At 60.7% G+C, this 57,671-nt stretch carries 48 protein-coding genes and 3 pseudogenes (1 of these 51 running past the window's edge); 23 read left to right on the forward strand and 28 right to left on the reverse strand.

Annotated elements, in window-relative coordinates; translation table 11 throughout:
* Together H281_RS0127900 and H281_RS0127905 are read left to right on the forward strand one after the other, a co-directional pair.
* A partial coding sequence (locus H281_RS0127900) for an IS110 family RNA-guided transposase (protein ID WP_020070440.1) occupies positions 1-711 on the forward strand: 711 nt, incomplete at its 5' end.
* Between the two features lie 449 nt (positions 712-1,160).
* Entirely contained in the window at positions 1,161-2,231 is a 1,071-nt protein-coding gene (locus tag H281_RS0127905; RefSeq protein WP_020070441.1) for an IS110 family RNA-guided transposase, read from the forward strand.
* A gap of 645 nt (positions 2,232-2,876) precedes the next feature.
* On the opposite strand, the gene H281_RS0127910 is transcribed toward H281_RS0127905, so the two are convergent.
* The 8 genes from H281_RS0127910 to H281_RS0127945 all read right to left on the reverse strand — a co-directional run bounded on the left by H281_RS0127910 (position 2,877) and on the right by H281_RS0127945 (position 11,610).
* Entirely contained in the window at positions 2,877-3,497 is a 621-nt protein-coding gene (locus H281_RS0127910) for an ANTAR domain-containing response regulator (protein ID WP_020070442.1), read from the reverse strand.
* The gene (locus H281_RS0127915; RefSeq protein WP_020070443.1) at positions 3,494-4,669 is read right to left on the reverse strand and encodes a transporter substrate-binding domain-containing protein; all 1,176 of its coding nucleotides are present in this window, start codon (positions 4,667-4,669) and stop codon (positions 3,494-3,496) included. Before H281_RS0127915 ends, H281_RS0127910 begins: the two co-directional genes overlap by 4 nt.
* 33 nt (positions 4,670-4,702) lie before the next feature.
* Positions 4,703-6,001 carry an amidase gene (locus H281_RS0127920; RefSeq protein WP_020070444.1) on the reverse strand — a complete coding sequence of 433 codons (1,299 nt, stop codon included), beginning with the start codon at positions 5,999-6,001 and terminating at the stop codon, positions 4,703-4,705.
* 25 nt (positions 6,002-6,026) lie between these two features.
* Positions 6,027-6,734 carry a branched-chain amino acid ABC transporter ATP-binding protein gene (locus H281_RS0127925; protein WP_020070445.1) on the reverse strand — a complete coding sequence of 236 codons (708 nt, stop codon included), beginning with the start codon at positions 6,732-6,734 and terminating at the stop codon, positions 6,027-6,029.
* Positions 6,731-8,593: an ABC transporter permease subunit gene (locus H281_RS0127930; RefSeq protein ID WP_027805011.1), complete on the reverse strand. Its 1,863-nt coding sequence runs from the start codon at positions 8,591-8,593 to the stop codon at positions 6,731-6,733. The genes H281_RS0127925 and H281_RS0127930 overlap by 4 nt, the downstream gene beginning before the upstream one ends.
* Positions 8,586-9,419 (reverse strand): branched-chain amino acid ABC transporter permease, encoded by an 834-nt coding sequence (locus H281_RS0127935; protein WP_020070447.1) that lies wholly within the window; start codon positions 9,417-9,419, stop codon positions 8,586-8,588. The genes H281_RS0127930 and H281_RS0127935 overlap by 8 nt, the downstream gene beginning before the upstream one ends.
* Before the next feature lie 73 nt (positions 9,420-9,492).
* Entirely contained in the window at positions 9,493-10,656 is a 1,164-nt protein-coding gene (locus H281_RS0127940) for a substrate-binding protein (protein WP_020070448.1), read from the reverse strand.
* 63 nt (positions 10,657-10,719) lie between these two features.
* Complete coding sequence (locus H281_RS0127945; RefSeq protein ID WP_027805012.1) at positions 10,720-11,610, reverse strand: nitrilase family protein; 891 nt, start codon at positions 11,608-11,610, stop codon at positions 10,720-10,722.
* 270 nt (positions 11,611-11,880) lie between these two features.
* Here H281_RS0127945 and H281_RS37665 point away from each other — a divergent pair.
* A pseudogene (locus H281_RS37665) lies at positions 11,881-11,955 on the forward strand (arsenical resistance protein ArsH); the annotation flags it as partial.
* A 595-nt stretch (positions 11,956-12,550) separates the two neighbouring features.
* On the opposite strand, the gene H281_RS0127955 reads toward H281_RS37665, so the two are convergent.
* Positions 12,551-13,495, reverse strand: a complete 945-nt coding sequence (locus tag H281_RS0127955; RefSeq protein ID WP_020070450.1) for a LysR family transcriptional regulator — start codon at positions 13,493-13,495, stop codon at positions 12,551-12,553.
* A 152-nt stretch (positions 13,496-13,647) separates the two neighbouring features.
* Between H281_RS0127955 and H281_RS0127965 the strand changes: the two genes are divergently transcribed.
* Positions 13,648-14,712, forward strand: coding sequence for an Ldh family oxidoreductase (locus H281_RS0127965; RefSeq protein ID WP_027805013.1), 1,065 nt, complete (start codon positions 13,648-13,650; stop codon positions 14,710-14,712).
* Positions 14,713-14,761: 49 nt separating this feature from the next.
* On the opposite strand, the gene H281_RS0127970 is transcribed toward H281_RS0127965, so the two are convergent.
* The 3 genes and pseudogenes from H281_RS0127970 to H281_RS0127980 all read right to left on the reverse strand — a co-directional run.
* Positions 14,762-16,114, reverse strand: a complete 1,353-nt coding sequence (locus H281_RS0127970; RefSeq protein WP_020070453.1) for an MFS transporter — start codon at positions 16,112-16,114, stop codon at positions 14,762-14,764.
* An 812-nt stretch (positions 16,115-16,926) separates the two neighbouring features.
* On the reverse strand, positions 16,927-17,739 hold the full coding sequence (locus H281_RS0127975; RefSeq protein WP_027805014.1) for an IclR family transcriptional regulator: 813 nt from the start codon (positions 17,737-17,739) through the stop codon (positions 16,927-16,929).
* Between the two features lie 165 nt (positions 17,740-17,904).
* Positions 17,905-18,468: pseudogene (locus tag H281_RS0127980) on the reverse strand (VOC family protein); the annotation flags it as partial.
* A gap of 146 nt (positions 18,469-18,614) precedes the next feature.
* Here H281_RS0127980 and H281_RS0127985 point away from each other — a divergent pair.
* From H281_RS0127985 to H281_RS0128030, 9 genes are all read left to right on the forward strand, one after another.
* A complete protein-coding gene (locus H281_RS0127985; protein WP_020070456.1) occupies positions 18,615-19,466 on the forward strand; it encodes a fumarylacetoacetate hydrolase family protein in 852 nt (283 codons plus the stop codon).
* Positions 19,467-19,522: 56 nt separating this feature from the next.
* On the forward strand, positions 19,523-21,046 hold the full coding sequence (gene mhpA / locus H281_RS0127990; RefSeq protein ID WP_020070457.1) for a bifunctional 3-(3-hydroxy-phenyl)propionate/3-hydroxycinnamic acid hydroxylase MhpA: 1,524 nt from the start codon (positions 19,523-19,525) through the stop codon (positions 21,044-21,046).
* Between the two features lie 95 nt (positions 21,047-21,141).
* Positions 21,142-22,467 carry an MFS transporter gene (locus tag H281_RS0127995; RefSeq protein WP_020070458.1) on the forward strand — a complete coding sequence of 442 codons (1,326 nt, stop codon included), beginning with the start codon at positions 21,142-21,144 and terminating at the stop codon, positions 22,465-22,467.
* A gap of 464 nt (positions 22,468-22,931) precedes the next feature.
* Entirely contained in the window at positions 22,932-23,687 is a 756-nt protein-coding gene (locus tag H281_RS36140; protein WP_241077918.1) for an IS5 family transposase, read from the forward strand.
* Between the two features lie 163 nt (positions 23,688-23,850).
* On the forward strand, positions 23,851-24,411 hold the full coding sequence (locus tag H281_RS0128010) for a carboxymuconolactone decarboxylase family protein (protein WP_020070461.1): 561 nt from the start codon (positions 23,851-23,853) through the stop codon (positions 24,409-24,411).
* 69 nt (positions 24,412-24,480) lie between these two features.
* Positions 24,481-24,828, forward strand: a complete 348-nt coding sequence (locus H281_RS35465) for a nuclear transport factor 2 family protein (protein WP_020070462.1) — start codon at positions 24,481-24,483, stop codon at positions 24,826-24,828.
* A 248-nt stretch (positions 24,829-25,076) separates the two neighbouring features.
* On the forward strand, positions 25,077-26,423 hold the full coding sequence (locus H281_RS34925) for an MFS transporter (RefSeq protein WP_241077919.1): 1,347 nt from the start codon (positions 25,077-25,079) through the stop codon (positions 26,421-26,423).
* Between the two features lie 386 nt (positions 26,424-26,809).
* Positions 26,810-27,532 carry a hypothetical protein gene (locus tag H281_RS0128025; RefSeq protein WP_164701956.1) on the forward strand — a complete coding sequence of 241 codons (723 nt, stop codon included), beginning with the start codon at positions 26,810-26,812 and terminating at the stop codon, positions 27,530-27,532.
* A gap of 89 nt (positions 27,533-27,621) precedes the next feature.
* A complete protein-coding gene (locus tag H281_RS0128030) occupies positions 27,622-27,990 on the forward strand; it encodes a hypothetical protein (protein ID WP_027805015.1) in 369 nt (122 codons plus the stop codon).
* A gap of 243 nt (positions 27,991-28,233) precedes the next feature.
* Here the strand turns inward: H281_RS0128030 and H281_RS0128035 are convergent, their stop codons facing one another.
* The 10 genes from H281_RS0128035 to H281_RS0128080 all read right to left on the reverse strand — a co-directional run bounded on the left by H281_RS0128035 (position 28,234) and on the right by H281_RS0128080 (position 39,422).
* Positions 28,234-30,192: a methyl-accepting chemotaxis protein gene (locus H281_RS0128035; RefSeq protein WP_020070465.1), complete on the reverse strand. Its 1,959-nt coding sequence runs from the start codon at positions 30,190-30,192 to the stop codon at positions 28,234-28,236.
* Positions 30,189-31,100, reverse strand: coding sequence for a CoA transferase (locus H281_RS34930; protein ID WP_020070466.1), 912 nt, complete (start codon positions 31,098-31,100; stop codon positions 30,189-30,191). The genes H281_RS0128035 and H281_RS34930 overlap by 4 nt, the downstream gene beginning before the upstream one ends.
* 124 nt (positions 31,101-31,224) lie before the next feature.
* Positions 31,225-32,379 (reverse strand): porin, encoded by a 1,155-nt coding sequence (locus H281_RS0128045; protein ID WP_020070467.1) that lies wholly within the window; start codon positions 32,377-32,379, stop codon positions 31,225-31,227.
* 125 nt (positions 32,380-32,504) lie between these two features.
* On the reverse strand, positions 32,505-34,130 hold the full coding sequence (mhpA, locus tag H281_RS0128050; RefSeq protein WP_020070468.1) for a bifunctional 3-(3-hydroxy-phenyl)propionate/3-hydroxycinnamic acid hydroxylase MhpA: 1,626 nt from the start codon (positions 34,128-34,130) through the stop codon (positions 32,505-32,507).
* The gene (locus H281_RS0128055; protein ID WP_020070469.1) at positions 34,127-34,897 is read right to left on the reverse strand and encodes an HpcH/HpaI aldolase family protein; all 771 of its coding nucleotides are present in this window, start codon (positions 34,895-34,897) and stop codon (positions 34,127-34,129) included. Before H281_RS0128055 ends, mhpA (H281_RS0128050) begins: the two co-directional genes overlap by 4 nt.
* On the reverse strand, positions 34,894-35,355 hold the full coding sequence (locus tag H281_RS0128060) for a nuclear transport factor 2 family protein (protein ID WP_020070470.1): 462 nt from the start codon (positions 35,353-35,355) through the stop codon (positions 34,894-34,896). The genes H281_RS0128055 and H281_RS0128060 overlap by 4 nt, the downstream gene beginning before the upstream one ends.
* 21 nt (positions 35,356-35,376) lie before the next feature.
* The gene (locus H281_RS0128065; protein WP_027805016.1) at positions 35,377-36,180 is read right to left on the reverse strand and encodes a 2-keto-4-pentenoate hydratase; all 804 of its coding nucleotides are present in this window, start codon (positions 36,178-36,180) and stop codon (positions 35,377-35,379) included.
* Between the two features lie 7 nt (positions 36,181-36,187).
* Positions 36,188-37,063, reverse strand: coding sequence for an alpha/beta fold hydrolase (locus H281_RS0128070; protein ID WP_020070472.1), 876 nt, complete (start codon positions 37,061-37,063; stop codon positions 36,188-36,190).
* A complete protein-coding gene (locus tag H281_RS0128075; RefSeq protein ID WP_020070473.1) occupies positions 37,060-37,995 on the reverse strand; it encodes a 3-carboxyethylcatechol 2,3-dioxygenase in 936 nt (311 codons plus the stop codon). Before H281_RS0128075 ends, H281_RS0128070 begins: the two co-directional genes overlap by 4 nt.
* A gap of 41 nt (positions 37,996-38,036) precedes the next feature.
* Positions 38,037-39,422, reverse strand: a complete 1,386-nt coding sequence (locus tag H281_RS0128080; RefSeq protein ID WP_020070474.1) for an MFS transporter — start codon at positions 39,420-39,422, stop codon at positions 38,037-38,039.
* Positions 39,423-39,547: 125 nt separating this feature from the next.
* On the opposite strand from H281_RS0128080, the gene H281_RS0128085 reads away from it, so the two are divergent.
* Positions 39,548-40,288 carry an SDR family oxidoreductase gene (locus H281_RS0128085; protein WP_020070475.1) on the forward strand — a complete coding sequence of 247 codons (741 nt, stop codon included), beginning with the start codon at positions 39,548-39,550 and terminating at the stop codon, positions 40,286-40,288.
* Positions 40,289-40,409: 121 nt separating this feature from the next.
* Here the strand turns inward: H281_RS0128085 and mhpA (H281_RS0128090) are convergent, their stop codons facing one another.
* The 4 genes from mhpA (H281_RS0128090) to H281_RS0128105 all read right to left on the reverse strand — a co-directional run bounded on the left by mhpA (H281_RS0128090) (position 40,410) and on the right by H281_RS0128105 (position 46,419).
* Positions 40,410-41,876: a bifunctional 3-(3-hydroxy-phenyl)propionate/3-hydroxycinnamic acid hydroxylase MhpA gene (mhpA, locus tag H281_RS0128090; RefSeq protein WP_020070476.1), complete on the reverse strand. Its 1,467-nt coding sequence runs from the start codon at positions 41,874-41,876 to the stop codon at positions 40,410-40,412.
* A 275-nt stretch (positions 41,877-42,151) separates the two neighbouring features.
* Positions 42,152-43,003 carry a fumarylacetoacetate hydrolase family protein gene (locus H281_RS0128095; RefSeq protein ID WP_020070477.1) on the reverse strand — a complete coding sequence of 284 codons (852 nt, stop codon included), beginning with the start codon at positions 43,001-43,003 and terminating at the stop codon, positions 42,152-42,154.
* 446 nt (positions 43,004-43,449) lie between these two features.
* On the reverse strand, positions 43,450-44,244 hold the full coding sequence (locus H281_RS0128100; RefSeq protein ID WP_020070478.1) for an alpha/beta hydrolase: 795 nt from the start codon (positions 44,242-44,244) through the stop codon (positions 43,450-43,452).
* A 177-nt stretch (positions 44,245-44,421) separates the two neighbouring features.
* On the reverse strand, positions 44,422-46,419 hold the full coding sequence (locus H281_RS0128105) for a flavin-containing monooxygenase (protein ID WP_020070479.1): 1,998 nt from the start codon (positions 46,417-46,419) through the stop codon (positions 44,422-44,424).
* A gap of 503 nt (positions 46,420-46,922) precedes the next feature.
* Here H281_RS0128105 and H281_RS0128120 point away from each other — a divergent pair.
* From H281_RS0128120 to H281_RS0128130, 3 genes and pseudogenes are all read left to right on the forward strand, one after another.
* A complete protein-coding gene (locus tag H281_RS0128120; RefSeq protein WP_020070482.1) occupies positions 46,923-47,486 on the forward strand; it encodes a VOC family protein in 564 nt (187 codons plus the stop codon).
* 215 nt (positions 47,487-47,701) lie between these two features.
* Positions 47,702-48,952: pseudogene (locus H281_RS37670) on the forward strand (IS4 family transposase); the annotation flags it as partial.
* Positions 48,953-49,089: 137 nt separating this feature from the next.
* The gene (locus H281_RS0128130; RefSeq protein WP_020070485.1) at positions 49,090-49,830 is read left to right on the forward strand and encodes an IclR family transcriptional regulator; all 741 of its coding nucleotides are present in this window, start codon (positions 49,090-49,092) and stop codon (positions 49,828-49,830) included.
* A gap of 89 nt (positions 49,831-49,919) precedes the next feature.
* Here the strand turns inward: H281_RS0128130 and H281_RS36155 are convergent, their stop codons facing one another.
* Positions 49,920-50,009, reverse strand: coding sequence for an IS3 family transposase (locus tag H281_RS36155; protein ID WP_241077925.1), 90 nt, complete (start codon positions 50,007-50,009; stop codon positions 49,920-49,922).
* Positions 50,010-50,016: 7 nt separating this feature from the next.
* Positions 50,017-50,346 (reverse strand): hypothetical protein, encoded by a 330-nt coding sequence (locus H281_RS0128135; RefSeq protein ID WP_020070486.1) that lies wholly within the window; start codon positions 50,344-50,346, stop codon positions 50,017-50,019.
* 994 nt (positions 50,347-51,340) lie between these two features.
* Here H281_RS0128135 and H281_RS0128145 point away from each other — a divergent pair.
* The 6 genes in view from H281_RS0128145 to H281_RS0128170 are tightly spaced (at most 24 nt apart) and all read left to right on the forward strand, a layout consistent with a single transcriptional unit that may run on beyond the window.
* Positions 51,341-53,137 (forward strand): thiamine pyrophosphate-requiring protein, encoded by a 1,797-nt coding sequence (locus tag H281_RS0128145; RefSeq protein WP_020070488.1) that lies wholly within the window; start codon positions 51,341-51,343, stop codon positions 53,135-53,137.
* A gap of 13 nt (positions 53,138-53,150) precedes the next feature.
* Complete coding sequence (locus H281_RS0128150; protein WP_020070489.1) at positions 53,151-54,257, forward strand: enolase C-terminal domain-like protein; 1,107 nt, start codon at positions 53,151-53,153, stop codon at positions 54,255-54,257.
* A gap of 24 nt (positions 54,258-54,281) precedes the next feature.
* Complete coding sequence (locus H281_RS0128155) at positions 54,282-55,199, forward strand: hypothetical protein (RefSeq protein ID WP_020070490.1); 918 nt, start codon at positions 54,282-54,284, stop codon at positions 55,197-55,199.
* The gene (locus H281_RS0128160; protein ID WP_020070491.1) at positions 55,196-55,843 is read left to right on the forward strand and encodes a gluconate 2-dehydrogenase subunit 3 family protein; all 648 of its coding nucleotides are present in this window, start codon (positions 55,196-55,198) and stop codon (positions 55,841-55,843) included. Before H281_RS0128155 ends, H281_RS0128160 begins: the two co-directional genes overlap by 4 nt.
* On the forward strand, positions 55,833-57,488 hold the full coding sequence (locus H281_RS0128165; RefSeq protein ID WP_020070492.1) for a GMC family oxidoreductase: 1,656 nt from the start codon (positions 55,833-55,835) through the stop codon (positions 57,486-57,488). The genes H281_RS0128160 and H281_RS0128165 overlap by 11 nt, the downstream gene beginning before the upstream one ends.
* Positions 57,488-57,671, forward strand: the 5' portion of a protein-coding gene (locus tag H281_RS0128170; RefSeq protein WP_020070493.1) for an SDR family oxidoreductase. Its footprint extends 827 nt past the window's final position; 184 of the gene's 1,011 nt are visible here — the first part of the coding sequence; it begins with the start codon at positions 57,488-57,490; its stop codon lies off the right edge, out of view. The genes H281_RS0128165 and H281_RS0128170 overlap by 1 nt, the downstream gene beginning before the upstream one ends.

Genomic DNA, 57,671 nt, shown 5'->3' on the forward strand with positions numbered 1-57,671 from the left:
CCGATCGCTGTGAAGACCGAAATGCAGCAAGCGATGCTGGCACTGCACCGGACGCGGGAGCAGCTAGTGAAGTTCCGCACGATGCAAATCAACAGTCTGAGGGGACTGCTCACCGAATATGGCGAAGTGATGGGTAAAGGCAGGGCTGCATTGGATAAGGCGATACCGGATGTGCTGGCCAGGGTTTCCGAGCGTCTTCCGGTCGCGCTGATCGATACGCTACGCGAGCAGTGGAATGGGCTCACGAAACTGGATGACCAAATTGCCGGGATCGAGCGGCGGATGCGCGAGTGGGTCAAGGAAGACCGGGCTGTGAAAGCCATCAGCGATATCCCCGGTGTAGGGATACTCACGGCGACGGCCGCGGTTTCCATGATGGGCGATGCAAAGGTCTTCCGGTCAGGGCGTGAATTCGCCGCGTGGGCCGGACTCGTGCCCAAACAGACTGGCTCGGGAGGCAAGGTGAACCTGCACGGTATTAGCAAAAGGGGCGACACGTATCTGCGCACGTTGCTGATCCACGGCGCGCGATCGGTGCTTACGCACGCGAAGGAACCGAGCCCTTGGGTCGAACAGATCAGCAAACGTCGGCCGGCGAACGTAGTTACCGTGGCGCTAGCCAACAAGATGGCGCGAACGATCTGGGCAGTATTGGCCCATGATCGACCGTACCAGAGCGGTTACCTGAGTGCGAAACCACCCCAACGGTGAGCATTCCCTAAGCAATCAGCTTTACACAGGGCGATACGCCAAAAGGTTGCGCAGGAAATCGTACGTGATGACAAGCCAGGTAGGACCGGGACTCGCCAAGCCTGAATGATAGGTCGAGCGTCAAGCTCGTCAGTTGAATGAGGTGCGAGTCAGCGGATTTCATAGGGGCCCGCAGCGGCAGTACCAGCTGCAACAAGGCCGGATATAGATCTGCAAGCCAGCCTGTCTGCCACAACACACGATAACTTGCTCAAACGGGACGCGTTCATATAGACCCATCATGACGACTCACTCCCGTCGTTTGATGCCTTCCAAGATACCTAACATTCCGCATCGCCGCCGACTTTTCAAATGTGAGGGACTTCCCCAACCTGAGGCGACGTTGAGGTCGCACGGCATCGAGTCCAGGATTGAGGTGTCAGCCATCAATCTGAACAGGAGCGGAAGTCATGGACCAGCTTACTACCGTCGGGATCGACCTGGCAAAGGATGTGTTCGCGATCTGCGTGCTCGATGCCACGGGTGCTGTGCTGCAGCGGCGCGTGCTGCGACGCGAGGCGTTCACGCGATGGGCCGAACAGCTGTCTCCGTGCCGCGTCGCGATGGAAGCCTGCGCATCGGCCCATCACTGGGGTCGCTGGTTTGCCGCGCGTGGTCATACCTCACGACTAATTCCCGCCGAGTTCGTCAAACCCTTCAGGTTGAGCGGCAAGAACGATGCGGCCGATGCAGAGGCGATCGCCGTTGCAGCCCGGCAGCCGACGATGCGCTTCGTGGCGATCAAGTCGGTCGAGCAGCAGGCGATCCTGGTCTGGCAAAGCGTGCGAGCAGGCTGGCATGAGGAGCGCACAGCACTGCTGAACCGCACTCGCGGTCTGCTCGCCGAATTCGGTGTGGTGATTGCGCGTTCTGCAGACCGGTTCCTCGACGCATTGCCCACGCTGATCGAAGACTCCAGGCTACCTGACCCGGTGCACGCCATGCTGCTGGAGGTGCGTGAACAACTGGCGGCGCTGAACCTGCGGCTTGCGCGCTGCGACCAGCAGATCGCCGCTCACGCCAGAAGCAGTGATGTCGCGAGACGCGCCAGCGAACTGCTCGGCATCGGTCCGGTGACCTCCAGCGCGCTGGCTGCGACCGTTCCGGATGCAAAGATCTTCCGCAACGGGCGGCAGTTCGGTGCTTGGCTAGGCCTGACGCCGCGCCAGCACAGCTCTGGCGGCAGGACGCGGCTGGGACACTTCAGCCTGAGAGGGAATGTCTATCTGCGCACGCTGCTCGTTCAGGGCGCCCGAAGTACGTTGCAGTCGGCACTGCGAGCGGATCCCACGCACGCGAGCCGCCTGCAACGATGGATCAGGCAGCTCCATGAACGCAAGGGCTATCACAAGACCCTGATTGCGATTGCAAACAAGCACGCCCGCATGTTGTGGGCGATGCTCGCCAAAGGCGAGCGTTACGATGCCGATGCATGGCAGCGCCACCCGCTGCATCCACGGTTACCGCCCGCTGCTGTATAACCGATTGACCTGCAATTCACTACTGCTCGACGCGATAGCAAGACGAGGTCGGACCGGACGGGAGAAGAACCCGACGATTCTGTTGGCGAGTCATTACCGCATAAGGCTCAACGTCCTATGCCAGTTCGCCGGTTTTCAAATAGGGTTCTCCTGTGCAGCTCATATCATGGCCCGCCCGATCCGCTTCGGGCAACAAGGCCGTTTGCAAAGACGCAGTCTGTTCCTGGTATTGCTTCGAACTGTAAGAGCAGAAGCCACCAACAGGAGAGATATATGAGTCCACCAGCGTCGCGCACGGATTGCCGACGCTGCGAATCTCTACGGGCGCCGAAAATCGAACCCGAGCTTGACTCTCCAAGGAAGTCCTTGCAAACAGAATCGGCCAGAAGCAGTCCTTCACCAAAGTCCGCTTTCAAGAGTGCTACTTTTACATTGTTGCAGCTGGAAGCTGCGGCCGACCGATACTTCGAGCAACGCGTTCATGACCAACGGAGTGGGTTGATTCTCCTATGGTCAGAGGCCGCTTATCCGGCCTGCGGCGCTCGCGACCACGAGATGAACGGGAGGATGACCACGATAAGCGGGTCATGCGGCAAACCGTTTTGTGGATCCGCTTCTAGCGGCGTCGTTGAGCGCGATGTCCATTCAAGGTTTCGATACTTTGCCTAGACCGAGCTTTTCCATCGCTTCATGGGCGTCGATCACCATGGTAGCGACCTCGCCTACAGTGACTCTGAGGCTTGTGGCTCGTGAGCGCATGTGTTCGTAAGCGTCGCCTTCGCTGAGATGGTGAGCGTCCATCAGTATGCGGACGGCCTTCTCGATATGGCGTCGAGCTTTGATCGCTTCCTCGAGCTTGCGAACCTTGCTATCCAAACGCTGCTGATATCCGGACGACGCGCGTGCGAGCACGAGGGTGCTGAGAATTCCGGTCGAGCGGTACGGCTTCGTAATCACGCCGTGCGCTTGCGTATCGAGCAGCATTTTCAGCGCGGTCGGATTTTCGTAGTCAGACAGTGCAATGAGTGTCGCCTCGGTGTCGGCCGCGCACCAGTTCCCCGCGTTGCGAAGCTCCGGTCCCACGAGGAAAAAAATCACGTCCGCATCCACCGGTAGCTGTGAGGGGAACGGCCAGACGATACGTATCTGGCAGCCAATCCGGTGCAGTTGCCTCTCAAGAATGTCACGGTCCTCGCCAGGTGGATGGATCACTGCGACACGCAGCGTGCGCAGATCGTCAAATAGCCGGCGCACGCTCGTGTTCATGCTGGTTCCCCATCGAGCCAAAATTCAGCGAAGCCATATGACGTCAGGTAAGGGTCCGGTTTGATGGGCCCCCGGCCTTCCCACACCACGTCAAAGGCGCCGTCAGTCCGGCAAACAGCAATGCGAGGCGTCAGGATCGCGTGGTTGTTCTCGGGATCGATTTTCAGCAGCCCCTCCGGCGAATCGAACTCGACCTCACGGACCGCGCTGACCAGTTTCCCGGTGTCGAGTGTCTTTGCACGTGCCAAAGCCAGCGCGAAGAGCTGTACCTGGTTATACGCCATCTCAGACCACATGCTCGCAGGCTGGTCGCCGAAGCGAGCCTGCCACGTCTTCACGAACCGTCGATTGCTTTCATTATCCAGCGTGTTGACGTAGCTCGCGGAGATGATGTGGCCTCCGCACAGGTCTGGGCCGATCATGCGCGTTTCTCCTTCGGTCATCGTCAAGCTGGCGATCGGGATGCGGGCAGGGTCGATGCCATGGTCACGGTACAGCTTGTAGAACGCACGCGCCCCGCGGCCGATCAGGGTGGAAAAGACCACGTCAGGTTCGACCGCCTTGATATCGCGTACCACGGCCTCGAGCGCTGACGGGTCTGGATCGCTCGGCAGGTAGATTTCGTCCACGATCTCACCGCCGTGCTGCTCGACCATGTCACGCATGATCCTGTTGGACTCGCGCGGATAGATGTAATCCGCGCCCACTAGGAAAAAACGCTTTCCGTGCTTCCGCAGCAGATAAGCGGCCAACTGCATGCTGTTCTGGTTCGGTACCGCGCCCGTGTAGATCACGTTCGGCGAATATTCAAACCCTTCGTAGATTGAGCAGTACCAAAGCAGGCCGTTGTTGCGCTCGATCACTGGAAGCACAGCCTTGCGGCTCGACGAGGTGGAACAGCCAAAAATGACCGTCACGTCGTCGTCCTGCAGCATCCGTGTCGCGAGCCGCCGATATTCGTCGGGCTCGCCCTTCGGATCGTACACGACGGGGTCCAGCAGCCGCCCATCAATGCCGCCAGCGGCGTTGATCTCCTCAATCGCCAGGGCGGTGCCGAAGAAGTGCTCTGATTCCGTCGCTGCGGTCACGCCCGCGCGTGAAAACAGGACGCCGATCCGCCATCCGGCGTCTCCTGGCGGCGGATTGTCCGACTGACGCATGATCGTCTCCATTCCGTATTCTCCGAATTGTCCCTTGTTCGCCTCCTACATCAAGCGAGGGCGTCCTGCCGACGCGGCGATTGCCTGCTCAACGAAAGCGGCAGCAGCCAGACTTCGAGCGTCCTCCCCGGGCCGCCCGATGACCTGCACCCCGATGGGGCCGCCGCGCGCGCCCCATAGCCCAGGGACGTTCACACACGGGCATCCCAGCAACGTCCAATTACGATTGAAGGCTGGATCGCCTGTTGAACCCAGCCCGTCGGGTGCTTCATCGCGGGCGCTCGGGGTCAGCAATACGTCGATTCCCTCGAAGAGCTCAGACAGTCGGACCTTAGCCTGCTCCATCAAAGCGCAGGCATTGACGTAAGTTGCGGTGTCGAGCGCGCTGGCTCGATCGAGAAATTCACTCAGCTTCGCCGACAGTTCGGCCCGGTGATGGTCGTACTCGTACCCTAACGTCTGGTAGGCCTCAAAGCTCTGGATCGTTTCGTGTGCGTCGATCATGTCGGTCATCCAGGTACTAAAGCGCACCGGGCGCACCCGGCCTCCCGCCCGCTCAATACTCCGAACGGCAGTGCCAAGTGCAGTGGTCGCATTCGCGGACGCACCGGTCCATGGGTAGCCGTCCGGTACACCAAACACCGGACTGGCAGGCGCGACGTCCACGGCCAACCTCCGCCCTGAAAGGACCTGAGCCAGGTAAGCCACGTCGCGCACGCCGGCGGCAAACAGGCCGATAGTGTCGAACGACCACGAGAAGCATTTCATCCCCACGGTCGGCAGCAGGCCGAGCGTCGGCTTGTAGCCGGCAATGCCGCAGAATGAAGCGGGTCTGATGGTCGACCCGCCGGTCTGCGATCCAATCGCGAAAGGCACCATACCGGCGGCTACCGCAGCGGCCGAGCCCGACGATGACCCTCCGGCCGTGCGTCCGATGTCGCATGGGTTTCGTGTCCCGGTTGGCGCCATATAGGCAAACTCACTCGTCACCGTCTTGCCGACGATGGTGCCGCCGTTGCGGCGCAACAACGTGACGATCGTGGCATCAGACCTCGGTTGATAACCTTCATAAATCGGCGAACCGAAGCTGGTGACGAGATCGCTGGTGTCGAAGATGTCTTTGACTGCGACGGGCAGACCAGCCAACGGCCCGCTGGCTGACGCACTCGCGGCGACCACCGCTTCGCGACGTGCAATTGCGGTCATCGCACGGACATGAGGGTCGACATCGTCGATTCGCCCGAGAGCTTCCTCTGAAATACAACCGCGCTCCCGCGCGTCGCCATCGATCCGCTTCAGTAAATCCAGCCCGGAGACAGGACGATAGAAAGAGGTTTGGTTCATAAGTTTCCAGTTCGGTGCAAGTGTTTCAGACCCGCAGGTGTTCAAAAATTGAACCCGCCGCTCCTGTATCCTTGGCGTTGCCATGATCGATGATTTCGCCCTGTTTCAGAACCGCAAAGCGGTCCGCTACCTTCAGCGCGAATGGCACGTTCTGCTCAATCAGCAGGATGGTCGTGCCGTGACGGCTGCGTTCCCAAAGCAACGCTTCGGCGAGCCGGTCGATCACCGACGGCTGCAAACCCTCCGTGATTTCATCAAGCAGGATGATCGACGGCCGCATCATGAGGGCACGGGCTACCAGCAGCATTTTTTGTTCGCCGCCGGATAACGTGCCGGCATACTGGCGAAGACGGGTCTTGAAGACCGGGAAAATCGGTTCAATCTCGGCGAAGCGTTCGTCGAACACGGATACCTTCGCGAGCCCAAGGCTTAGGTTGTCCCGGATACTCAAGTCCTGAAACAACGCATGTTCCTGCGGAGCGTAGGCGATCCCCGCCCGCGCGATATGGTGCGGCGGCAGGCGGGTAATGTCTTGCCCGTGCACATGGACCGCTCCCGTTTTCTTCGGCAGGTATCCCATGATGGTCTTGAGCAACGTGGTTTTGCCCATCCCGTTCTTGCCCAGCAACGCCACCGCCTCGCCGTTGGCGACGGTCAACGAAAGCTTGCGAAGTACAACCGACGCCTTGTATCCACTGGTAACTTCGTGCAGGTCCAACGCGGCTTGGCTCATGACCCCTCCCGATGTGTTGTCGTCCCGTCCGTCGCCTCTGTCTGAGCGGTTCCAGCGTAGATCGTCTTAACCAGCTCCGAGTTGACCACTTCGTCGAAGTTGCCCTGCATCACAATTTGGCCCTGGTGCAGCACCACGATGCGGGTGGCAATCTCTGCGACGAAATCGACATCGTGCTCCACCAACAGACAACAGAGTTGGTACTGGTGAGCCAGCGCGGCGAGCACCTCACCAATTTGGGTGCGCTCGGTCTTGGTCAATCCAGCAGTCGGCTCATCCAGCAACACGATGCGAGGCTCCAGCGCAAGCACCATCGCCAGTTCCAGCGCCTGTTGTTCCCCATGCGAGAGGTCCTTCGTCACCGCACTCAGTTTCTGATCGAGGCTGGTGGTGCGCACCACCTCCATGGCATACGGCGGCAACGCCAGTGTGTGTGAACGCTGGAACAGCGATGGCCGTTCAATGATGGTGCCAGCGATACGTAAGCACTCCGCCACAGTAAGGGTGTCAAAGACGTTCGCGTTCTGGAACTTGCGACCCAACCCGAAGCGCACACACCTGTCTGGCGGCAATTGCCGGATATCGTGGCCGCACAGGACGACCGTCCCTGCCGAACGTTCGGCACCGTCACTCATGCAGCGCATCAACGTCGTCTTGCCGGCACCGTTCGGACCTATCAAGCCAACCAGTTCGCCGGCGTTGGCGCTCAGGTCGATCCCTTGCAACACCTTCAGGCTGCCGAAGTGTTTGGCTACCCCCTGCATCTGCATCGCCGGCTCACCTCCGGTCGGTATGTCCGCGGCTCGAACGGCACGCTCAACCAGATCAGGCTCGAAGGCGGTGTTACCCCCGCGACGGAATGGCCTGACCAGCAACGGCACCAAGCCCTGCGGCAGCAGCACAATGACCGTTACAAACGCGGCGCCAAGAATCAACTGCCACGCGAACGGCATGCTGCTGCTCAGATAGGCGGTCGCGACGTTGATCAGGAGAGCACCAATCACTGGCCCCCACAACGTCCCCCGGCCACCGAGCGCGACCCAGATGATCAGTTCGGTGCCGAAGACGAAACCAGTCAGTTCCGGAGCGACAACGCCGCTGAACGAACCGTAGCCGAAGCCTGCGATGCCTGCGATTGCAGCGGTCGCGATGAGCACAATGATCTTGACGAGCGACGTGTTGATCCCCAGGTACGAACAGCGCGATTCGTTGTCGCGAATGGCCGCCAACACCCGCCCACCGTCGCTACGCACGAATAGCCACGCCACCGTTGCTATTACCAGCAAGGCCGCCCCGGCGATCCAGTACCACGCCTGGAGAGACAGATCAAAGGTCTCATAGCCGGTCAGGCCGGAGCTCGAGCCGGTCCATTCTCCGCCGGAGAGAAGCAGCTGACTGAGCACGATCGGTAACACGAGCGACATCACGGTCGCAAAGAACGGTGAGGCACCGCGGTAGAAGGACAACCAGCCAAGCAACGCTGCGACTGCGGCGGCAACCACGATCGCAGCGCCCAGCGCCAGCACCACGTAGCCAGGCGAGAAACCTCCGTGCGTGAAAACCAGGCCCGCCGCGTAGGCCCCAATGCCAAAGAAGGCGGATTGGCCGAATGTCAGGTAGCCGGTATACCCCCAGAGGATATCTACCGTCAGCGCGACGATCGCGAAGAAGAATGCCTTGATGAGGATGTTCAGCAGGTAGGTGTCGAACAGCCACGGCCCGACGGCCAACAGCACAAGAGCGATCCCACCCACCATCAGCAACCCGCGCCCCTGCACCTTTCGCCGCCTGGCCGCTTGCTCCGAGGGGCGAGAAGAATCGACGCCGGTGCGACTCGGCGATGCATTGACCTTAGCCATGAGAGAACCCCTTCGGACGAATGCGCAGGGTGAGCGCGGCGAGCACGGCAATCGTCAGACCGCCCAGCACGGGGCTGACGAACGTGCTGACGAGAACCTGGCAAGCTCCGAACACCAAGCACGTTACCAACAGGCTGAGCATCGAGTAGCCAGAAACCATTACCAGCATGAAGGCGCTCACCAGCCACGGCAGCCCCATATTGGGATCGACGCTCGACAACGGCGTGATTAGCGTGCCGGCAAGCGAACCCAGGCCCGCACCCAGACTGAATGTGATGAAGCGGATGCGGCCCGAATGGATACCCAGCCCTCTCGCCAGGTCCTCATTCATGATCACCGCGCGCGTCTTGACGCCAAAGCGCGTCCCCGTGAGAAGCGCCGTCATACAGGTGCAGATGACCAGCGCAACGGGTATCAACAAAAGGCGATACGCCGAATAATCGGTGCCCGCGATTGAGAAAGCCCCTTTCAGAGGTGTTTCCACGAACTGGACCTCGCGACCAAAAATCATCACGATGAGCTGCCCGATGACAATTCCCAAACCCCACGTGGCAAGGATCGCGTCGAGAGGGCGCTTGTAAAGCGGGCGGACAATAAACTGCTCGACAACCATGCCGACTGCCACGCCGACCACCAGCGCCAGCGGCAGGCTGATCCATGGATTAAGCTTCAGTTGGGTGACCACGAAGCTGGCGTAGGCACCCGTCGTCAGCAGTGCTCCGTGGGCGAAATTGACGATCTTCATAACGCCGAAAATCATCATTAACCCGGCAGTGACAATAAACAGCACCGCCGCGGTCGTGAAAATATCTAGTGCGAGAACCATTGTCTTCTCCAGTCGCATCCGCCAACGCACTATTAGAAGTCCGGTGCAGGCGGATGCTAGCGTCAACCTGCTCCTACTTGATGTTCGGGCACTGCGCTCCTGGATCGACGTTGGGGAAGGTCTCCAGGATCTTCACTGAGCCGTCCGTCTGAATCTGGCCAAGGCGCATCGCGAGAGGCGTGTGCCGGCTCTTGTCCATCACCACTGGGCCGCGCGGACCATCGAACGACACCTGTCCAAGTGCAGCAATCACTTTCGCCGGATCGGTCGAGCCGGCCTTCTCTACCGCCGCTTTGTACAGGTAGAAGGCTTCGTACTGCGGCTCGGAAAGCTCGTTCGGGGTTTTCAGGTTTTTGCCGAAACGCTTTTCCATTGCTGCCAGAAATTTCTTGTTTTCCGGAGTGTCGATGCTCGCCAGATAGGAGCCGGACATGTAGATACCGGTGGCGACGTCACCCATGCTTTTCGCGGTGCCTTCATCGATGGCCAGGTTGCCATAGGGCAGTGTCAGCCCCGAGCCCTTCAGCTGCTTGGCCAGTGCGACGTTGGGTGCGCCGCCAGCCGTTGCGCTGATCAGCGCATCAGGATGAGCCGAGCGAATCTTGGAAAGAATCGGCGTCCAGTCGGTGCTGTCGATCGGCAGGTATTCTTCGCCGACCACCTTCCCACCATGCTGCTCGATGTATTTTTTCGTGAAGTCAAGCATACCTCGGCCGAAGGCGTAATCGCTGCCGACCAGGTAGAAGGTCTTGGCACCCTTGCTTTTCTCGAAATAGTTAACCACCGGTGCAACCTGCTGCTCCGGCACCCAACCGTTGACGTACATCCACGGGCTGCACGACCGACCTTCATAGAACGACGTATAGATAAACGGCTTCTTGCCTCGGGCCACGATGGGGAGAGCGGCATTGCGTGCTGCACTGGTTTCCATGGAAATGATGGCGTCGACGTTCTTCTGGAAGACCAGCGTGTCGTAAGCCTTCTGTGCACCGACCGCGCCTGACGCATCGTCTGCGATTTCGAGTTCGACCTTGCGGCCCAGAATGCCGCCGGAGGCGTTAATCTCGTCAACCGCAAGTTGCGAGGACTGGACCACGGCTGGGGCAACCACGCTGTTGGCGCCGGACAAGCCGACGGCTACACCGATCTTGATCGGGTCGGCGGCGTATGCCGTGGCGCTAAAGCCGATTGACGCGACGATGCCGCAGACGAACAGGCTTTTCTTGTACGGGTTCATTTTGTCTCCTTCACTGATGTTTGGATTGCGCTTCGTTGGAACATGGGAACTCTGATGGCGCCGTCACGAGGGTGATGGTGGCCAGCCAGTGCCCAGCATTGGGTCGTACACGTCCGTACGCCGGTCGCGCAGGACGTGGTTGAATGGGTTAAGGTTGCGTCCGGCCCGCGTGCGATTCAGGTCGATTTCGGCGTAGAGAATTTCTTCGTGATCGGAACTGACGGGCCCGGCCAACGGCCATCCGTCGCCGCCTACGATCAGGCTTTGGCCCACAAACAGCTGACCCCGCTCCGTCCCGATTCGATTGGCGCAGGCGACCATCAAGCCATTGCTGTGCGCGGCCGCCATGGTAAGGGTCGTGGCCATTGCGGGCTGATCGGCAGGCTGGCCTTGCATGGGCACCCAGTTAGTCGGCACGCAAACAAGGTCTGCCCCTTGTGTGGCCGCCAGGCGATATACCTCGGGAAACCACCCGTCATAGCAGATGGCAATTGCGATACGCCCAAGCGGTGTATGAAAGACGGGAACGCCTTTGTTGCCGGGCTCAAAAAACAGGTTCTCGTTGTTCCACAGATGGAGCTTGCGATACGTTCCGACGATTCCCGACGGCCCGACAAGAAGGGCGGAGTTGTAGAGCCGCACTCGGTCTCGCTCGGCGATTCCCGCGACAACATGAACGCCCAAGCGCTGCGCTGCGTCAGCCCAGGCCAAGGCGGTCTCCCCACTGGGAACGTCTTCAGCCAGCGTGAACGCTTCATCGCGATCCGAGAACACGTACCCGGTGTTAGCCAGCTCAGGCAACACCACGAGGGAAGCCCCATGCTCCGCGGCTTCCTCGATAAGCTTGATCGAGCGCGCGACGTTTGCCTGCTTCTCCCCGACGTGAGGCTCCATCTGAACACATGCGACAACGGGACTAGCAAGGCCTCGTTCGGCATGGTTGCGTTGCAACATCTCCATTTCGTCTCCAAAAACGAAAAAGCCCCCGAACCAGCGATGAACGCAAGTTCGGGGGCTACATAGCCTTCCATATGTGTAGTGGCATCGTTGCCACCTGATCGCCGTGTTACAGCGACCAATGCCCGCAATTTAGGAGCGCTTCGCCACCCTGTCAATCGGATTGTGCGTCTCGCAGGGAAAGTACCTATCGAACTCGAGTTGTGTGGTCCTCGGCGGGAAAGGAACCATCGACCGCTGCCCGATTAGCGCCGTCCGCCCCGATACAGGGGCGGCACGCTTGCGGTGATGCACGTATGCGGCGGATCGCAATCATTCAACGCCGCGAACGCTCTGCGCGTTCCGATGGACGCGTAAACGCAGAGATACTTTGCGCGGTAACACTCGAAGATTCATTCGGGAATGCGGCTACGCCACTCGCTCAACTTCTACGTCAAACGACTGCTTTCCGCCGTCGAACTCAACGCCTCGAACTTCAGCTTTGCTTCGCGAGTACGCATTGCCGACTGGCCGCTTCGGGGCCGCGGAATTCCATTGACCGCTTCCGAGCGATGAGTTTGGGGAGCGGACTGACGCAGCCCGACCAGACCCGTTTAAGCCGTTCGTGCCGGCCGCGTTTAATGGCAGCCGTCGATTGCACAACGGTCGTTGAACCGATTGATGAACGAGCCCGCCTTGTACATGACGAGGATGGGCTTCCAGCCCGTGCGTCCTCGAAATGCCCGAAGGTTTAGTGCCTATCGGTACGCCGAAAATCGATGCAGCGGTCCCTGTCGCCGACCTCGCGAGCGTCAAAGCCAGACTGCGTTCGGTACCCGGCAGCCAGATGCCGAGACCGCAATCGCCAACTTCGGCAGAGAGCACATGGAGAGCATGCCGACGCTGCCCTGCTTGCGGAACCGGGAATCATGCTCTCACAACGGTCACGTTGACTAACCTAGTATTGCGCGGCGATTACCTGGAGGATGGCAACGAATTCGTTCATCGCCTGCGAAGCAGCGTCGTTTTTCCGTGTAATGACACTGTAGTTCGACAATGTCCGCCGTATCGGCACGTCCAGATAGCCTAGAAGGCCATGCGTGACGTACTTGTCCATCGCTGCTCTCGGTTGAAGGGATATCATATCGGTTGCCTGCAGCAACTCTAACGTCGTAAAAATCGATGGTGTTTCCACGATGCCCATCGGCGCAACCATGCCAGCCGCCGCGAACGTTTCTTCGAACAGCTGCCGCATGGCGGTGCCTTGCGGATACAAGATCCACGGCCACTCGCCCAGGTCGGCGATCTCTATGCGTCGTTGCTTCAGCAACGGATGATGCTTCCCGACGACCGCACGTGCCGGCTCCGCCAATAAATCGACCACATCGAAAAGCGCCTCGTGTCGTGGCTCGGTGGGGCGCCCAATCATCACATCGAGCTGCCTTGCCTCAAGCCACGTCGCGAGCTGATCACTGCTTTGCTCGACCAGTTTGATGATGAGCCTTGGGCGCCGGCGCTGGATCTCCTTGATAGCCGCGGTGACGAGTTGCGCGGCGGAAGCCGGAATGAAGCCGACCGTGAGATGACCATAGCCGCCATCTTTTAATGTCGCGAACTCGCTCGAAAACTTGCCCAGATTGGACAGTGTCGTGCTGGCGTAGCGCAGCGACAGCGTACCGAGATCCGTCGGCCGCATTTCGCGCGGCAGCCGTTCAAACAGCGGCGCGCCTAACATCGCCTCCAGGTCGCTCAGGATCTTCGTGGCGGCCGGCTGAGTGATGTGCATCTGCTCAGCCGCCATACGAAGGTTGCGGGTACGACCGAGCAGTTCAAGCAACTGGAGATGCCTGAAACGCAGCTTGGTCAGCACTTGCGCGATGGCGAGACTGGAATCTTGCGACATAGGGTAAACACGGGCCGATTTATAACCAGATGGAATTGATTTTACTCAATTCGCAATTGGACGGTTATCGCAAGCTCGAACGACAATTCAAAGCGCGCCGGGCATTGCCGGTCCGACTGTCTTCGAACAATCTTCCTCAGTGACGCCCACCAATGAATACACAAATCCGATACTCCGCCGATGACCTGCAAGCCTTCGCACGGCGTCTACTGGTCAGGGTTGGAATGGAGGACGTCAAAGCGCTCGCGGTCGCTCGCACGCTCGTCGACGGCGACCTGATGGGACACGACACGCACGGCCTCGCGTTGCTGCCCGCCTATATCGGTGAGATCGAAAACGGCGCGATGACCTGCTCCGGCGAGCCGGAGGTCGTATCAGACCGGGGTGGCAGCGTGTTGTGGGATGGTCGGCGTCTTCCTGGCCCGTGGCTGGTTCTCAGCGGGATCGAAACACTGGCACCGCGCGCGAAGAAATACGGCACGGCGACATTGGTGATTCGGCGCAGCCACCACATCGCCTGCCTTGCCAGTTATCTCGAAAGAGCTACTGCGGACGGATTCATGATCTTGCTCAGCAGTTCCGACCCGGCGGGGCAAAGCGTGGCTCCTCACGGCGGCACGCGGTCCGTATTCACACCGAATCCGATCGCGGCGGGCATTCCGACCTCGGGCTCACCGTTTTTGATCGATATCTCTTCATCGATGGTGACGCAGGGGATGACCGCGCGCCGACACAAAGCGGGACAACACTTCGAGGAAGCATGCTTCCTCGATGCGGATGGGCAGCCCAGCGGCGATCCCAGTGTGCTCTGCACGGATCCCCCGGGATCCATCCTGCCGATCGGGGGCATGACGGGGGGACATAAAGGCTTCGGGCTGGCGTTGCTGATCGAGGCGTTGACGGGGGGGCTGGCAGGCCACGGCCGGGCCGATCCCGCCGATGGATGGGGCGGTACAGTGTTTCTTTCGCTCTACGATACGGCGGCTTTTGGCGGTCTCGCGGCGTTCGTGCGGCAGATGGACTGGCTCGGCGATGCATGCCGCAATAATCCGCCGCGTCCAGGAACCGCGGGCGTGCGCATGCCGGGTGATCGCGGACTGAACCTCAAGCGCGAGCAACTGCGCGATGGAGTCGCTCTGCACTCGACAATCGCGCCGGCACTTGAAGCCTGCGCGCGGCGTTATGACATCCCGCTGCCGTCCGCACTACCCGGCTGACAGCAGGAGCGAGAGCCCAGACTCTCGCCGAGGCAGCATTGTTTTGCTGTTACACGTCGCGAGTGAGTGCGACCGGCGGAATCGGGCCGCGCACGAGCAACCAGTAGCCGATCACCGCGACGGCGGCAACGGCCGCTCCGACGAACAGCGCGGGCTGGAACGAGTGGGTCTGCTGCACGATGAAGCCCGTGACCACCGGTGCCAGCGCGCCGCCGAAGTAGCCGCCGAAATTCTGCATGGCGCCGATGGAAGCGGTGCAATTGGCGGGCGCGGCAACGGACGCGGTCGCCCAGGCCGCACTGCTCGAAACATACAGCAGCAACATCGAGATCGAAATGAAGACGACCGCCAGCGTCACATTGTGCGTGAGGCCGGTCAGTACCGTGAACACGGCAACCCCGAAAAGCGAAGCCGCCATCGGATACTTCCGGCTGTTGATCGCCGACACGCCTCGCCGTGCGAGCACGTCGCAAATCTTTCCGCCCGAGAGACTGCCCACCACGCCAAAGAGATAGGGAACCGCGGCCACCCATCCCGACTTCGCAATAGTCAGGTGAAGTTCCATTTGCAGGTAAGATGGCAACCACGCGTTGTAAAGCCACAGGACGTAGATCGTGCCGAAGAATCCGAGCAGCATGCCCCACGTGGTACTGAACTCGAACAGACGGCGCCACTCGCGCCATGTCGGACGGCTCTGCGCCTCCCCATCGACGTCCGACAGATACGCGCGCTCGCGTTGCGTCAACTCGACCTGATGCGGATCGCGATGCAGGATAAAAAAGCCGAGCGCCACGAGGAGGCCGGCGATTCCCATGACGCCGAACATCCATCGCCATCCCACAGTCAACATTAAGACCGTCAGCAAAGGCGCTGATATTGCAGTACCAAGCGTTGACGAACTGTTCCAGATGCCGGTCGCGGCGCCGCGCTCTTTTTTGCCGAACCAATCGCGAACGACTTTGGCGGCCGTCGGAAACTGCGGCGCCTCGCCTATTCCCAGCACCATGCGAGCAGCGAAGAACTGGCCGAAGCTGCTCACCACACCGCCGAACGCTTGGGCCACCGACCACGTCGCCAGGCTGATGGACAGCATGACGCGCGCGCCGAAGCGATCGACCAACGCGCCCGCGGGCAGTTGCGCGAATGCGTAAGCCCATAGAAACGCCGACAGCAACAGGCCCATTTCCGCGACGGAGAGTCCAAGATCCTGCCGGATGAGCGGATTCGCGATAGACAACGTCGCGCGGTCGATGTAATTGATGACCCCGCTCAGGAGAAGCAGAGCAAGCGCGGTCCGCTGAATTCGCCGCACCCGTGGGGAAGCCTGGTCGCTGGGAGCGATGTTCTGAGCGTTACTGCTGCCCGACTCCGGCGCACGCGGCGCCGTAGAGGATTGCTCCATGGGTAAGTCTCCTAAATATTTTGTTCTATCGGCGAGGGCCAGTTTCCGATGCAAACGTGCGCATTACAGCATTGGATTGAGCGACGATATGCCCGCGTCCGTTGGAAATCCAATCAATATTCCTCGCAAAGCAATTCCATTTGTTTATGGCGAGGTAGGGGCAAACCCGAGCGAAACCATCGACGGACGGATGAGATCGAAACCAGAATCCAGGCTCTCCATGAACGCCATAAGTAACTGCACGGCTGTCAGTGCTTTAAGGCGACGATTCGGCTGGTATGGCAAGCGATCGACAAGTAAACGGCGAGATCACAGCAAAAAAAACGAAGCTATCGATTAGCGCTAACGGCGTCGCTGACTTCCCCTTCGAGAGGAGAAAGGCGAGATGTGTCGACCGCCTTCTTCCGGTGCGGCGGCCCCTCTTTGGCGAGCAGCGGCCCAACGACCGGTCTCGAACGTGCCGCAGTCGCATAGATGGCGGTACTGCAGCCGCGGCGTATGACGCCTATTGGCCGATGGGGTGAGGTCGCCAACGGCCGCTTATTGGCGCCCCAGCTCGCAAACGCGAATTCGGCGGAGCGACCGGTTTGGAGCAGGTTATCTGGCCGAAGTGGGTCGGGCTGCGTCAGTCGGCTCGCCAGACTCATCGCTCGGAAGGGTCACTGGGATTCAGCGGCCCGCAAGCGGCCAGTCGGCAGTGCGTACTCACGGCCCGTTCATGCCTTTCACGAATGCCCGGTGGCCGTCTCAAGTCGGTCTTGAAGCGGCCCTTCGAAAGTTGGACGGACGATCATGGCGCATATGGCCGTGGATTACGCCGAACGCCTGGTTGGCGACACGGTGTGCGACAGCGAAGCTGTTGCAGTTCCACGGCTTTCAATGGCCGCCCGCGTGCGTTGTGAAGTTCGCGCCGCGGCCTCCCGCAGCGATTCAACGAGACGCTCGAGATTAGCGAACTCGAGTCGTTGAGTCGGGATGATCAACGCAAGCGATCCGACCGCTTCACTGGAGTCGTCGGTGAATAGCGGCGACGCGAGTGCCGAAACCCCGTGTTCCAGTTCGTCTCTTGAGAGATAAAAACCCGCCCGTCGGATTTTGAGCAGCGAAGCCCGAAACTCTTCAAGCGTCGTCCCGAGGCCGCTCTGTGCAATGTCCTCGGGATATTGTTCGAACAGGATCGCGAGCTTGGCCTTCGGGAAGGTCGAAAGTATCGCCTTCGGAGCGGCGCCGAGAAACAGAGGTCTTGGTCGGCCGCGGCCGTATCGAAGATCAAGCGCCGCGTCGTACGTCTCCCGATGCGTGTCAACAAGCTCGTTTCCGTACCAGCGCGACATCACCACATCGAAGCCGGAATGCTCGCTTAACTCGTGCATGATCGGCTGGCCGATTGCCAGCAGCGGATCCGAAGCACGCAGGCGGTAATCCAGCCTGATTATGCGAGGACCGAGCCCATACTCTCCGCCCGTGAACCGGACGAGCAAACCCGCATCCACGAGTTCACGCACGTAGCGATAAGCCGTTGGCGCCGAACACACCAGTTCAGCAGCGACGTCTTCGGCGGACAAGACTGGCTTGGCCTCCGAAAACAGTTCGAGTATGGATAAAAGCCGGGTGATGCTCGACATCTGCGCGCTGAGCTCCTTCATGTGAGCGGATTATGCCACTCGCGCGCTTTCCCGCCGGGCTTCCCGGCTCACGGCAAACGCTCGGGCGCGCCCGACAGCCTGTCTTTCACGGCCGGCGATTTGTGCTTGCCCGGTAGACCGCCAACCGAGCAAGCAACTTGATTGTGCAAGGCCCATGCGCACAGCCATCTCGGCTTGCCAATCGCTTCGCGGCCTGAATCCCGGCAGCCCGCTCGCGTGGCGCTCAACAGGCGCCATCAGTTCTGCGTCAGGCAAGTCGAAGTCCACTGGCACCCGCATCGGCTGGTCGACGTACCAGGGCCTATCGATGAAGAGCTCCAGCCGGTTGCCCTCTGGGTCGCGCGCATAAATCGAAATCGAGTTGCCATGCGTGACGGGATTGATCTCTTCCAGACCTTCCGAGACGAAGCGCGCGTGAAACTGCCTGAGCGTATCGAGGCTATCCGCTTCGAGTGAAATCTGATTTATCGGATTGAATGCCAGGTGCTCCGGTCGACCGCTTGCGAGCACGATCTGGTGATGCACCGCAGGATCGCGACTTAGGAACACCAGCCGCACTTCGCCGTGCGGCGTCTGCATCGTCCCGCGATCGGTCACGGTGAACTCCAGCACCCGCGAATAGAAGTCGTCTGCCCGTGCGATATCGCTCACGTAGAAGCCCATATGGCTTAACGACAGCCCGATTCGCGCTTTCTTCGTACCGTCCATGCTCGCCTCCAGTAGTGATAAACCCCAAGCAAAAGACACGTTGCGCTTACCGTCCAACATAGTTTATTCTCAACATATGATAATTTGACGTCTTCATTGAGTCGCTAGCGTTGATCTAACCGGATTTTTGTCTTCTTGGAGCGTCAATGAAACTCGTCAGCTTTTCTACCCATCAAGGCCCCTCCTTCGGCGTCGTTCGCGGCGACAGCGTGATTGACCTCGGCAAGCGGCTAAACGGCCGTTACGCCGACCTGAAGGCACTGATTGCCGCCAACGCGCTGGGTGAGGCCGCCCAAGCGGCTCAGGGTGATAAGGGCGACTACCCGCTGTCTGAAGTGACGCTTCTGCCGGTGATTCCCAACCCCGACCAGATCTTCTGCGTCGGGCTCAACTATGCTGAGCATGTCAAGGAAACCAATCGGGAAACCACCGAGCAGCCGGTCATCTTCATGCGGCTTCCAGCTTCGCAAGTGGGCCATGGACAGCCGATGCTGCGTCCGCCCGAGTCTCAGCAATTCGACTACGAGGGCGAGATCGCCGTGATTATCGGGCGGGGTGGGCGGCGCATCGCTGAAGCCGACGCCTGGAATCACATCGCCGGGTATGCCTGCTACAACGATGGCTCGGTGCGCGACTGGCAGCGTCACACCACCCAGTGGGGACCGGGCAAGAACTTCTATCGCACGGGCGCCTTCGGGCCGTGGATGGTGACGAGCGACGAAATCGAGCCGAACGCCCTCATGATGCTCGTCACGCGTCTGAACGGGCAGGAAGTGCAACGCGCGACCACGCAGATGCTGATTCACGGCATCGCCAAGCAGATCGCCTATCTGTCGACCTTCACGCCGCTCGCGCCGGGCGACGTCATCGTCACTGGCACGCCCGGCGGCGTCGGGGCAAAGCGCAATCCGCCCCTCTTCATGGAGCCTGGCGACCGGGTCGAAGTGGAAGTCGACCGGATTGGCGTGCTCTCCAATCCGATCGCCGACGAAGCATAAAGACCGTTGTCGGAAGCGCACCCGCGCCTCCGGCGCCTCATGAAGTGGATGTAGACATGTCAGATAAAACCATTTCGATGCACGCATGCGACTACGATGTCGCGATCATCGGCCTCGGCCCGACTGGTGCGACGCTGGCCAACTTACTGGCGATCGAAGGCTTGCGGGTACTCGTGCTGGAGCGAGACAAGGACATTTTTGCGCTGCCCCGCGCGGTGCATTTTGACGGCGAATGCATGCGGGTGTTTCAGAGCATAGGGCTTGCCGACACGCTGCTTCCCAAATTGTTTATCGGTCCCGGCATGAAATTCGTGAACGCCGCCGGCCAACTCCTTATCGACTGGTCACGCCCCACGTGCATTGGCCCGCACGGCTGGTGCGCCAGTTACAAATTTCATCAACCCGACCTCGAAAACGCGTTGCGCGATCGCCTGGCGGGTCAGACAAACATCGACGTACGGCTGCGTCACGAAGTGTTTGCGCTTGACGAAACCAGCGATGGCGTCCAGCTCCGCTTCGAGGACACCAGCTGCGGCAAGCTTGGCCGTGCGACGGCTCGCTATGTGGTCGGATGCGATGGCGCGCGCTCGATTGCGCGACGATTCATGGGCACCGAACTCACCGATCTGAAATCGCATGAACGCTGGGTCGTCGTCGATGTCTTGCTCGACACCCCGCGCCCCGACCTCGGTGATTTCTCCATTCAGTATTGCGACCCGGCGCGCCCGACGACCTATACCCGTGGTCCGGGAAATCGCCGCCGCTGGGAAATCATGGTCATGCCGGGCGATGATGCGACGCAACTTGCGTCCCCCGAATGGCTGTGGGATAAGCTCGCGCGCTGGATTTCCCCGGCCGATGCCCGACTTGAGCGGTCCGCGATTTATACCTTCCACTCGGTCGTGGCGAACGGCTGGCGCGGCGGACGATTGCTGCTGGCTGGCGATGCCGCGCATCAGACACCGCCCTTCATGGGCCAGGGGATGGCCGCCGGCATTCGCGATGCGTCGAATCTTGCCTGGAAGCTCGCGGCCGTCATTCGCGGCACTTCGCCCGATACGCTGCTCGATACGTACGAATCAGAACGTTCGCCTCATGTGCGCGAGTTTATCGAAACCGCGGTGCGACTTGGTTCGATCATTCAGACGACCCATCCGGAGGCTGCGACCAGCCGGGACATCGAAATGAGCGCTGCGATTCGCCATTTCGTCACTCCGCAACCGAAGCTCGGCCCCGGAGCCTACCTCGACGCATCCTCGTCGGCCGTGGTGGGCCAGGTCGCGCCCCAACCGCGGCTGGCAGGCGGACATCTGATGGATGACGTCGTCGGCTATCGGTTTGCGCTCGTCGCGTTGCCTGAGCTGCTCGCCGGATGTGATGACATTGCGGAGCGCGCTGAACGGGCGGGCGTCCAGATCGTCTGCGATGCAGACGCAGTGAATACGTGGTTAGCGTCAACGGGCGCCTCAGCGGTGCTGATCCGCCCAGACCGCTACGTCTATGGCATTGCACACGACACCGCTTCTTTGTACAGCTTGCTCGAGCACGCATTCCCCGCACTGCAAACCGCCACCGCTTAACCGACCCGGCCGCCGCGCAGACAGCGTTGAACCGCCGAGACAGCGCGGCCACGCACACCTATTGGCCGAAGAAGCCAACAATCTTTGGAGGAGTCATGGAGCTATCTCACCACCCGGTCGGCGCCGCAGACCATTCGCACGCTGCCGGCTTATCGCGGGCGCAATGGAAGATGATTCTTATTGCGAGCCTGGGCGGGTCGCTGGAATTTTACGATTTCATCGTCTACGGTTTCTTCGCCCATCACATCGCGGCCCAGTTTTTCCCGAACGCTTCGCCGTTGATCAGCATGCTGGCCGCATTTTCAGTGCTGGCGATCGGCTATGTCATCCGGCCGCTCGGCGGCATCGTCCTGAGCAGCTGGGGGGATCGTTACGGCCGACGTCCGATCTTTCTTGGCTCGATCATCGTGGTGACCACAGCAACCATCTGTCTGGGGCTGCTGCCCAATTTCCAGAGCTGGGGTATCACGGCTTCGATCCTGCTCATCCTGCTGCGCATGCTGCAAGGCTTCTGCGTCGGCGGTGAAATGCCGGGCGCCATCACTTACGCCGTAGAAGCGGCACCGCATCGTGCGGGGCTCGCCGCTGGCATCATCATCGGTGCGGTCAACGTGGGCGTCTTGCTTGCGACCTTCGTTAATCTCGGCATTCAGAGCTACCTCTCCAGCGCTGACGCGGCGGCTTATGGTTGGCGCATTGCGTTCTTGTTCGGCGGACTCTGCGGGCTCCTGTCCTATTGGATGCGTCGCAATCTGGACGAGTCCCCCGAGTTCAAGGAGATGCATGGCGCGGTCGTCAAGCAACCATTTCGCGAGACGCTGCGACATCATGGCAAAGCTGTCGTCGCCGGAGCGCTTACGATCGCGGTGATGGCCGGCGTCAATGGCATCCTTTACGGCCACATGCCGGCCTATCTGGTCCAACAACTGCACTATGCACCCCAGACGGCGGCGATTGCCCAGAATGCCTATCTGGTCGTCAGCTCCTTTGGTCTGCTTGCTGCAGGCTGGCTCGGAGACAAGATTGCGCGCCGATACTTGTTGCGAACGTCAGCGGCACTGCTGATCGTGCTGAGCTACCCGTTTTATTGGGCGCTTGTAAATCACACCGTCGATCCGGTCGTTTTATTCGTGCTCGCTGCTGTGGTGTTCTCACTCGCAAGCGGTACGTGGCCATCCGTCCTCGCCGATCAGTTTCCCGTCCAGGTCCGCTTCAGTGGCATCGCGCTGGCATACAACATCTCGGTAGTCGTATTCAGCGGCTTCGCACCGTTGCTCGCCACTATGCTGGTTCGCGAGACCGGTTCCTTGGCAGCACCCGCCTACTACGTCGTCGGAGCGTGCGCGGTCGCCTTACTCGCAAGCTTTGCCTTGCCAAAGGCGAGTCTGCTACCGGGCTTATCTCATCGCGACGCCGAATGACGTGTGAGGTTAGCTTGAGCCGCCGCGAAAAAACGTAACATCCCGACGCCGCTCTCGGGTTCTGCTTTGCTCCCGAGCCGAAGGGCGGTTTGCTCGTAAATCGTCAGCCACGCTCCGTGCTTCGGAGGCTCACGACTGTCCGCGCGGAGGCCCGTTTGCGCAAACGCTTTTGGCCGACACCTCGGTCGAAAGCGCCGCGCCTATAGGCGCCAATCTCCTCAACACTCATGTTCTCAAATATATAACGAGACCCAGGATGAAGACGCGTTGCTTAGCTTTAATCGCCGTACTTTGCGCCTCTGGCCATGCATCCGCACAAAGCAGCGTGACGCTGTATGGCCCGATCTCGGACGGACTGACCTGGGTAAATAATGAAGGCGGCGCCCCATAATTATCGCCTTCTAGGGCATGTTTACATTCGATGAGATGTGTTTGCATCTTGTCTTTTGCGCGGGCAGGCCAAGATGATTCGAACGTTATTGAGCGATGAAGTATGGGCACGAATCGAATCCGTCTTACCGGGCAAGGAAGGAGATCCGGGGCGCACGGCGAGCGACAATCGCTGGTTTGTCGAAGCTGTCCTCTGGATTGACCGGACCGGCTGCCCCTGGCGCGATTTGCCCAAAGAGTTCGGCCGATGGCATACGGTGTACACGCGCCTCCCGGTGGCGTCGCAAAGACGTTTGGGAACGCGTGGCGCTCGCCATGTCCGACGAGACGGAGATCAAATGTGTGCTAATCGACTCGACCATCGTGCGTGCGCACCAGCATTCGGCCGGAGCTCGAAAAAAAGCGGCCCGCAAGCTCTCGGCCGCTCGCGCGGAGGACTGACGACCAAGTTGCATCTGGCCATCGATGAAACCGGGCGGCCTCTACGAATGATCGTCACCGAAGGGCAGGTCTCGGACATTTCGTGTGCACACGAATTGGTCGAGCATCTGCGCACGGGTGCTGTGATTGCTGACAAAGGCTACGACTTGGATGCCTTCGTGAACACCATCCGCGCTACGCGTGCGAAGGCCGTTATCCCGCCGCGCTCGAACCGAAAGACCAAGCGTCGGTACAGCCGCGTGCTGTATCGAACTCGGAACATCGTCGAACGCTTTTTCAATCGCATCAAACATTTTCGTCGCGTTGCCACTCGGTACGACAAGCTTGCGGGGAACTACCTCGCCCTTACTTCGCTTGCCTGCGCCTTTGGACCGCTCGTGAAAATGTGAACAGACCCTAGCACCTTTTCATCATAAACAGTGTGTGACCGCGAGATGTTCAAGCGGCTCGCACATTTAGCACACTGAACGATTCGCCCTACGGACTTCGCATGGTGTTCGAACCCGACGGTCCATCAATAGCGACGGATAGTGCATTCTTGAGAGAATAGCTATGAAAGAAACAAATCGTCTTCCCGCTTTTGACCGATCGATTGCGACAAGTGAACAGGTGGCCGTGCTCGAGGAGATCCTGAGCGGCCCGCGCGGCAATTTGGACGGCCCGTTCTTAAGCTGGATCCATAGTCCGGATTTCGCTCAACGCGCGCAACGGCTGGGCGCGTTTTGCCGCTATGACACAGGGTTACCGCTGCGTCTGTCGGAGCTGGCGATCCTCGTGACGGCGGCGCATTGGCGCTCGCAGGCAGAGTGGCACATTCACCATCCCATCGCCTTGAAAGCCGGACTTCCTGCCGAGGTTGCCGAGTCAATTCGATGTAACGAAACGCCAACGTTTGACGACCAGGATGATCGCCTGATCTACGACTTCGCCACGCAGTTGAATAAGACCCGCCGCGTCTCGAACGAGACGTACGCGCAAGCGCTGAATCGATTCGGCCATGTCGTCATCATCAATCTGACGGGATTGCTTGGGTACTACACGTTGGTCGCAATGACATTGAACGTGTTTGAGACTCGCACAGCTTCGCAGATTGATCTGCCGTTCCCAGAGTGATCAAGCCTCAAGGCCGATAGCTGCCCTGTCGACAATCAGCTCGCATGCCGCGTTTCCAGGAGAATCTACATGAACCACGCGTGCGTGAAATCCGCCGTCGATGCGCTCGAGCAACAGCGCTGCGACGCTACCGTGTCAGAAGACCTGCTCACGCTCGCCTCATTACTGGACGACGATCTGACCTTCGTCCACTCGTCCGGATACGTTCACGACAAGCCGGGATATCTCACGTTCCTCAACGACAAGATCAAGACACATAAGATCGTGCGTGCCCAGTCTCTCGCGTACCAGTTCCTCCCGGAGCTAGTCATCACGACGGGCCAGCTTGAACAATGGTTGCAGCGCCGCAGTGACGGCTCGGAGATAAACATCCGTGCTCTCGTCACGCAGGTTTGGATCAAACGCGAGACCGGATGAAAGCTCCTATACTTTCATTCAGGAATCCTATCGGACTAAGCGCCTTGAGATCACGCCTTGGCTCTCGAAATCTCGGCGAACGCCATCCTCATAGGCTCGCCGTCTACGAAGGTCCGTTCGAAACCAGAGTGAAGCCACTCGGCAGACGCTTGCGATCGTCTCTTGATGGCGGGTTCGTCCCAATGCGGCGAATAGTCTCTTTATCGGATACTTGCATCACCATCCCCTCGCCCCACATGGAGCCAACGTTGAATACACCAACAACACCCAGCACCACACCAGAGCGTCCCACGCCGCTACTAAGGCTGGTCACGCTGCGGATCATTCCCTTTCTGTTGCTTTGCTGGCTGATGGCGTACATCGACCGCGTCAACATCGGATTCGCGCAACTGCAGATCAAGCACGATCTTGGATTCGGGGACGCTATTTACGGACTTGGCGCGGGGATCTTTTTTATTGGCTATGTGCTTTTTGAAGTCCCGAGCAATATCTGCCTTGAGAAAATTGGCGCGCGCAAAACGTTCTCGAGGATCATGATCTGCTGGGGAGCGACATCGTCGCTGACCATGCTGATTCGGACACCAGAGCATTTTTACATCATGCGATTCCTGCTCGGCGCCTGTGAAGCGGGCTTCTTCCCCGGACTGGTGTTTTACCTCTCCTGCTGGTTCCCGGAAAGTTATCGGGCCCGCGTGATTTCATGGTTTTTCGTTACCTCGGCTTTTTCCGGAATCGTTGGCGGAATGATGTCCGGAACCATTCTGCATTATCTCGACGGTGCAAACGGATTGCGCGGGTGGCAATGGATGTTCATGATGGAAGGGATTCCCTCCATCATTCTTGGCATCGTCGCCATATTTTATCTCGACGACTCGATCGACAAGGCCAGGTGGCTCGATGCCGGGCAAAAGGTGGAACTCAAGAAACTGCTGCGCCCCGAGGTAAGCCGCAAGCCCGAGAAGATCCGGTTCCGGGATCTGTTCGGCGACCCCTATGTCTATATCCTGGCGATTGCTTACTTCACGTTGAATAGCGGCAATTTCGGCCTTGGATTCTGGCTGCCGACAATCTTGAAGGATTTCGGCATACGCGATCCCTTCATGATCGGCATGTGGAGCGCCCTCCCCTACGCGATCGGTAGCATCGGCATCGCGATCATCTCGGGCAGCTCCGATCGCCGCCAGGAACGTCGTTGGCACCTGCTAGCGTGCACTGTCTTCGGCGGCCTCGCGCTGGCATCGCTCACGCTGCACGTGCAGGCATTTTGGCTCGTCATCCTGCAACTGAGCGTTGCCATCGCCTTCATGTATGGCGGCGTGCCGCTTTTCTGGGCCGTTCCGTTCAAGGAATTGAACACTAAAGCTCTTGCCGGAAAGATCGCCTTGGTCAGTAGCCTGGGACAACTCGGGGGTTTTGCTGCGCCTTACGCTCTTGGCCTCATCAAGGCAGCAACCGGACGGCTCGACACGGGCCTCATCGTACTTGGGGCCTTGTTTGCTGCAGGCGGCGTCCTGGTATGGATAACCGCTAGGTCGCAGGCAAGCGCAACATTTCCGGCGCAATCGCTCGCCAGTGCGGAAAATCCGGAAACTTGAGCGGGAAAGGCCTGTATCGCAGCAGAGTTTGCTGAAATTCACGATGCGCCAGCGGTTCCGCGTTGAAAAGCTTATTCAGCGCGGCATGGCGCCGATGGATAGTCTCAGACATTAAAAGTGCAAATGCCGTGCGACCGACCCTCCGACTAGCGGCCGGGTCGCACGGCATTATTATCGTAAAGGTCGGGCGCTCGCGTCGTCGCCCCCGGTTGCTGCGTTGATCAACGCTCCACTACGGGGCGCATCGCACGATAAGCGTCACCCGACAACTCGCGCGCGCGCGCGCGTTCACGCGTCGCCTCCAGATCCGCGGGCGGCGGAAAGCGGTGGTCCACGCACCCGCGTGCTGCACCTGCCCCGGTACGCCGTGACCAACGAGGCCGGGCATGTGCCGCCAGCGCCATCGAGGAAGCCGTCGATTATGCGCTGCACAAGCTCGACGCAGGACACAAACGGTCGAGAAATCGGCCAAAACCCTACCCGAAACACAGGCCCATGTGCTCACGCGCATTGGCCAGTCGCTGCGCGCGCTGGAGACGAACGCCGCCGAAAAACATCGGACAACGCTGGCCGAACTGCACGGCGAATATCTGCAAACGCTGATCGACGACAGCACGAACGGTATCATCGACACCGTGACACAGCAACTGACCGGAGAACACGGCCTGCTTGCGCAGAGTGCAGCTGTACACGCACAGAAGCTCGACAGTCAAGGAAATCTTTCAGGACTGCGATTGATGAAGCTGTCAGCAAGATTCAAAGCGCAACCGGTTCGGCCATCCGGTCAGCACGGCGCGGCATCGTTCGCGCCATGTGGGGCCAGTGGCAACGACCCACGCCAGTGCGGTGTTTGCAACCGGCGCGACGTTGTTCGTGAGTTACCACATGACGGCATCCCATGCCGATCTATTGCAAGCCTGTACGGGAGAGCGGGAGAGCGTGATGACCTGCTCAAGCAGATCGAGGGCGCGAAGCAGTTGCTGGCCGCGCAATGTACCGGAAATCTGTCCCTGCGCTATTACGGGCAGGATCTTTACCTGCTTGCACCAGCAGGCATGGGCACGCCCGAGCGTTGCGGGAATGCCGGCCCTCTTGACTGGCTGCGATAAGACGGCACCCCTCGCATTCTTGTTGGTAAAAATTTAGATGGACACAATCCTCGCCTTCGAGCCTTACTCCATCAAGGTGACTTCACCGGGTGCTTACGCTTACCATTACCCTCCAGATCGTCATCACGATCATGCCTCACGCGCGCATCACATTGCGAACGGCCCTCATGATTCGCTTCCCGGAGAGACGCACGCTGCAATGCCGGGTCACGGAGGTCGACCGGGTGAACGTCGCCACGCTCGAAGAGCCGATGCTCGCAAGCCTCTATCGCGGGCCGATTCCGGCAGAGCGCCAACCGGGGCCGGAGCCGGAGCCGGACAAGGACCGGCTCGCCCCGCTCGCGGCCACATATCGCGTGCGGATTGGCGATTGCGGCCCGCTGCGGCGCTGGGGCGGGAGATTGCCGGGACGGCCGTGCTGGGGCATACACGCGCGAGTCTCGCGTGGCGCGCGGTGAAATGGGTGCTGGCCGTTGGGCGGCGGGAGAGCAGGCGTATGGCCTTGCGGCTTGTGGCGTTGTAGTGAGGATTCGGAACGCGTGATCGAGGCCGTTGCACACGCGTTTGCTGGGATAACCCGGCATTGCCGCAGCCGCCAGGCAACGGCCAGATCAGTGCCGCGCCGTGCCGGTATCGGGGGTTCCCGGATGCGGGCAATGCCAGCATGTTTCCAGTGGCTTGCGCGGCGCGTCCATCAACACCTAAGAAGCGACCAGATATCCGTCCGACACCTTGAACACATCCACCGCGCGCTTGAGAAGCACGGCCTGTTCGCTCATCGACTGGGCGGCCGACGTGGCCTGCTCGACGAGCGCCGCGTTTTGCTGCGTGACCTGGTCCATTTGGACCACCGCCGAATTTACTTGCTCGATGCCCTTGTGCTGTTCGTCCGAGGCGGCGGCGATCTCGCCCATCAGATCCGCCAAGCGGCGCACGGCGGACACCACTTCGTTGATCGTCCGGCCGGCCTCGTCCACGTGTTCGGTGCCGGCGGTCACGTGATCCACCGACTCGTTGATGAGGCCCTTGATCTCCTTCGCGGCCGTGGCCGCGCGCTGCGCCAGATTGCGCACTTCGCTCGCGACTACCGCGAAGCCGCGCCCCTGTTCGCCGGCCCTTGCGGCCTCCACGGCCGCGTTGAGTGCGAGAATATTGGTCTGGAATGCGATGGATTCGATCGTGGCGGTAATGTTGGCGACTTTCGTCGAGCTGTTCGAAATATCGCGCATCGTGTGAACCACGCGCCCCACCACCTCGCCGCCGCGCGCAGCGATTTCGGATGCGTGGGCCGCGAGCGTGTTGCCCTGTCTCGCGCTTTCGGTGTTGTGACGAACCGTCGACGTCAGCTGTATCATGTTCGCCGCGCTTTCTTCGAGTGACGCAGCTTGTTCTTCCGTTCGCGAACTGAGGTCCGTGTTGCCGGCAGCAATCTGCGCCGAACCAGTGGAAATGGTTTCCGCTCCAGTGCGAATCCGGGCAACCATGCTGGCCAGGCTGCTGTTCATCGCTTTCAGCGCCTGCATTAGCTGGCCGGTTTCGTCCGTGGTGACCACTTCGACATGACTCGTGAGATCCCCGTCGGCCACGCGATTCGCCAGGGCCAGCGCATTACGGAGCGGCCCCGTGATGCGGCGTACCACAATACTGGACAAGACGATCGCGATGAGGAGCATCATGCCGAGCAGTCCGACCTGGACCAGCATCGCGCGATGCACGCGGTTCGAGCGCAGGTCGAGTTGTGCCTTAAGGCTGTCGAGCGCGCGGGCTTCGAGCGCAAAGAGCGGGTCCAACGCGACCGTGAAGGTTTTGATGTAGTCGATTGCGGCGTAGTGGATCGCGTCGGCACTGACGATCTCTCGGGTCGCCAGATCAAGGGCCGCGCGAATCGACGTGTTGGCGCGATCGAGCTCGTCCGCGAGCGCGGCGCTGAGTTCGGGCTCCGCGTGAAAGGCCTTGTCGAAAGCCTTGCCCAGATCGTCGGCCTGATCCGATGCAGCGTTGGCCAGCGAGGCCAGCATGGCCCGTTCCGTAGGGCTCGCTTCTCCTCTGGCCAGTATTCCGGCGCCCCGGGACCGCGTGAGGCTCAGCGTTGCGGTGGCCTTCGGCAAGCTCACGAGCGCCGCCCGCACGAGATAGTGCGTCCCCACTTCGGAATCGAGCGCGAGGCCGGTGTCGTCGAGCAGGAGATCGAGAATGGAGAGGTATTGTTCGATGATCTCCGTGTGGCGCATGGTGGACTCCTTGTCGCTGAGCTTGCGCGCGTCGACTGCCGCTGCAATCTCACGCCAGTTCGCGACCGCGCTTTCCCAGGCGCGCATCATGTCTGGACGGCGCGTTCGTGCTTTCAGATCCTGGTGGATGCGGGCGATGGCCTGGTCCACCGCTGCCCGGGTCGCTTCGCGACTCGCGGCGACCGTGTTGTTGCCGCCTAGCAGCGTGGCGGCTTGCGCCCGATGCTGCAGCGTCAGCTGAATCAACGACTGAAGCGCGCGTGCGGACTCGAGGCCTGCCTGTTCGGTGCTGGCAGCGCTCACGGCGTTCAACAATGACTTCAGCTGGAGGTACGTTGGCACGCCTATGGTGGGCAGAATCAGGATCCCCAGCAGGAGAAGCTTTCGGGCGATAGGCAGGCGATCAATAAACGATATCAACAATTTCATGATTTCCGAGAGCAGGCGTTTTTAAAGCGGTCAGCGCGCAACGGCGCGCCGAAACGGGTTGGGCGGATGCCAGGGGCGGACAGTGCTTCATCCTTGCCGGCATGCGCGTAGCCGGACGCGGGCGGCAGCGGCCCCTTGATCCGGCCGCCTTGCCCTGGCCGGATGTCGGTGACGCGCGTGGTCCGTCCTGCCTTGACCTGCGCGAGCAAGTCGAAAGCTTTCTCATGCGGCACGTGCATATCGTTGTGCCTCGATCGTTCCGTTCGCGCGCCACGCAGCGATCTCATCCATCGTGAACCGGCATCAAGCAGCATTTCGTCGTTGTGCTGCCCGAGCGTCGGCGGCCCATGCGTGATCGACTGTGGCGCGCCGTCGACCTGAAATCCGCTGCGCGTGACCGTGATGCTGTCGCGCTCCGAATCGTCGATCAGCAGGGTCATCGTCAGTTCGCGGTGCGCCACCTGCGGCTGTGCGAGCGCCTGGGACACGTCCAGCATCTGTCCGGCAGGCACGCCGGCCTGGTTCAGGCGCGTTTCCCACGTGGGCGCGTCGTGCGCGGCGAGATGTCGCTCGAGCGCTTCCGTGAGCGCCGCGCGGTTCAGCTTGCGCGCCTCGCGTTCTGCGAAGCGCGGGTCGGAAACCAGTTCCGGCGCGCCGAGCAGCCCACACCGTGCTTCGAACTGCCCCCGCTTGTTCGCGGCAATGTTAAGTAGTCCTTCGCGGGTCATGAAGGTGCCGGACGGACTCGCGGTGAAGTTGTCGTCGCCCATCGGCGTCGGGCTGCGCCCGGCGATCAGCTGGTTCGACACGATCCAGCCCATTGTGACGATGGCCGAGTCCAGCATCGACACGTCGAAAAAGCCGCCCGTGCCGTCGCGATCTCCGGCTTCGGGAAAAGCGACCCGCATACGACCAGATCGCGTTGTACGAATTTCGCCGCTTCGACGCCTCCGTTTCGCCGGGTCCGGCACGTTGCGGAGGCGTCGTTTTTCAAGCGGGTGAAGTCAGGCGCGATGCGACTGAGGGCGCGCTTTAGAACAGGTGACGAATGCCAGCCACGATCGCCGTCTGCTCCCCATTGCTCGAGGGTGCTAGCAGGTAGGTAACGGCTTTCGCGCTGGTGGCACGCTGATAGTTGGCAAAAACGTAGACGTTGGTACGCTTCGACAACAGATAGTCCACGCTAATCTGCCCCATGTTCCAGTGCGGGGCAGCGTCGATTCCACCACCATATTGCCCCTTCGTGTAGACATAGGCCGCGCCCAGGACGATAAACGGCGTGAGATCGTAAGTCGCGTTGACGTCAAAGTTATCGAGATGCAGCGACGTCTGGTCGAGATAGTCGTACCGCACGTCCGTGACCATGCCGGTCAGACGCACTTGGCTAAAGGCATACTGCGCGGCGCCGCCGAACTCGCGCTGACGGCTCACGCCGACGTTCGGGTGGATCGGGCTGGTATGGAACAGCAGGAACGGCGGCCCGATGTAATCATCGGTGACCGCGCCGTTCGGGTTCTGCGTTGGGCCCGGATTATTCGTATTCAATCCGACTACCGCGAGCTTGAGCGGCCCGTTATCGTAGGAAACGCCCGCGCTCACCGAGCGATTCAGCGCCCACTGGCCGGGCGCGTTGCTCATCGCGTACATGATCGACCCACGCACGCCATTGACCGTCGGTGACTGGTACTTGATCGAGTTGTTATAGCGATAAGAACCGAACAGGTTGTCGTTGTCGCCGATATGCGCGGCAAGGCCCAGCGAAGCAACGGGCGCTTCAAAACGGTCGAGATAATCGAAGGGGATGTCGTACTGGCGACCGAACGTCACCGTACCCCACGACCTGTCGCTAAGACCGACGAAGGCCTGGCGTCCGAACATGCGCCCGCCCTGCTGAAATTTGCCGTTGGTAATGTCAAAGCCGTTTTCGAGCACGAAGAGAGCATTGAGGCCGCCTCCCAGGTCTTCAACGCCGCGCAAGCCCCAACGGTTATTCTGCATGGTGCCTGAAATCATCTCGACGGCCGAGTGCCCGCCCACGTTACTCACCCAGCCCACCCCCGTGGAAAGAATGCCATAGAGTGAAATCGAACTCTGCGCGTGCGCGGTCGACGCGCCAAAGAGCAGGGCGGCGAGACATGCCAACGCTGCGCTCCGGCGCAGCACGGCGTTGGGTGACTTCGAACTCATATGCGTCTCCAATGCGTAGTTATAAGAGTGGACTGCAATACGAAAAGCGGATTGCCCGAAAGCAGTCGCGCTACGTGCCTGATAAACCGATCAATTTGCCGCGTCTGGCACGGCCTATAGCGACATTACTGCTGCGGCAGACAGAAATGCGCAGCGTCTAATACACGTGCCAGCACATCGTCTAGCTCCTGTGCCAAGCATTCGGCGGCAACCACATGGTCAGGACGAACGACAACCGCACCGACCGGCCTAGCGTCAAACCAGGCTTGCAAGCTGGACTCTCCACCCAAGTCACCGATCACCGTAACTCCCGCAGGGGCGTGACGACGCGCCCACGGCAGTTGTGCTTTAGGGACCGCCTGAACAAGTCGTACGCGCAGATGCAATAGCGCAGCGCAACGCTGGGCCGAAACAAAAGCCATCGGATTGTTATTCCACATCAGGACGCGCCAACCCTGACCGGTGGCGTCGTCGAGCAGCATTTCGACGCCTTCAGCGTTGGTCACTCGTGGCTGCGGGAAAATGGCGCCAGCCATGCGGGGCACATCGCGCGCCGGCAGAGTCTTGAAGCTCGGCAGCGGCGTGTGTACCACCACACCTTTGTCGAACTTGGGTTGAGGCTTGAAGGCCTGCCGCTTCTGTGCTTCACGTTCCTCGGGTGTGCGGTTGGCAGCGATGCGGTCTCGTTCCGCAGCTTTCGCGGGGTCGTGATCCGTCATTTCCCTGGCCATGCCAAGTGAGACGGCGACCATCTGCTTGACGTGCTCCATTCGCTCCATCTCGTACGTTTCGAGCAGAGCATCGCCGCATGCGCCATTGATCACCGCACCAAGCTTCCATGCCAGATTGAAAGCGTCGCGAATGCCGGAGTTCCATCCCTGTCCACCGACCACCGGCATCACGTGCGCGGCATCGCCCGCGAGGAAGATGGAGCCAACCTTGAATTGTCCGGCCACACGCGCGTGGTGTCGATAGACCCGACGACGAATGATCTCCAGCTTGGTTGGGTCAGGCACATGCGGTGCCAGCAGCGCGTGGATGTAGTCATCGTTTTCCACCAGCGAAGGATCTTCGCTTTCGAAGAGCGTGAATTCCCAACGACGGATCCCATGCGGCAGTGCGATGCTGGCATAGCTGCGTTTCGGGTCGCCGCCGAACACGGCGTGCGGCGTTCCAATGGGGTCGTTGGCAACGTCAATGACGATGCCAGCGGATGGTCGAGTTTCGCCGTCGAACGAAATACCCAGTTGCGTGCGAGTGCGGGAGGAACCGCCTTCTGCTGCGACTACGTAGCGTGCGCGCAGCTTCTCGCCACGCTCAGTCGTGGCCGCCACGCCCTCCCCATCTTCGAGCAAATCGACGACCTCAGTACTGAACCGCACCGCTGTGTTCGGAAAACGCTTGAGCCCGTCAAGCAGCACCCTATCCACAAGAGGCTGTACAAATCCGTTGCGGCGGGGCCACCCAAACTCGCGAGTTGTCGGGTTGACTTCAGAAAGGATCTGTCGATCGCCGTTGACCATATAGATCTTCTGATCGGGGATGGTGTGAGGCAACACGTCATCCACAAGGCCAGCAGTCTGCATCGCCCGCAGGGCTTCGTCGTCGATGCCCACTGCGCGTGGGTAGTCGATCAGGGTCTCGCTCTTCTCGACGAGAAGAACATTAATTCCCTGCTGTCCAAGCAGGTTGGCCAGCATGAGGCCAACAGGCCCCGCACCGATGATGAGAACGTCCGCGGTTTTGCTCATGAGCGATTCCTTGTAGATAGCGCGGTCTTGAGTTCGTTGATGTTGTCGCCGAACGCGCGATTCAACAAAACGAGGTCGATACCGAATGCGACATAGTCAACCAGTCCATCGGAAAACAAAGCCGCGGTGTATGCAGATTTGCCTGAATAGATGCCGAGGGTCACGCCATGGGCCTGGGTGAGTTCGCGCAAGTGGACGATCGCGTCGCGAACAGGCCCGTCGTCCCAGTCACCACGCCCCTGCAGGCCATAGGAAACGGCAAGATCGGCAGGACCGATGTAGATCGAGTCCAGCCCCGGAGTGGAGATGATTTCCTCCGCGCGTTCGACGCCGATCCGGGTCTCGATCTGGGCAATGGTCGAGACGGCGAGGTTGCCTGCTTCGGCATACGATTCACCGATGTAGAGCCCTGGCCTCGACGGTCCCATGCTGCGATTACCAATGGGTAGATATTTGGTCGCAGCAACCAAAGCCTGTGCCTGCTCGCGCGACTCGATAGTGGGGGCAACGATGCCGCGCGCGCCGCTGTCAAGCAGGCGCAGGATCTGGCCGGGGTCAGTCGAGCCGACACGCGCCCAAGCGTAAGCGTTGTCGCGAGGAATCGAGCGCAGGATGCCACACGCGGCGTCGAGACCGAGTTCGCCATGTTGAAGATCGAGGATGACGCCGTGGTAGCCGGCAACGTTCGCCCATTCCGGAATGGAGAACGAAGGCAGCGTCTGATGCACCAATATCTTGGGCCCGCTCGCGAGAGCTGCTGTTTTCATGGCTTGCTCTCACGTTCTGTGAGCCGCGCCGCATGCGCAGCAGCAGCGTTGCCTCCGAAGACTGGCACGATCTCGCGGCGGGCGAATCGCCACTGACCTTCAACCTTGCGATACCGCTCACGGAACTCACCCACAGAAGCGGGCTGTGTCTGCGGCTCGTTGGTGTCGCGGAACGTCAGATACTGCACGGTGCCGGCCACTTCATCGCCGTCCCAGACCAACCGGACTCCACCAATGAAATGGCGGCTGACGATGTGGGCTTGCTTCACCCGCTTGGCACCCCAAGCCTTGCTCTGCTCGCGATCCATCGTGCCCAAGGGGCCGACTGAGACACCGTCTTCGGTGTAGAGCTCCCACGCGGTATCGGCCTGATTGTGATCCAGGCGGTAAAGCATCTCGGAAATGAGCTGCTCAATCTCGACGCGGGTGACTGCATCAACGGGGCAATATTTACTCATGGTGTAGCTCTCTCTCGAAACTCATGCCTTTGAATCGACACTCGCGACTACGCGGCCGAGACCGGTAATGGTGGCAACACACTCGACATCCACCGGCCAAGGCTCGATGTAGCCGATCGAACCCGAGAGCAGCACCTCGCCAGCTCTCAACGGTTGCCCCGTGCGGATGGCTGTGTCGGCCAGCCAGAGTACGGCGTTGATCGGGTCGCCAAGTACATTGCTTCCGACGCCGCGCGTAATCTCCTTGCCGCCCCCGGTAATCACCATTTCGACCGCTTTGAGATCTACCGAGCCATAAGGATGCTTTTCCTCGCCTACCACGATGCCACTGCATCCGGCGTTGTCGGCGATGGTGTCCACAATCTGCCCCACGCTGCCGTCAAAGCGGAAATCAACAACCTCGAAGGCTGGTGTCACGTAGTCAATGGCCGCCGCCACTCGTTCGAGCGTGGCATCGAAAATATCGCTCTTGAGCACAAATGCGACTTCGGCTTCGATTAGCAATCGGTTGTAGCGCGACTTGGGCAACACCGCGCCCGACTGGAAAACCATGTCGTCGTGGATAACTCCGTAGTCAGGTTCACTAATGCCGACGCGCTTTTGCACGTTCGGATTGGTCAGCCCCACTTTTCGACCTACTCTGCGCACGCCCAGATTTCGTTCGCGCAGTGCGGCGAACTCAGCCGAGATTGCATAGGCCGCGTCAAGGTCGCGCTCAGGCAATCGCGGGCTGACGTAAGGAACGGTATAGACACCAACGCGGGCGTCGTATAGCTCGCGAGCGATGCTATGAATAGTTTCAGAGGGGATGGTCATAGTGGTCATGTTCTGGCTAGCTCTGGCGGTGCTGTTTGTCGAGGAAGGAGACGGCCGCCGTATTGAACACCTCCGCACCTTCCCACTGGGGCCAGTGCGCAGCGCCCTCAACAAGCAGAAACTCGCCTTGAGGAATAAGCGCAGCCAAGCGCCGGCCTTCTGAAGCGTCGCCAGTGGGTTCATGGTCTGTCCAGACAAAGAGCGCTGGCACGGGGATTGCCGCGAAATCCTGATCTGTGACACGGTTGTGCCAACGCTTTTCCGGCTGACGCAACACCGAGATATGAGCCATGTTTGCCCCGCTCGGATCCCGGCTGTATATAGCTTGGCGAACGCGCACTAACTCTTCCGTTATCTTCTGTGGGTCGTGGATCACGACCTGAAGGCGCTTTTTGACGTTCTCGAACGTCGGCTCGGTGACCGCTTGCTTGCTCACTGATTGCGCCTTGTCTACCTTCTGCTCGCCAACCACGCGGCCGCCGGGCGCACTCAGAATCACGCTCAGCAAACGATTAGAGTGGTGGGCAGCGAACTTGACCGCGACCCATCCCCCAAGTGACTCCCCGGCAAGATGGACACGCTTGAGAGTGAGCACATCCAGCAGCCCTAGCAAGTGCGACTCGTACTCGGGGATTTCCAAGTCGTGATCGGTCAGGGTTGTGTACCCATGACCTGGATAGTCGTAACCGATGACACGGTAGCCAGCCTGAACCAGCGCACGAACGTTCTGCGTCCAGGCCTCAATGTGGCCACTGGTGCCATTGGCAAGCACTACGACCCTGTCACCTTCGCCGAGGTCGAGCACACGCGTGCGCCACGGCCCGACGTCAACGTAATGCAGACGATGCGGAAGATCCGACACTGCTTCCCAGAAGGTCACAAGGCGGTTCATGCTGCACATCCCGCCTGAACGGCAAAACCGGCGCCCCAACTCTTGACGGCCCAATAACGGTCGACAGGCAGTTTGTATTTACCAGCGGTTGAGAGCGCGGCATAAGCCGCTATCCAGCTGCGCATCTCATGTGCAGCTGAGCCACCATCAGTGACGAACTGGTCGTTGTCCCAAGTATCAACCGGTGACAAATCACCCGATCGGAAGGTGTCAAGCAGCAAGGTATCCCAAGCCTCGTTCAGCGGGGCACTCGAACCCTTGCCATCCGCAATCCTCTGGATCGCATCCACGATGGCCTGTTCACGTGTGCGGCGCTCTTCGCGCGTGGGGGCATAGGAAACCAAGCGTGCTTGCAGTTCGGGAGGAGCCCCCTCCCAACGCGGAATTGGTGGGGAATGCGAAATGCCCCCAGAGGCGATGAAGAGCACGCGCTTTCCAAGCTGTAGCGCAGCTTTGCCAAACGCCTCCCCCATCTCGCGCACACGCTTCATCGGTGTCAACGGAAAGGCAATTGCGTTGACGAACACCGGGACGATGGGCCGCGTATGACTCTTGCCAAGCAAGAAGTCCACGGGCTGCATGACGCCATGATCGACCGTCATTCGCTCCGATCGCGCGATGTCGATGCCCTGATCCAGCACTGCAGCATGCAGCTGGCGCGCGGTCTCGCCATCAACATTGATGAAGCCCTCGGTCGTGCCGTAGTCGCCGATCCCCTCAGCCTGCGCACCGATCACCCACGGGGCGATGTACGAATACAGCTGGCCATTGAAGTGATCGGGTCCGAAAACGACGACGACCTCGGGGGCGAAACGCTCAACGAAGGCGCGAACTTCCTGGATGCCGGCCATGATTTCAGCAAGCGTGGTACCGCCTGGGTCGACGTTACCGAAAGACGGCGCATGGGATAGAGCAGCGACAGCGAGTGACATGTGTATTCCTTTTCGAGGCGACCTGAAGGGCAGCCCTCTTGTTAGTAGGCTTGCGGACTGCGGTCGGCCTGGTTGCCGCCAGATCTCGCAGCCAAGGTTGCGCGCTCACGTGATGCCGAGCGCTTAAGCCCAAGGTGCAGTACCAAAAGGCCGATGGCTGCGATCAACATCGGAAGTGAAAACAGTGTGAAGGCCGTACCCATGTCCATGCCACCATCGAAGCTCATACCGCCAAGGATGGGCGCCGCGATGCCGCCAAAGCGACCCATGCCGATGACCACCCCGTAGCCCGTTGAGCGGGCCAACGTTGGATACAGGAGCGGAACGACCCCGTAAAAACCCGCCGTTCCGGCACAGACGAAGAACGACGCGATGAACACCGTCCACATCGCACCGGGCATCGCCGGGCCGGCGATGCCGAAGTACGACATGGCCGCCGTGGCCATCACCAGGAAAATGGGCGTCAGGATGCGCAAGTTGATGCGGTTGCCGATGAAGCCGAAGACGAGGCTCCCGGCGATACCACCCAAGCTGAATGCAACAACGAGCTGGGGAGCCAGCGACGGCTTGTGGTTCATACTGGCCACCGTGGAGGGCGCCCAGGTGGTCAGGAAGTAGAAGCTCACCATGTAGGCAACGTAGGACACGATCATCAGCACCGTCTGCCAGAGCAACGGGGCGCTGGCAATGGTGCGCAACGCTCCGGTCACCTTGACATCGGGATTCGAAGACTCCGGCAACGCGGTCAGCGTGGGCTGCCGCATCTTCGCGAGGATCCTGTTCAGTTGCAGCAGCGAGTCGTGACGACGCCCCTCGGCCAACCAGGCGAGCGACTCCGGCAGCAAAAAGTAGGTCCCGATCGCGGCAAGCACGCTGAGGACGAACCCGACCCACCAGCCGAATTGCCACCCATGGGTGGCCAGCATCGGCCCGACAAGCATGGCGCCGAGCAATCCGCCGATATTGATCGCGGTCGCGTAGATCGACATCACCAGCGGATAGACGCGCTTGGCGGTGTATTCAGACAGGATCACGCCGACCACGGCGACAAGGGCACCAATACCGACGCCGGTGATGATGCGGCTAATGACCAGCAGCATGGTGCCGCGTTCGGCTGACGCGAACGGGCCAATCAACATCCCGATCCCGATCACGCACGTCGCGAGCACACCCGTCAGGCGGCGCCCCATTCGGTCGGCAATGGGTGCGACGACAATCGAGCCGATCAACATCCCGATGAGGGCGCCCGACAGCACCATCCCCAACTGCGTCTTTGAAACGCCAAAGCCCCGCTGAATGAACGGCGCAGCGAATGCCGACAGCGTCAAATCGTAACCATCGAGCACGACGAGCGCGATCGACACCAAGACGACGCGCAGCTGCAATCTGGTCATGGGCGAATCTGCGATGTGATCGGAAATTTTCATAAAACGCCGTCTCTGTATATAATTGGTTCGGCAAGTATATCTCAACAGTTGAGAAAAAACGCATCTCCGGTATCAGCGTATTCCCGGAGCCGCAGTTAGCACCACACAATTGAAGGAGTCGGCGCATGGCCGAGATTGGAGATTGCCCACGAGGCACGGAAAAGCAAAAGGTCGGCATTGTTGTCGCAGGAGGTTCCGGCATTGGTGCAGCCTGCGTGCGTGAGCTTGCGGCCTGCGGCTGGCGTGTCGTGGCCCTGTCTCCGTCCGGCCGCGGTCGCATGCTCGCCGAGTCACTGGGCGGTGCTGGCGTTGATGGCTCCAACACCAACATCGCGGACCTGCGCGCGACAGTTGATCTCGCAATCGAAAAGTTCGGTCGCATTGACGCGGTGATCAACAACAGTGGCCACGCCGCACGCGGGACGCTGCTCGACATCAGCGATGACGACTGGCTGCACGGTGTGGATTTGTACTTGTTGAGCGTCGTTCGCATGGCTCGCATCGCTACCCCGCACCTTCTTGCGTCGGGCGGTGGCGCGATCGTCAACATCTCCACAGCCGGGGCTTTCGAACCCAACCGGATGTTCCCTATCTCGACGACGCTGCGCGCCGCGCTGGGTTCGTTCACCAAGCTCTATGCCGATGAGTACGGGCCGCAAGGCATCCGCATGAACAACGTGCTCCCCGGATTTACAAAGGACGACCCCGCTGCAGTGCCGCCCGAATGGACCAGCAAGATCCCCTTGCGCCGCGCTCAAAGTACCGCCGAATTGGCCCGGGTCGTACGCTTTCTCGCGAGTGACGAGTCCGCGTACATCACCGGGCAGAACCTGCGCGCCGACGGCGGGGAAACCCGCTCGGTCTGACGCAACACCGATCATTTGGTCGTCCCAACTGCTACGCTACGTTTCACTCCCGCTTCAACACTTGCGCAGGTTGCGCTGCGCAATGTTGCTCAAGTGTTTGTGGGGCCCTTGCCGCCGGCGCTCATGCACAGATCGGGGAGTCTGCGCCGCGTGCCTGCAGCAATTGCTCCAGCTCGCGGTCTGTAGCAGCGCCCCCCGCGACATAGCGGTCGGGGCGTACCAACGCGGCAACGATGCCCGACGCCTCCATCCAATTCGTCAGCGAAGGCTCGGTGACCGCGACGATGGGCACACGGTCCTTGATCAGGGCCTTCGCTGCACCTAGCGCGACGGGAGATACAAACAACGAATAGGCGTAGCCCGTGTCATCGTCCGTGCGCGATCCGTCGGCGCGAACCGCCTGCGGGATCATGCGTCCGCCAAGGGAGCCTCCCACATGAGCGCCAGGGCCGAGCGACGGTTGCGGAGTCGAAAACAATTCAGGCTGTGCAAACTCCTTGTCGCGCCGCCGCACGACATCCGGGTCGGTAGTTTGGATGATGTGCCCCAGGCGCACCGCTGTTGAGATGAACTCACGCACATGCGGCTCGCGCTCGGATTCATAAGTGTTCAACAAGTCTTCACCTGCCTCGCCGCGAATCACTGCCGCCAACTTCCATGCGAGGTTGGAAGCATCGCGGATACCCGCACACATGCCTTGCCCCATGAACGGCGGCGTCAGATGCGCAGCATCGCCCGCCAGCAGCAGGCGGCCTTTTCGCCACCCGCGCGCGACAACAGCGCGAAAGGTATAGAGCGCGGGGCGCTCCAGCGTAGCCTCTTGCGGCGCGACCCATCGTGACAGCAGTTTCCAGATGGATTCCGGCTGCGTAATGATCGCTGGATCGTCGCCCGGCACCAGCATCAGCTCCCAGCGCCGGCGCATGCCGACGCCGCGCACGTAAGTTCCCGGGCGCGATGGATCGCAATACTGGATGCTGTAGTCGCCCAAATCGGGGCGCTCATGATTCAGAACCACATCCACCACGATCCATTGTTCGTGTTGCTGCAAGTCGTCCATGCGCGCTCCGATGAGTCCACGTATGCTGGATCGCGCCCCATCGCAACCGACGACGTAGCGTGCTTTCTCTTGCAACGCTTTTCCGGTGGAAAGATCCTTGATGCGTAGATCAACGCCGTCTGACGCAACCGTGCAATCGAGCATTTCGTGCTTCACGCGAATGTCCGCACCGGCGTGCTTGGCCAGTTTTTGCCGCAGCGTTTGTTCCAGCCAGGGCTGGTGACAACGGTAGCTGGCATACCAGCCCATGGGCCCGACTTCCAAGTCGCGCGACCAATCAATCAGCAGCCGCCCCTCGGAGTCAATGAACTTCATGCCCGGCGATGGACGCACCTGGGATTTCAAGGCATCGGCAACGCCGATGCTCTGGAACACACGCATGCACTCACCATCGAAATGCACTGCACGCGGCAGGGGATAGATGCCCGCTTCGCGGTCGATCGCCAGCACCCGAAGGCCTTGCTGTGCGAGCAGGGTAGCCAGCGTTACCCCCGTGGGGCCGAGACCGATGATCGCAACGTCGTGCATAAATTCTTCTTTCGATAGAGCTTTGCTCTGGTTTGCCTGATGGCGATGCCCTGGATCGCCTCGTCCTTTTTTGGAAGCCATTGAGTTGATTCGGGCTCCCGCAGATCAGGTCTGCGCGACCTTGGGACGGCTAGTTCTGAGCTCTGTTCAGGACAGGAAGCCATGCGATGGCCAACGCAGCCCACCATGCATCGGTATAGGGTCTTCATGCCGGTCTGTGAAGACCCTGAACATGAAAGAAGCCGAGGCTGATGCTCAATTCGTACGGAGCCGGATCACTGCTCGTCAGCAATCGGATTGCGCAGTACGCCGATGCGCTCCACATCAATCTCCACCACGTCGCCCGCCTTCATCCAGACTGGCGGGTGGCGTCGTGCACCGACGCCGCCCGGCGTACCTGTGACGATGACGTCGCCCGCTTCAAGCGGTGCAATGGTGGACACGTAAGCAATCTGCTTGGCGATGCTGTGAATCATCATGTCGGTGGTGGTGTTCTGCATCTCTTGTCCATTAAGGCGCGTCACCATCTTCAGGCGCGTGTCAAACGGAATTTCGTCTGCGGTCACCATCCAGGGGCCAAATCCGCCGGTGCGCCAAAAGTTCTTGCCCGGAATCCACTGCGAGGTATGGCGCTGCCAGTCGCGCACGCTGCCATCGTTGTAGCAGGCATAACCCGCGATGTGCTGGGCCGCATCTGCCGGGGCGATGCGACGCCCGCCCTTGCCGATGACGACGGCAATTTCCGCCTCAAAGTCGAGCTGCGTCGATTCCCTGGGCCGCACGATGGCCTGCTCATGACCGACTTGTGAACTTGCCACGCGCAAGAAGAAGGTCGGCTGTTCAGTGACTTCGCGGTTGGTTTCCTGAACGTGCTCGTGGTAGTTCAGACCGCAGCACCAGATCTTGCCGGGGTCGGGAATCACCGGCAGCAGCGTCACGTCCGACATCTGGACATCTGCCTGGCGCCCCGATACCAGCTCGGCAGCTTCACCCACGGCATCTGCAGCCAGCAAATCCTTCAGGCTGACATACCGCCCATTGAACGCCTGACCCAAGTCCACGATGCCTGCATCGATCACCGCACCAAAACCTACACGGCCTTGCCATTCGAAGCTCACCAGTTTCATTTAACGTCCTTCAATAAAAGTTAATATATCTCATTATTCGAGATTTATGTTCTATCGTCAAGCCATTCAGGATTCGAATGCAAGCCTCAACCATCCCCAGGCAAGCTGGCGAAGCACTTCGTTTCGGTCGGCGCGTGGTGCCTGACAGGCGCTGGAAGTTGATCCCACGTGAGTCGCAAGACAAGATCTCAGAAGATGCACAGATCGCCATCAGTACGGTCACCATTGCCGATGGCCATGGCCAGCGCGAGGTATCTAACGATGACACGCGCCGCACACGCTGGTCACGGACAAGCGCCGTGACGCCAGAGCGTTCATCAACGCGCACCAATGCACGGGCGTGATTGCGCAGGCAGCGCCGAACAAGTAGGGCCGCCGCCCGATCAAGTGCCTGTAGACGACTCGTCTTGAAAGAGTTGCTCGGCAGCCTGTTGGATGGCGCGACTTCATGCGAGCAATTTGCGATCAAGAAAGGCGCCTATTCTTTCCAGCACCTGATCACTAGCCGGCAGGATGCCTGTCATGGTGAAAAATCCGTGCATCTGGCCTGCCATTTCATGCTGCTCCACTTTCACGCCGGCATCAGCCATTGCGGCGGCGTAGGCCTGTCCTTCATCACGCAGGATGTCGTGCTGCCCTGTCACCACGAATGCCGCAGGCAAGCCCGACAAGTCCTTGGCACGCAGCGGAGATGCATCGGGATGCATGCGTGCAGATGAATCGGCCACGTATTGATCCCAGAACCAGGTCATGGATGGCGTCGGAAGGACGGTCTGGTTCTCCGGCTCCTGGTACGAGGCGCGCGTGAAGTCGGCGTCGGTGACGGGATACACCAGCACTTGGGCCGCCAGCTTCGGGCTGTTCCGCTCCCGCGCCCAGCGAGCGACGACAGCCGCCAGATTGCCGCCAGCGCTGTCCCCGGCGATGACCAGCGGGACTTCGTCTCCGGCAATCTCCACCTTATGCGTGCTCGCCCATTGCAGCGCGTCCCATGTGTCTTGCAGCGGAATTGGAAACGGATGCTCAGGCGCGAGGCGGTAGCCCACCAGCAGAACTGCCGCGCCCGTGCGCGCAGCAAGCTTGCGTCCGATGGCCTCAAATCCCGGCAATTCGCCCAATACCCAGCCACCGCCATGCACGTACACCAGTAAGCCCCGTGGTCGCCGGATAGGCACCAGCAGCCGGGCGGCAATTGAGGAACCATCGCGCACCGGAATCGCGACATCCTCAGCACGCGCCATCTCTGGTCCCGGGTCATGCGGAACCGCCCTGCGCCTGGCGGCTGCCCGTGCTTGCGCGGCATCGAGTTTCCATAACGGGGTTGCATTCGCCCCTGCGGCAGCGGCCCAGGATCGCAGCAATGCCTGCGAAGCACTATCTAACGCCATATTCTTTTTACGGGCCGAAGGCCCATTGCCTCAATGCGAGATGAAGTCGTGGTCAAAGTCCACGTCATGGGTGAGTTGCCAGTACTCGCGATGGCTGAAGGGCCATACCTGAGAGACCCGGCCGAAGCGGTTCTTGTACCAGGTGCGTATCTGCGGACGGCCCCAGGCGCGGCGCTGGTTCTCGGCATCGACGCGCTCGACGAAAGAATCAAGAACCTCAGGCTTTACCTCGAAGCCGTTGATGCCTCGTGCAAGAGTTTGATGGATCGCCTCGACGGCGAACTCCGCGGCACATTCCATCATGAAGTGCTGGCTGCCGTGCACGACGTAGTTCGTGTTCGGGCCCATCACCATATAGAAGTTGGGGAAGTCCGGCACGGCGATGCCAGCCCACGCCTTCGCGTCGCCCTGCCACTGCTCTTTGATCGTCCGCCCTGAGACACCGCGAATCTCCATGGGATCGAGGAACTCGGCAGCGGTGAATCCGGTCGCATAAACGACGACGTCAACCGGATGCTCCACCCCGTCTTCGGTCACGACGCCAGTTTCCGTGAAGCGGACGATGGGACTGGTGACAAGCGCGGAATTTGGCCGCTGCAACGCGGCGGCCCACACGCCGTTGTCGCGCAGCATTCGCTTGCCCCCGGGCGGGTATGTCGGCACGATCTTGTCGATGAGTTCCGGGCGGCTTTTCCACTGTTCGCGAATGATCTCGGTCAGCGTTTCGCGCACCTCCAGGTTCTTTGCCGATACTGAATCCTCTCGAGTCCAACCGGGGTCGGTGACGGCGGTGTGCAGACGTCCGGTCGCTGCCTGAAAGAAACCCGAGAGCCGGAACCATTGCCCATAGCATGGAACATGGTCACTCAGCCACCGCAGCGCCTTGGGAGTGTCGGCATAGTAGTTCGGGGCAGGAACCATCCAAGGGCCGGATCGCTGGAAAACGGTAAGGTGCTTGACCCGATCAACGATGTTCGGAACGATCTGGTATGCGCTTGCCCCAGTGCCGATGACCGCGACGCGCTTGCCGTGGAGGTCAACGTCGTGGTTCCATCGGGCCGAGTGCATGCGCACGCCCCTGAATTCGTTCTGCCCTTCGATCTGAGGAATGTTGGGCCGCTCGAGCTGACCCACCGCCGAAATCACGGCATTGAAACGGCGATGCTCCGGCTCGTCATTGCCTGTGCGACTCACCACGTCCCAAGTGCCGGATGCCTCGTCCCAGGTGGCTGAGAGAACCTCGGTGCCGAAGCGGATGTGCTCGCGAAGTCCGGCGCGCGCAACGACCTCGCGAGCGTAGTCTTCAATTTCACCACCGGTCGCGAATGCATGCGGCCAGTCCGTGCGCTGAGCAAATGAAAAGCTGTACCCGAACGTCGGTGTGTCGAGCCGCACGCCCGGGTAGGTGTTCGCCCACCAAACGCCGCCAACGTCGGGGTTCTTCTCGAAGGCCGTGAATGGCACGCCTGCCTGCTTGAGCCGATACATGGCGCCAATGCCCGACATGCCGGTGCCGATGACCGCGACAGCGAACTGGCGATCACCCGCCACATCGTCGAATTTCCAACCAGGCGCGCCGAGCTTTTTCGGGGCGAGATCTATCTCGTGGGTGAGGATCTCAGCATCGGCATCTCCGGCACCGTTCGTGAGGAAATCGATCAGGATGCGTGTCTCGGCATCGTCAAGAGGACGTGGCCGAGTCAAGCCCTCGTCGCGCACGCGCTTGAGTGCAACCAGGGCCAGTGCGCGGGCTTCGATTTGCGCGGCTTCGCTCATGCCTCCATGGGCAGGCGCAACCGTATCAACAAGAGGAAATGGCGCGCGCAGGTGCGGACGCAGCATCGACAAGTCTCCGGTGGCGGCTGCAAGCGCAGTGAGAAGCGAGGGCAGGTCGGCTTGCGCCACGATTTCGGCAAGAAAGGCATCGTCCTCGCCGATCTGCGCGTATTCCTCGCGCCAATAGACGTCGTCAACACCCGGAGTTTCAATGGTAGTAGTGGTTAGTGGCATGGCAGAAAGGATTTTCATTGCTGGGCAGGAGGCACAGGCGCACGCCTCTTTCTCGTTGCTGTCCCGATTGACTTCGCAAACACCGGCGAGTGGCCGCAGAAGGCCTCGTCGCCGAATGGATCGGCAAGGCGACTTGCGACCTTGAGATCTGGTTGATTACGGCCGATCTTTCACAGCGCATGCTCGACGGGAGCGTCTCGCTGATGAACACGGAGAACAGGCGCAGGGATCTGGAGCGATGATCGCCATCACGGCGATCCAAAGAACTGTGCCAGCCCGGCCGCCAGACCAGACGGTCGCCCCTTAGGAAAGAACAGCTCGGGGACCACAACTGCGAACGCTATCGGGTACGGCCGGCAGCCGTAGCCGTCGATCGCGATGCTGGCTGCAAATGGCACTGGGCATATGTTGCGGCACTCGAAGCTCGCCTGACTCATCGAATCACCTCTTAAGTTGTAAAATCTCATTGATTGAGATTGAAACTGATACCATGGATCACTGTCAATCCAAGGAGAAACCCTATGTCACTGGAAACCCCGAATCAGTCCGGCTTCAAGTTCAGTCACTTCGGCATGTTCGTGACCGACATTGCGAAGGTCGCAGACTTCTACACTCGCCTGCTCGATTTCACCGTGACGGACCGAGGCCAGTTGCCCGGGCCGAACGGAATGATGGACCTCGTGTTTCTGAGTCGAGACCCGGACGAGCACCACCAGATCGTGCTTCTGACGGGGCGCCCCAACGATATGCCCTTCAATCCCATCAACCAGATTTCGCTCAAAACAGACAGCTTGGATACGCTGTGCGACATGCACGAGACTCTGCTGGCCGAGAATCTGCCCAATATCACGCCGGTGACACACGGCAATGCGCTTTCCATCTACGTGCCCGACCCAGAAGGCAATCGGCTGGAGCTCTATTTCGATTTGCCTTGGTACGTTTCACAACCCATGCGCGTGGCGATCGACCTAAAGGATAGAAGCACGCTGATGCAGCGCCTGGAATCGCATGCCCGCACGCTGCCGGGTTTCAGACCGCGGTCGGTTTGGCGTGCGGAGATGGCGCAGCGCATGGGTGTGAAATGAGAACTTAGTCGGCCTATCACGCACCATTCATCGCGAATAGAGTTCGCTGGTCTCGCAATCACGGCAGGGCGACGCACCAGCCACAGGCCACCCTAGTTATACAGAAGTCCGCCAGGCCTTGATGGACAAGGGAAGGCGGGCGATGTGGGGCCGGGTCTGGGGGTTGTAAACGGAAGCAAATCGGCGCTTATTCTTGCCTTTTGTGGCGGCACCAGATGGCGAGAGAAACGGATAGCTGGGCATATAGGGAGCTGGAAGGCGTGGATCTTGGCGACGCGAGGCGCAACGAACGGGCAAAGACACTGCTGACGCGGTTTGCAGAGAAGCCGACGGCGAGCATTCCGCTCGCGTGCCAAGGCTGGGCCGAGACGATGGGCGTCTACCGTTTCATGGAGAACACGGCGTTCGAGTGGCACGACATCATGCAGCCGCATTGGCGAAGCACGTGGGAGCGTATGCGCGAGCATGCTGTCGTGTTGTGCATCCAGGACACAACGGAACTGGATTTCAACGGCCAGGACGTCAGTGGCTTGGGGCCGCTGAATTACGAGGCTCGGCGGGGCATTACCTTCATCCGACTTATGCGGTCAGCCCGGATAGGGTGGGATTGGGCGTGCTGGATGCATGGATGTGGGCGCGCGAGCCCAAGGATGCCGACGGCAAGCGCGGTGGTATCAAGGAAAGCACGCGCTGGATCGAAGGATACGAACGGATCGCCGAACGAGCGGCGGAGCTGCAGGACACACGATTGGTGTACGTGGCCGACCGGGAAGTAGACATCGCGGCGCTGATGCAGCGCGCCGATGAGCTTGGGACGCCAGCGGACTGGCTGATTCGCTCGACACACAACTGCAGCCTGGAGGGCGGCGACAGGCTTTGGCAGAAGGTCGGAGGGCCCCGGGCCGTGGGCGAGATTCAGTTCGTCATAGCGGCCCGTGCGGGGCAGAAGGCTCGCACGGTGAGCAGTCGTTGCGCATGAAACGCGTGACGTTGAAATGCGGACTTGCGGTGACGTGCGTGATCGCGACGGAGGTCGCCCCGCCCAAGGCATTCCACACACACAAGTCCCAAAGGGCTTGTAAACGTGGGGCAATGCGCCCAAGGGCGTCAAGCCGCCGGTCGAGTGGCGCCTGCTGAGCAATCGCCTTCCTGCTGGCAGCGACGAGCTGGTGGAGCTTATCGAGTGGTACCGGGCCAGGCGGGAGATCGAAATTTACTTCCATGTCCTGAAGAACGGCTGCTGCGTGGAAGACTTGCAGTTGGGCGCTGTTGAACGCATCGACAAGGCGCTGGCGCTATTCATGATCGTGGCATGGCGCATCGCTTACATGATGCACATGGGCAGGACGTGCCCAGACCTGGATGCTGCACTGTTCTTCGATCCGGACGAGATTCACCGCACCGACCTGTTGATGAAAAAGCGAATGCCCAAGGGCAAGCCAAAACTGAACGAAGTTCTACGTCTCGGGCTTGTGGGGCGTTATCATATCCGCCGAAACGCTACGTGCGCTTCGGAGTGAGGTCGCATGAACCGAGATGTGTATAACGAGGTGGCCACAGGCCGCTGTCATGTTCACTTTGAACTTCAATACCTAAATCTAATATGAGCAGCCCCGGCCGGGTTCTTGCCATTCTCGATCTATTCACCGAGGAAAATCCGATCTGGCAACCGGACAAAATCAACGATGTTTTGGGCTATTCCCGCCCCACGGGTTACCGCTATGTGAAGGAATTGGTCGAGGCGGGGTTATTGCAAAAAGTCGCGGCGGGGCGCTACTCCCTCGGCGGGCGCATCATCGCGCTGGACTATCAGTTGCGACAAACCGACCCGGTGTTGTTCGCGGCCGATCCGGTCATGCGCAAGCTGGCGGCCAGCACCAAGTTTGACGCGGCACTCAGTGTGATGTTTGCCGGGCCGCAGGTCATCGACGTCCATCGCGTCAGCGCGGAAAAAAATCTTCACCTTTCTTATGGGCGCGGGCGGCCCCGCCCCTTATTCCTTGCTGCTTCCCCAAAAGTTCTGCTTGCGCACCTGCCGCGTAGCTCGCTCAAGAAGATTTACGCAACCCACGCCAAGGAGATCGGCCTCAATGGCATGGGAGATACTTGGCAGGAGTTTTTGAGCGTGCTGACGAAAATCCGGAAGGATGGCTTTTATCGTTCGCAAGGCGAGCTGGAATCCGGGCTCGGCGCAGTGGCTGTTCCAATTTTCAATGCCGAAGGTGATTGCGTAGCTGCGCTGGCACTAGTAGGCAGCGTTCAGCGCTTTGATACCGGGTTGAACGCTCGCCTGTTGAGCAGCTTGCAGGAGGCATCCGCCGTGATACGTCTTTCCTTGGGGTAGCTCTCGAATTTCTCCAGCCTGTTGGCGCGCAGTGTTAACGGGCGCGCAGAATTGACCCACTGGGGGTGCGGACAAATTCTTGGACTGATTTACGCCGCAATTCCAAGAGTTTGCCGGTATTCGATAGGGCTGAGGGAACCGAGCGCGACCTTGATACGCTTCGCGTTATACCAGCGGATATACGAGTCACATCCCCCATGAAAAGTGCTCGATTTTCATGGCGTCTCGCACCATGCTTTCGGGCAAATCCTGACGTATTTGGTTTGGACAGAAGGTGCGCAACGACTTCTCAGAATAGAGATGCGGCAACACGACTTCGATCAAGTGAGGACCTTTTTGCGCAAAGCGTCCCGTCGTGCAAAATACCGTGGCCGACCGTTCTGACTGGACAATTTCAATTCCCTGCTGCGCATCTATCCAGTCTGCATTCATCCAGTCATAGTCGCCATTTCGCGGCACATTGATTATCGCTGCCTTGAAATCAAGCCTCATGAGCCCAAGGTCGATGGAATACATGCGTTGCTCGAAAAGAGGGGATGCGACCGATTGTCGACGATTCACGTTCCGATGTCGACCGTCTGTTCATGGCCGAACCCGGAAGTTCATCGGAAGCGTACCGCAACGCATCACGTTGACCGGCGAACTTCCCCACTCGTTCTGGAACGAACTCTCAGAAGCGCTGAAATAGGTACGAGCACTTCCGTTTGCAAATCGTGTTTCCGGATACTTGCGTGAATTTGTTCTCCGTGCGACTAGAAAAGCTGGCCAGCCTGCGTCGGTCTTCCCCGACATCCATTGCAGCGCACGACCATACGGAATGATTAAATGAGACGCAAGCGCTGGTGGTGCACGCTTGCCCTTCAGACTACGCAGCGAAAGTCCTCGCATCTGCCGGAAATACGATTGGAGACCAACGCGCAAGCTGGTCGACGACGCCGGACCGCTTCAGTGACAAACAGGCTGCCCACTACTTCGCCCCAAGCTTGTTACTGCTACCGCTTGAGAATGCCGTCGCCAACCTGCCATTGGAGACAAACCGGTTGCCATCTGAGGACTCCACCGCCTTGATGCGTTCGGCCGGGAATTGACGTCTGCGACGACTGCATCGCGGTGTACGGCTTCAACACCCATCGGTAACGCGACGACGCTCATCGGCGAGGGCATTGCAATGACGCACCGCACCGCGACCGCACACGCTGACTTCGAGCGGCCGCACCGACACGTACCACAGTTACCGCATGACATTCCTTCAAACGGTTGAAATTTGTACCGTGCCTCTCGGGTAAGAACACAGTACTACCGCCTCGCAACGCTCCGCGCTGTCTGCCACCTTCCCGCGCCGCACACCGCCACAACGTGCCATGGCCCCACCGCCTTCTCACGGAATTCCGATGCGCGGTCAGACTGCGTTTCATCGATCATATAAGGTGCGGCACACCATTTGCATCACAACGTGATACATCTATCCGACACCCGACGCGATTTCATTGCCGTCTCGCTGGAGCAAACCATGTCTACCACCGTTGCCGACTTTCTCATCGACCGTCTCTCTGCCTGGGGCGTGCGCCGCATTTACGGCTATCCGGGCGATGGCATCAACGGCATATTAGGCGCGCTCAATCGCGCCGACGGCAAGATCGAATTCATCCAGACGCGGCACGAGGAGATGGCCGCGTTCATGGCTTCGGCGCACGCCAAGTTCACTGGTGAACTGGGCGTCTGCCTCGCGACGTCGGGCCCGGGCGCCGCGCATCTGCTGACCGGCCTTTACGACGCGCGCCTCGACCACATGCCGGTGCTTGCCATCGCCGGGCAGCAGGCTCGTGCATCGCTTGGCGGCCACTACCAACAGGAGGTCGAACTCGAGGCGATGTTCAAGGATGTTGCCGGCGCGTTCGTGCAGCAGGCGAGCGTGCCATCGCAGATTCGTCATCTGGTCGATCGCGCCGTTCGCACCGCGCTCGGCGAGCGCAAGGTCACAGCCATCGTGTTGCCGAATGACCTTCAGGAACTGAAGTACGAGCCGCCGCCGCGCAAGCACGGCACCTTGCATTCCGGCGTCGGCTACAGCGAGCCGAAGATCGTTCCCTACGCCGACGATCTCGAACGCGCCGCCGAAGTCCTTAACGCGGGGAAAAAGGTCGCGATTCTCGTTGGTGCGGGCGCGCTGCACGCGACAGACGAAGTCATCGCCGTTGCCGAAAAACTCGGCGCGGGCGTGGCGAAGGCGCTCCTCGGCAAGGCCGCCTTGCCCGACGACCTGCCTTTCGTGACCGGCTCCATTGGTTTGCTTGGCACCGAACCGAGCTACAAGCTTATGACCAGGTGCGACACGTTGCTGATGATCGGCTCGGGCTTTCCGTATTCCGAGTTCCTGCCGAAAGAAGGCGCGGCACGCGGCGTGCAGATCGACATCAAGCCCGACATGCTTTCAATTCGTTATCCGATGGAAGTCAATCTTGTCGGCGACAGCGCCGAGACCTTGCGCGCGCTGATTCCGCTCCTGGAAAAGAAGACGGAGCGCGAATGGCGCAAGGACATCGAAGGCTGGATGGAAGACTGGTGGAAGAAACTCGAGAAGCGCGCGCTGGAGTCCGGCACGAGCGGCGTGAATCCGCAGCGCACGGTGTGGGAGCTATCGCCGCGCGTGCCGCCGAATGCGATCGTGACCAGCGATTCGGGGTCCTGCGCGAACTGGTACGCGCGCGATCTGAAGATCAAGCGCGGCATGATGTGCTCGCTCTCGGGTGGGCTCGCGTCGATGGGCGCAGCGGTGCCCTACGCCATTGCCGCGAAGTTCGCGCATCCGGAGCGGCCCGTCATCGCGCTCGTTGGCGACGGCGCGATGCAGATGAACAATATGGCCGAACTCATCACGGTATCGAAGTACTGGAAGCAATGGGCCGACCCGCGCTGGATCTGCATGGTGCTCAATAACGAGGACCTGAACCAGGTTACGTGGGAGCAGCGGGTGATGAATGGAGACCCTAAGTTCGAAGCGTCGCAGGACATTCCGTCTGTGCCTTATCACCGCTTCGCCGAGTTGATCGGCTTGCGCGGTATCTATGTCGACGACGCCGCGCGTATGGCTGCGGCCTGGGACGAAGCGCTGGCGTCCGATCGTCCGGTGGTCATCGAAGTCAAGGCCGATCCCAACGTGCCGCCACTGCCGCCGCACATCACGCTCCAACAGGCGAAAGCGTTCGCCACGACGCTGTTCGAAGGCGATCCCGACGAGGGGAACGTGATCATCGATACCGCGAAACAGGTACTCGGCGCGGTGCTGCCGGGTCACAAGGACAAGTAGTCGAGCACGCGCCATGCACCTGACCCACCGCGAAGCGCCGGTCGAATCCATCCGGACCGGCGCCTACACCATTCCCACCGATCGCCCGGAAGCGGACGGCACCTACGCATGGCAGTCCACGACGCTCGTCGTGGCGGAGGTCACGGCAGCGGGCAAGACCGGCCTCGGCTACACCTATAACGACGCGGCCACTGCGCAGTTCATCGAGGCCACGCTAGCGTCGGCGATCATGGGCGAAGACGCCTGGAATGTCGACGCACTGTGGCTGCGCATGCAGCAGCGCGTGCGCAACATCGGCCGTTCGGGGATCGCCGCTACTGCCATATCGGCGCTCGACTGCGCGCTGTGGGACGTCAAGGCGCGGCTGCTCGACATGCCGCTCGCGCGGCTGCTCGGCGCGGCGCGCAGCCACATCCCGCTCTATGGCAGCGGCGGCTTCACCACTTACACGGACGACCAAATACGCGATCAACTCGGTCGCTGGGTGCATGAAGACGGATGCCGCTGGGTCAAGATAAAGATTGGCACCGAGTCGGTGCGCGACCCGCATCGCGTGCAAGTTGCCCGCGACGCCATCGGCGCCCAAGCCGGTCTGTTCGTCGATGCAAATGGCGCGCTGGATCGCAAGCAGGCACTGTTCTACGCGCAAGAGTTTGCGCAATACGGCGTGGAATGGTTCGAAGAGCCCGTTTCATCGGATGACGTGGCCGGCCTCGCATTGCTGCGCGATGCATTGCCCGCGGGCATGGAACTGGCCGCCGGGGAATACGGCTACACGCTCGACGATTTTCGCGTGCTACTCGCCAATGAAGCCATCGATGTCTTGCAGGCGGACGTCACTCGCTGCGGCGGCATCACCGGCTTCCTGCGCGTGGCCGCGCTCTGCGATGCCTATCACGTGCCGCTGTCTGCGCATTGCGCGCCCGCGCTGCATCTTCATGTCGCGTGCGCGGCGCCGCGGCTGCGGCATCAGGAATGGTTTCACGATCATGTACGCATCGAATCGATGCTCTTCGACGGCGCACCGCGTGCGCGCAACGGCGCTATTGCGCCGGACTGGTCGCGGCCCGGCTGCGGGCTTGATTTCAAACATGCGGATGCGCACCGGTATGCGGTTTGAGACTCGCGGTACGAGACACGAAAAATGACGCAAACAGGATCGATCGACATCGCTATCGGTTGCGGCCTCGCCGCTGCGGCCTTCGCACTGGTGCGCCTTGGCGGACGCGAGACGCCGGCCTCGCCGGCACGGACGCACATCGACACGGCGCGCACCTTCAACAGCAGTTCGGCGCTGCTTGCGCTGTCCGTGCTGACGGACAGCGCGATGGAGCACTATCGCGGCTCGTTCGACAATCCGGCGATGTACACGCCGCTCGCCGTCTCCACGCTGTCGCTTCTTGCGGGTCTCCATGGCGGCACGGACCGCGAGCCGGCGCGGCATCCGGTGCGGGATTCGATTTACCTGAGCGCGGCCCTGGCGGGCGTTGCGGGCACGGGTTTCCATCTGTACAACATCACAAAGCGCCCCGGCGGATGGAGCTGGCACAACCTCTTCTATGCGGCACCGATTGGCGCGCCAATGGCGCTGCTGCTCTCGGGCGCGCTGGGTGCGGTGTCCGAACGGCTGCGAGACGAGCCCGCGCACGAGCCGCGTCTCTTTGGCATGCCCGCAGGTCAGGCGCTCGCGCTGCTCACGAGCGCCGGGCTGGTCGGCACGATCGGCGAAGTCGCGCTGCTGCACTTCAGGGGCTCGTTCCAGAACCCGGTCATGTATGCGCCTATCGTGATTCCGCCGGTCGCCTCGGCGCTGCTCATTAACGCAGCGCTTGCAGAGCCCCGCGATCACTGGTTCACGCGGCTATGGCTGCGTGTCACGACGGCGCTCGGCTTTATCGGCGTGGGCTTTCATGCCCGCGGCGTCGCGCGCGCTCGCGGCGGCTGGCGCAACTGGAGCCAGAATCTCTTCAACGGCCCGCCCCTGCCCGCGCCGCCGAGCTTTTCGGCGCTTGCGCTCGCGGCCCTGGGCGCGCTTCGTCTTCGGGAGACAGAAAAGAAATGACCGGACTGCCCCGCTATCCCGGCTATGACGTGACGGCGAAACGCGATACGCCCTCATGGGACGACGTGACGCGCACCGTGATCGACGAGCGTCTGGCGACGCCGCACGAGCCGCATTTCTTCGATGCCATCGAATGGCAGGCGCTCTGTGCGCTCTGCGCGTGCATCGTGCCGCAAGACCGGGAGCGCCCAGTGGTTCCCGTCGCCGCGCTCGTCGATGCACGACTCGCAAACAACGTCGGCGACGGCTATCGCGACGCGCGTCTGCCGCCCATGCGCGACGCGTGGCGCATTGGTCTTCGCGCGCTCGATGCGGAAAGCCGGAGTCGCCACGAACTGCCGTTCTCCAGCATCGCCGATGAAGCTCGCCACGCGCTGCTCACCGACATGCAGGAAGGCAGGCTCGATGACCCAGAATGGCGCGGCATGCCGGGTGCGGTCTTCTTTGCGAAGCGCGTGCTGCATGACATCTGCGGGATGTACTACGCGCATCCTCATGCGTGGAGCGAGATCGGTTTCGGCGGACCCGCCAATCCGCGCGGTTACGTCCGCATGGTGGCCAACCGGCGCGATCCCTGGGAAGCAGCGGAGGCCAGGCCGGGCCGCGAAGACCAGGCATACAAGGAGAATCGCCGTGTCCGCTGACGACCCACACGATGCGCAACTCGTCCCGCGCGGCAAGAACGGACGCGCGCCCGACGTCTTTCGCCCTGCTGCATGGATTCCAATGCGCGAGTATCCGCAGGACGAAGCGGTCGATTTCGCGATCGTCGGCACGGGCGCCGGCGGCGGCACCCTCGCCTGCCGTCTCGCGGAAAAAGGCTTCAAGGTCGTCGCGTTCGACGCGGGTGCGTGGTGGCGCCCGCTCGAAGAGTTCGCCTCGGACGAGACGCATCAGGGCAAGCTCTTCTGGACGGACGAGCGCATCTGCGACGGCGGAAACCCGCTTCACCTCGGTAACAACAACAGCGGCAAAGCGGTGGGCGGCAGCACCGTCCACTTCGCTATGGTCTCGTTGCGCTTCCGGCCTGAGTGGTTCAGGTCGCGTTCGCTACTCGGCTACGGCGCGGACTGGCCGCTCGACTGGCGCGAGATGTGGCGCTACTACGGCGAAGTCGAGGAGGCGCTGAAGATCGCGGGTCCGGTGAACTATCCGTGGGGTCCGAAGCGGCCGCGCTATCCGTATCGCGCGCATGAATTAAATGCGTCCGCGCTCGTGCTGGCGCGCGGCTGCGAGGCGCTGGGCATCGACTGGTCGCCCACGCCGCTCGCGACCGTCTCGGCGCCGCGAGGCGACGCCCATCCGTGCGTCTACCGCGGCTTCTGCGTGTCCGGCTGCGCCACCAACGCCAAACAAAGCGCGCTCGTCACTTGGATACCGCGGGCCGTCCGTGCCGGCGCCGAGGTTCGCGATCTCGCGATGGTCGGCCGCATCGCCATGGGCCACGACGGACGCGCGAGTGGCGTCGAATACATGCGCGAAGGCCGCTGGCAGTTCCAGCGGGCGCGCAACGTCGTCGTTGCGGGATATGCAATTGAAACGCCGCGCCTGTTGTTGATGTCCGCGACCGAGCGCTTCCCGGATGGCCTTGCCAACAGTTCCGGCCTCGTTGGCAAGAATCTGATGGTGCAGTTGAATCAGGCAGTCTGGGGCACGATGGACGAGGAAATCCGGTGGTACAAGGGGCCGCCTTCGCTATCTCTCACTGAGCACTGGAATTACGAGGATAAGGGCAAGGACTTCTTCGGCGGCTATTGCTACATGAGTCAAGGACCGTTGCCGGTCGCGTGGGTATCGACACAGAACGGCCGAGGTCTGTGGGGCCAGCAGTTGCAGGACGAGATGCGGAAATACAACCATCAGGCGGGGCTGAAGATAGTCGGCGAAGCCATGCCGCAGGAGCGCAACCGCGTGACACTCGCCGACGAGAAGGATCAGTACGGTTTGCCTGTTGCGCGAGTGACCTATTCGCTGTGCGACAACGACAAGCGGCTCGTCAGGCATTCGCTCGATTTCATGAGCCTCGCACTTGAAGCGGCCGGCGCGCGCGACATCTGGCGCGAAACCGACGACACGTGCCACCTGAACGGCACGGCCCGCATGGGCGACGATCCGGCGACGAGCGTGGTCAATGCCGACTGCCGCAGTTGGGACATCGACAACCTATGGATCTGCGACGGCTCCGTGTTTCCGACCGTTGGCGGCGTGAATCCGTCGCTGACCATACAGGCAATCGCCATGCGCACCGCCGACAGGATCGAAGCGCTTGCGGCGCGAGGAGACCTCTGATGCGAACAACCGTTACTGGACGCAAGGTAGCCGTCATCACCGGTGCCGGTGCGGGCGTGGGACGCGCGGCCGCAGATGAGTTTGCGCGCCACGGTTATGACGTCGCGCTGCTGTCGCGCGACGAAGGCCGGCTCACGCGGGCTGCCGCTCAGATCGAAGCGGGCTTCGGCGTGCGCGCACTTG

The sequence above is a fragment of the Paraburkholderia caledonica genome (assembly GCF_000383275.1).
In the GTDB taxonomy this organism is placed as follows: Bacteria; Pseudomonadota; Gammaproteobacteria; order Burkholderiales; family Burkholderiaceae; genus Paraburkholderia; species Paraburkholderia caledonica.

Excerpts from the sequence above, each read along its gene's own strand:
- H281_RS0128085 (WP_020070475.1), top strand. The coding sequence starts at position 39,548 with ATGGCCGAGATTGGAGATTGCCCACGAGGCACGGAAAAGCAAAAGGTC.
- H281_RS0128160 (WP_020070491.1), top strand. The coding sequence starts at position 55,196 with ATGACCGGACTGCCCCGCTATCCCGGCTATGACGTGACGGCGAAACGC.
- H281_RS0127930 (WP_027805011.1), bottom strand. The coding sequence starts at position 8,593 with ATGGCTAAGGTCAATGCATCGCCGAGTCGCACCGGCGTCGATTCTTCT.
- H281_RS0128145 (WP_020070488.1), top strand. The coding sequence starts at position 51,341 with ATGTCTACCACCGTTGCCGACTTTCTCATCGACCGTCTCTCTGCCTGG.
- H281_RS0127995 (WP_020070458.1), top strand. The coding sequence starts at position 21,142 with ATGGAGCTATCTCACCACCCGGTCGGCGCCGCAGACCATTCGCACGCT.
- H281_RS0127905 (WP_020070441.1), top strand. The coding sequence starts at position 1,161 with ATGGACCAGCTTACTACCGTCGGGATCGACCTGGCAAAGGATGTGTTC.
- H281_RS0128105 (WP_020070479.1), bottom strand. The coding sequence starts at position 46,419 with ATGAAAATCCTTTCTGCCATGCCACTAACCACTACTACCATTGAAACT.
- H281_RS0128095 (WP_020070477.1), bottom strand. The coding sequence starts at position 43,003 with ATGAAACTGGTGAGCTTCGAATGGCAAGGCCGTGTAGGTTTTGGTGCG.
- H281_RS0127975 (WP_027805014.1), bottom strand. The coding sequence starts at position 17,739 with ATGTCGAGCATCACCCGGCTTTTATCCATACTCGAACTGTTTTCGGAG.
- H281_RS0128120 (WP_020070482.1), top strand. The coding sequence starts at position 46,923 with ATGTCACTGGAAACCCCGAATCAGTCCGGCTTCAAGTTCAGTCACTTC.
- mhpA (WP_020070457.1), top strand. The coding sequence starts at position 19,523 with ATGTCAGATAAAACCATTTCGATGCACGCATGCGACTACGATGTCGCG.
- H281_RS0128135 (WP_020070486.1), bottom strand. The coding sequence starts at position 50,346 with ATGTATTCCATCGACCTTGGGCTCATGAGGCTTGATTTCAAGGCAGCG.
- H281_RS0127910 (WP_020070442.1), bottom strand. The coding sequence starts at position 3,497 with ATGAACACGAGCGTGCGCCGGCTATTTGACGATCTGCGCACGCTGCGT.
- H281_RS0127925 (WP_020070445.1), bottom strand. The coding sequence starts at position 6,734 with ATGAGCCAAGCCGCGTTGGACCTGCACGAAGTTACCAGTGGATACAAG.
- H281_RS0127985 (WP_020070456.1), top strand. The coding sequence starts at position 18,615 with ATGAAACTCGTCAGCTTTTCTACCCATCAAGGCCCCTCCTTCGGCGTC.
- H281_RS0127940 (WP_020070448.1), bottom strand. The coding sequence starts at position 10,656 with ATGAACCCGTACAAGAAAAGCCTGTTCGTCTGCGGCATCGTCGCGTCA.
- mhpA (WP_020070468.1), bottom strand. The coding sequence starts at position 34,130 with ATGAGCAAAACCGCGGACGTTCTCATCATCGGTGCGGGGCCTGTTGGC.
- H281_RS0128035 (WP_020070465.1), bottom strand. The coding sequence starts at position 30,192 with ATGAAATTGTTGATATCGTTTATTGATCGCCTGCCTATCGCCCGAAAG.
- H281_RS0128100 (WP_020070478.1), bottom strand. The coding sequence starts at position 44,244 with ATGGCGCGTGCTGAGGATGTCGCGATTCCGGTGCGCGATGGTTCCTCA.
- H281_RS0128010 (WP_020070461.1), top strand. The coding sequence starts at position 23,851 with ATGAAAGAAACAAATCGTCTTCCCGCTTTTGACCGATCGATTGCGACA.
- H281_RS0127955 (WP_020070450.1), bottom strand. The coding sequence starts at position 13,495 with ATGTCGCAAGATTCCAGTCTCGCCATCGCGCAAGTGCTGACCAAGCTG.
- H281_RS0127945 (WP_027805012.1), bottom strand. The coding sequence starts at position 11,610 with ATGTTGCAACGCAACCATGCCGAACGAGGCCTTGCTAGTCCCGTTGTC.
- H281_RS0128045 (WP_020070467.1), bottom strand. The coding sequence starts at position 32,379 with ATGAGTTCGAAGTCACCCAACGCCGTGCTGCGCCGGAGCGCAGCGTTG.
- H281_RS34930 (WP_020070466.1), bottom strand. The coding sequence starts at position 31,100 with ATGCGGGTCGCTTTTCCCGAAGCCGGAGATCGCGACGGCACGGGCGGC.
- H281_RS0127915 (WP_020070443.1), bottom strand. The coding sequence starts at position 4,669 with ATGGAGACGATCATGCGTCAGTCGGACAATCCGCCGCCAGGAGACGCC.
- H281_RS0128070 (WP_020070472.1), bottom strand. The coding sequence starts at position 37,063 with ATGAACCGCCTTGTGACCTTCTGGGAAGCAGTGTCGGATCTTCCGCAT.
- H281_RS35465 (WP_020070462.1), top strand. The coding sequence starts at position 24,481 with ATGAACCACGCGTGCGTGAAATCCGCCGTCGATGCGCTCGAGCAACAG.
- H281_RS0128130 (WP_020070485.1), top strand. The coding sequence starts at position 49,090 with ATGAGCAGCCCCGGCCGGGTTCTTGCCATTCTCGATCTATTCACCGAG.
- H281_RS0128080 (WP_020070474.1), bottom strand. The coding sequence starts at position 39,422 with ATGAAAATTTCCGATCACATCGCAGATTCGCCCATGACCAGATTGCAG.
- H281_RS0128055 (WP_020070469.1), bottom strand. The coding sequence starts at position 34,897 with ATGAAAACAGCAGCTCTCGCGAGCGGGCCCAAGATATTGGTGCATCAG.
- H281_RS0128060 (WP_020070470.1), bottom strand. The coding sequence starts at position 35,355 with ATGAGTAAATATTGCCCCGTTGATGCAGTCACCCGCGTCGAGATTGAG.
- H281_RS0128150 (WP_020070489.1), top strand. The coding sequence starts at position 53,151 with ATGCACCTGACCCACCGCGAAGCGCCGGTCGAATCCATCCGGACCGGC.
- H281_RS0128025 (WP_164701956.1), top strand. The coding sequence starts at position 26,810 with ATGTGCCGCCAGCGCCATCGAGGAAGCCGTCGATTATGCGCTGCACAA.
- H281_RS0127970 (WP_020070453.1), bottom strand. The coding sequence starts at position 16,114 with ATGGAGCAATCCTCTACGGCGCCGCGTGCGCCGGAGTCGGGCAGCAGT.
- H281_RS0128155 (WP_020070490.1), top strand. The coding sequence starts at position 54,282 with ATGACGCAAACAGGATCGATCGACATCGCTATCGGTTGCGGCCTCGCC.
- H281_RS0127920 (WP_020070444.1), bottom strand. The coding sequence starts at position 6,001 with ATGAACCAAACCTCTTTCTATCGTCCTGTCTCCGGGCTGGATTTACTG.
- H281_RS0128075 (WP_020070473.1), bottom strand. The coding sequence starts at position 37,995 with ATGTCACTCGCTGTCGCTGCTCTATCCCATGCGCCGTCTTTCGGTAAC.
- H281_RS0127935 (WP_020070447.1), bottom strand. The coding sequence starts at position 9,419 with ATGGTTCTCGCACTAGATATTTTCACGACCGCGGCGGTGCTGTTTATT.
- mhpA (WP_020070476.1), bottom strand. The coding sequence starts at position 41,876 with ATGCACGACGTTGCGATCATCGGTCTCGGCCCCACGGGGGTAACGCTG.
- H281_RS0127965 (WP_027805013.1), top strand. The coding sequence starts at position 13,648 with ATGAATACACAAATCCGATACTCCGCCGATGACCTGCAAGCCTTCGCA.
- H281_RS0128065 (WP_027805016.1), bottom strand. The coding sequence starts at position 36,180 with ATGACCACTATGACCATCCCCTCTGAAACTATTCATAGCATCGCTCGC.
- H281_RS36140 (WP_241077918.1), top strand. The coding sequence starts at position 22,932 with ATGATTCGAACGTTATTGAGCGATGAAGTATGGGCACGAATCGAATCC.